50 protein-coding genes and 1 tRNA gene (1 of these 51 cut by a window edge) are annotated in these 57031 nt (G+C 72.2%); 17 read left to right on the top strand and 34 right to left on the bottom strand.

What is annotated here, in order from left to right; genetic code table 11:
- The 8 genes from ACFVHI_RS24750 to arc all read right to left on the bottom strand — a co-directional run.
- Nucleotides 1-874: the 5' portion of an FKBP-type peptidyl-prolyl cis-trans isomerase gene (locus tag ACFVHI_RS24750; RefSeq protein ID WP_380342778.1), read on the bottom strand. 437 nt of this gene lie to the left of the window's left edge; 874 of the gene's 1311 nt are visible here — the first part of the coding sequence; the start codon lies at nt 872-874; its stop codon lies off the left edge, out of view.
- A gap of 209 nt (nt 875-1083) precedes the next feature.
- Complete coding sequence (locus ACFVHI_RS24745) at nt 1084-2070, bottom strand: FKBP-type peptidyl-prolyl cis-trans isomerase (RefSeq protein WP_380342776.1); 987 nt, start codon at nt 2068-2070, stop codon at nt 1084-1086.
- A gap of 135 nt (nt 2071-2205) precedes the next feature.
- Nucleotides 2206-3567, bottom strand: a complete 1362-nt coding sequence (pafA, locus tag ACFVHI_RS24740; protein WP_063346911.1) for a Pup--protein ligase — start codon at nt 3565-3567, stop codon at nt 2206-2208.
- A gap of 121 nt (nt 3568-3688) precedes the next feature.
- A complete protein-coding gene (gene prcA / locus ACFVHI_RS24735) occupies nt 3689-4444 on the bottom strand; it encodes a proteasome subunit alpha (protein ID WP_063346912.1) in 756 nt (251 codons plus the stop codon).
- A 31-nt stretch (nt 4445-4475) separates the two neighbouring features.
- Nucleotides 4476-5318: a proteasome subunit beta gene (gene prcB / locus ACFVHI_RS24730; protein WP_380342771.1), complete on the bottom strand. Its 843-nt coding sequence runs from the start codon at nt 5316-5318 to the stop codon at nt 4476-4478.
- A 163-nt stretch (nt 5319-5481) separates the two neighbouring features.
- The gene (locus tag ACFVHI_RS24725; protein ID WP_031069167.1) at nt 5482-5700 is read right to left on the bottom strand and encodes a ubiquitin-like protein Pup; all 219 of its coding nucleotides are present in this window, start codon (nt 5698-5700) and stop codon (nt 5482-5484) included.
- 174 nt (nt 5701-5874) lie between these two features.
- Nucleotides 5875-7386, bottom strand: coding sequence for a depupylase/deamidase Dop (dop, locus tag ACFVHI_RS24720; RefSeq protein ID WP_380342767.1), 1512 nt, complete (start codon nt 7384-7386; stop codon nt 5875-5877).
- Nucleotides 7387-7616: 230 nt separating this feature from the next.
- Nucleotides 7617-9383 (bottom strand): proteasome ATPase, encoded by a 1767-nt coding sequence (gene arc / locus ACFVHI_RS24715; protein WP_063346914.1) that lies wholly within the window; start codon nt 9381-9383, stop codon nt 7617-7619.
- A 285-nt stretch (nt 9384-9668) separates the two neighbouring features.
- Between arc and ACFVHI_RS24710 the strand changes: the two genes are divergently transcribed.
- Entirely contained in the window at nt 9669-9974 is a 306-nt protein-coding gene (locus tag ACFVHI_RS24710) for a ferredoxin (protein WP_063346915.1), read from the top strand.
- Nucleotides 9975-9987: 13 nt separating this feature from the next.
- Here the strand turns inward: ACFVHI_RS24710 and ACFVHI_RS24705 are convergent, their stop codons facing one another.
- The 3 genes from ACFVHI_RS24705 to ACFVHI_RS24695 all read right to left on the bottom strand — a co-directional run bounded on the left by ACFVHI_RS24705 (nt 9988) and on the right by ACFVHI_RS24695 (nt 12944).
- Nucleotides 9988-10593: a hypothetical protein gene (locus ACFVHI_RS24705; RefSeq protein ID WP_079135481.1), complete on the bottom strand. Its 606-nt coding sequence runs from the start codon at nt 10591-10593 to the stop codon at nt 9988-9990.
- A 125-nt stretch (nt 10594-10718) separates the two neighbouring features.
- The gene (locus tag ACFVHI_RS24700; protein WP_063346916.1) at nt 10719-11678 is read right to left on the bottom strand and encodes a tRNA (adenine-N1)-methyltransferase; all 960 of its coding nucleotides are present in this window, start codon (nt 11676-11678) and stop codon (nt 10719-10721) included.
- Between the two features lie 45 nt (nt 11679-11723).
- Nucleotides 11724-12944 (bottom strand): site-2 protease family protein, encoded by a 1221-nt coding sequence (locus ACFVHI_RS24695; protein ID WP_063346917.1) that lies wholly within the window; start codon nt 12942-12944, stop codon nt 11724-11726.
- 168 nt (nt 12945-13112) lie between these two features.
- Here ACFVHI_RS24695 and ACFVHI_RS24690 point away from each other — a divergent pair, with 168 nt between their 5' ends.
- Nucleotides 13113-14021 carry a RecB family exonuclease gene (locus ACFVHI_RS24690; RefSeq protein ID WP_063346918.1) on the top strand — a complete coding sequence of 303 codons (909 nt, stop codon included), beginning with the start codon at nt 13113-13115 and terminating at the stop codon, nt 14019-14021.
- Nucleotides 14021-14692 (top strand): response regulator transcription factor, encoded by a 672-nt coding sequence (locus ACFVHI_RS24685; protein WP_063346919.1) that lies wholly within the window; start codon nt 14021-14023, stop codon nt 14690-14692. The genes ACFVHI_RS24690 and ACFVHI_RS24685 overlap by 1 nt, the downstream gene beginning before the upstream one ends.
- Before the next feature lie 108 nt (nt 14693-14800).
- Here the strand turns inward: ACFVHI_RS24685 and ACFVHI_RS24680 are convergent, their stop codons facing one another.
- The 3 genes from ACFVHI_RS24680 to metH all read right to left on the bottom strand — a co-directional run bounded on the left by ACFVHI_RS24680 (nt 14801) and on the right by metH (nt 21136).
- Nucleotides 14801-16420 carry an ABC transporter substrate-binding protein gene (locus tag ACFVHI_RS24680; protein ID WP_380342759.1) on the bottom strand — a complete coding sequence of 540 codons (1620 nt, stop codon included), beginning with the start codon at nt 16418-16420 and terminating at the stop codon, nt 14801-14803.
- 353 nt (nt 16421-16773) lie between these two features.
- Entirely contained in the window at nt 16774-17475 is a 702-nt protein-coding gene (locus tag ACFVHI_RS24675) for an HAD family phosphatase (protein WP_350877998.1), read from the bottom strand.
- 154 nt (nt 17476-17629) lie between these two features.
- Nucleotides 17630-21136, bottom strand: coding sequence for a methionine synthase (metH, locus tag ACFVHI_RS24670; RefSeq protein WP_380342757.1), 3507 nt, complete (start codon nt 21134-21136; stop codon nt 17630-17632).
- A 143-nt stretch (nt 21137-21279) separates the two neighbouring features.
- Here metH and ACFVHI_RS24665 point away from each other — a divergent pair, with 143 nt between their 5' ends.
- Together ACFVHI_RS24665 and ACFVHI_RS24660 are read left to right on the top strand one after the other, a co-directional pair.
- Nucleotides 21280-22371, top strand: coding sequence for a glycoside hydrolase family 18 protein (locus ACFVHI_RS24665; protein ID WP_380342754.1), 1092 nt, complete (start codon nt 21280-21282; stop codon nt 22369-22371).
- A gap of 370 nt (nt 22372-22741) precedes the next feature.
- Nucleotides 22742-23692 (top strand): PAC2 family protein, encoded by a 951-nt coding sequence (locus ACFVHI_RS24660; protein ID WP_063346923.1) that lies wholly within the window; start codon nt 22742-22744, stop codon nt 23690-23692.
- 88 nt (nt 23693-23780) lie between these two features.
- Here the strand turns inward: ACFVHI_RS24660 and mshC are convergent, their stop codons facing one another.
- The 6 genes from mshC to ACFVHI_RS24630 form a co-directional block, all read right to left on the bottom strand.
- On the bottom strand, nt 23781-25010 hold the full coding sequence (gene mshC / locus ACFVHI_RS24655; protein WP_380342751.1) for a cysteine--1-D-myo-inosityl 2-amino-2-deoxy-alpha-D-glucopyranoside ligase: 1230 nt from the start codon (nt 25008-25010) through the stop codon (nt 23781-23783).
- Between the two features lie 295 nt (nt 25011-25305).
- Entirely contained in the window at nt 25306-26145 is an 840-nt protein-coding gene (locus ACFVHI_RS24650; protein WP_063346925.1) for a carbohydrate-binding protein, read from the bottom strand.
- 127 nt (nt 26146-26272) lie between these two features.
- Nucleotides 26273-27202, bottom strand: a complete 930-nt coding sequence (locus tag ACFVHI_RS24645; RefSeq protein WP_107452830.1) for an AraC family transcriptional regulator — start codon at nt 27200-27202, stop codon at nt 26273-26275.
- Nucleotides 27203-27275: 73 nt separating this feature from the next.
- On the bottom strand, nt 27276-28061 hold the full coding sequence (locus ACFVHI_RS24640) for an SCO1664 family protein (protein ID WP_063350993.1): 786 nt from the start codon (nt 28059-28061) through the stop codon (nt 27276-27278).
- A 56-nt stretch (nt 28062-28117) separates the two neighbouring features.
- On the bottom strand, nt 28118-28696 hold the full coding sequence (locus ACFVHI_RS24635) for a DUF3090 domain-containing protein (RefSeq protein WP_063350992.1): 579 nt from the start codon (nt 28694-28696) through the stop codon (nt 28118-28120).
- 328 nt (nt 28697-29024) lie between these two features.
- Entirely contained in the window at nt 29025-29717 is a 693-nt protein-coding gene (locus tag ACFVHI_RS24630; protein WP_063346926.1) for a histidine phosphatase family protein, read from the bottom strand.
- Between the two features lie 185 nt (nt 29718-29902).
- Here ACFVHI_RS24630 and ACFVHI_RS24625 point away from each other — a divergent pair, with 185 nt between their 5' ends.
- Nucleotides 29903-30886 carry a magnesium and cobalt transport protein CorA gene (locus ACFVHI_RS24625; RefSeq protein ID WP_380342746.1) on the top strand — a complete coding sequence of 328 codons (984 nt, stop codon included), beginning with the start codon at nt 29903-29905 and terminating at the stop codon, nt 30884-30886.
- A gap of 23 nt (nt 30887-30909) precedes the next feature.
- Here the strand turns inward: ACFVHI_RS24625 and ACFVHI_RS24620 are convergent, their stop codons facing one another.
- A complete protein-coding gene (locus tag ACFVHI_RS24620) occupies nt 30910-31956 on the bottom strand; it encodes an LLM class F420-dependent oxidoreductase (RefSeq protein ID WP_380342743.1) in 1047 nt (348 codons plus the stop codon).
- Between the two features lie 251 nt (nt 31957-32207).
- Here ACFVHI_RS24620 and ACFVHI_RS24615 point away from each other — a divergent pair, with 251 nt between their 5' ends.
- Together ACFVHI_RS24615 and ACFVHI_RS24610 are read left to right on the top strand one after the other, a co-directional pair.
- Nucleotides 32208-33188, top strand: a complete 981-nt coding sequence (locus tag ACFVHI_RS24615) for an aldo/keto reductase (RefSeq protein ID WP_380342740.1) — start codon at nt 32208-32210, stop codon at nt 33186-33188.
- A gap of 50 nt (nt 33189-33238) precedes the next feature.
- Nucleotides 33239-35455 (top strand): helix-hairpin-helix domain-containing protein, encoded by a 2217-nt coding sequence (locus ACFVHI_RS24610; RefSeq protein ID WP_380342737.1) that lies wholly within the window; start codon nt 33239-33241, stop codon nt 35453-35455.
- 85 nt (nt 35456-35540) lie between these two features.
- On the opposite strand, the gene ACFVHI_RS24605 is transcribed toward ACFVHI_RS24610, so the two are convergent.
- Nucleotides 35541-36146 (bottom strand): hypothetical protein, encoded by a 606-nt coding sequence (locus ACFVHI_RS24605; RefSeq protein ID WP_063346931.1) that lies wholly within the window; start codon nt 36144-36146, stop codon nt 35541-35543.
- Between the two features lie 366 nt (nt 36147-36512).
- Here ACFVHI_RS24605 and ACFVHI_RS24600 point away from each other — a divergent pair, with 366 nt between their 5' ends.
- Nucleotides 36513-36722, top strand: coding sequence for a DUF5703 family protein (locus ACFVHI_RS24600; protein ID WP_033350848.1), 210 nt, complete (start codon nt 36513-36515; stop codon nt 36720-36722).
- Between the two features lie 304 nt (nt 36723-37026).
- Here the strand turns inward: ACFVHI_RS24600 and ACFVHI_RS24595 are convergent, their stop codons facing one another.
- The 3 genes from ACFVHI_RS24595 to ACFVHI_RS24585 form a co-directional block, all read right to left on the bottom strand.
- Nucleotides 37027-37866: a chaplin gene (locus ACFVHI_RS24595; protein WP_380342733.1), complete on the bottom strand. Its 840-nt coding sequence runs from the start codon at nt 37864-37866 to the stop codon at nt 37027-37029.
- Nucleotides 37867-38200: 334 nt separating this feature from the next.
- The gene (locus ACFVHI_RS24590) at nt 38201-38443 is read right to left on the bottom strand and encodes a chaplin (protein WP_063346933.1); all 243 of its coding nucleotides are present in this window, start codon (nt 38441-38443) and stop codon (nt 38201-38203) included.
- 305 nt (nt 38444-38748) lie between these two features.
- The gene (locus ACFVHI_RS24585; protein WP_063346934.1) at nt 38749-40080 is read right to left on the bottom strand and encodes a M20/M25/M40 family metallo-hydrolase; all 1332 of its coding nucleotides are present in this window, start codon (nt 40078-40080) and stop codon (nt 38749-38751) included.
- A 290-nt stretch (nt 40081-40370) separates the two neighbouring features.
- Between ACFVHI_RS24585 and ACFVHI_RS24580 the strand changes: the two genes are divergently transcribed.
- Nucleotides 40371-40458 (top strand) — tRNA-Leu (locus ACFVHI_RS24580).
- A 286-nt stretch (nt 40459-40744) separates the two neighbouring features.
- Here the strand turns inward: ACFVHI_RS24580 and ACFVHI_RS24575 are convergent.
- From ACFVHI_RS24575 to ACFVHI_RS24555, 5 genes are all read right to left on the bottom strand, one after another.
- Nucleotides 40745-41953: an alpha/beta hydrolase gene (locus ACFVHI_RS24575; RefSeq protein WP_380342730.1), complete on the bottom strand. Its 1209-nt coding sequence runs from the start codon at nt 41951-41953 to the stop codon at nt 40745-40747.
- A gap of 231 nt (nt 41954-42184) precedes the next feature.
- Nucleotides 42185-42859 (bottom strand): response regulator, encoded by a 675-nt coding sequence (locus ACFVHI_RS24570; protein ID WP_380342726.1) that lies wholly within the window; start codon nt 42857-42859, stop codon nt 42185-42187.
- A complete protein-coding gene (locus ACFVHI_RS24565) occupies nt 42856-44061 on the bottom strand; it encodes a sensor histidine kinase (protein ID WP_380342723.1) in 1206 nt (401 codons plus the stop codon). Before ACFVHI_RS24565 ends, ACFVHI_RS24570 begins: the two co-directional genes overlap by 4 nt.
- Nucleotides 44062-44307: 246 nt before the next feature.
- Entirely contained in the window at nt 44308-45984 is a 1677-nt protein-coding gene (locus ACFVHI_RS24560; RefSeq protein WP_380342720.1) for a DUF6297 family protein, read from the bottom strand.
- Nucleotides 45985-45989: 5 nt separating this feature from the next.
- Nucleotides 45990-46688 (bottom strand): ATP-binding cassette domain-containing protein, encoded by a 699-nt coding sequence (locus ACFVHI_RS24555; RefSeq protein ID WP_380342717.1) that lies wholly within the window; start codon nt 46686-46688, stop codon nt 45990-45992.
- Nucleotides 46689-47205: 517 nt separating this feature from the next.
- Here ACFVHI_RS24555 and ACFVHI_RS24550 point away from each other — a divergent pair.
- The 7 genes from ACFVHI_RS24550 to ACFVHI_RS24520 all read left to right on the top strand — a co-directional run bounded on the left by ACFVHI_RS24550 (nt 47206) and on the right by ACFVHI_RS24520 (nt 52765).
- On the top strand, nt 47206-47379 hold the full coding sequence (locus tag ACFVHI_RS24550) for a cypemycin family RiPP (protein ID WP_159398383.1): 174 nt from the start codon (nt 47206-47208) through the stop codon (nt 47377-47379).
- Nucleotides 47380-47486: 107 nt separating this feature from the next.
- Complete coding sequence (locus ACFVHI_RS24545; RefSeq protein WP_380342714.1) at nt 47487-48335, top strand: hypothetical protein; 849 nt, start codon at nt 47487-47489, stop codon at nt 48333-48335.
- Nucleotides 48332-49243: an alpha/beta hydrolase gene (locus ACFVHI_RS24540; protein ID WP_363377198.1), complete on the top strand. Its 912-nt coding sequence runs from the start codon at nt 48332-48334 to the stop codon at nt 49241-49243. The genes ACFVHI_RS24545 and ACFVHI_RS24540 overlap by 4 nt, the downstream gene beginning before the upstream one ends.
- Entirely contained in the window at nt 49240-49770 is a 531-nt protein-coding gene (locus ACFVHI_RS24535) for a hypothetical protein (protein WP_063346942.1), read from the top strand. Before ACFVHI_RS24540 ends, ACFVHI_RS24535 begins: the two co-directional genes overlap by 4 nt.
- 17 nt (nt 49771-49787) lie before the next feature.
- Nucleotides 49788-50444 carry a flavoprotein gene (locus ACFVHI_RS24530; protein ID WP_380342711.1) on the top strand — a complete coding sequence of 219 codons (657 nt, stop codon included), beginning with the start codon at nt 49788-49790 and terminating at the stop codon, nt 50442-50444.
- Between the two features lie 77 nt (nt 50445-50521).
- Complete coding sequence (locus ACFVHI_RS24525) at nt 50522-52003, top strand: phytoene desaturase family protein (RefSeq protein WP_380342708.1); 1482 nt, start codon at nt 50522-50524, stop codon at nt 52001-52003.
- Between the two features lie 90 nt (nt 52004-52093).
- Nucleotides 52094-52765, top strand: coding sequence for a prolyl oligopeptidase family serine peptidase (locus tag ACFVHI_RS24520; RefSeq protein WP_063346944.1), 672 nt, complete (start codon nt 52094-52096; stop codon nt 52763-52765).
- A 24-nt stretch (nt 52766-52789) separates the two neighbouring features.
- Here ACFVHI_RS24520 and ACFVHI_RS24515 read toward each other — a convergent pair whose 3' ends face one another.
- The 4 genes from ACFVHI_RS24515 to ACFVHI_RS24500 form a co-directional block, all read right to left on the bottom strand.
- Nucleotides 52790-53512: a DUF2278 family protein gene (locus tag ACFVHI_RS24515; protein ID WP_380342705.1), complete on the bottom strand. Its 723-nt coding sequence runs from the start codon at nt 53510-53512 to the stop codon at nt 52790-52792.
- A 258-nt stretch (nt 53513-53770) separates the two neighbouring features.
- Nucleotides 53771-55156 (bottom strand): chloride channel protein, encoded by a 1386-nt coding sequence (locus tag ACFVHI_RS24510; RefSeq protein ID WP_380342702.1) that lies wholly within the window; start codon nt 55154-55156, stop codon nt 53771-53773.
- Between the two features lie 203 nt (nt 55157-55359).
- A complete protein-coding gene (locus ACFVHI_RS24505) occupies nt 55360-56115 on the bottom strand; it encodes a TetR family transcriptional regulator (RefSeq protein WP_380342699.1) in 756 nt (251 codons plus the stop codon).
- 76 nt (nt 56116-56191) lie between these two features.
- Nucleotides 56192-57031 (bottom strand): acyl-CoA dehydrogenase family protein (locus ACFVHI_RS24500; RefSeq protein WP_380342697.1); only part of this gene is annotated, 840 nt, incomplete at its 5' end.

The following is a 57031-nucleotide window of genomic DNA, read 5'->3' as shown; positions in this document are numbered from 1 at the left end:
AGTCGGGCGCGTTGGCGTTGCGGATGTCGATCACGAAGACCAGGTCGTCCTTCGCCCCGATCGACATGTCGGCCTTGCCCTGGGAGCCGAACGCGGCGGCCGGCGGGGCCACCACGAGGACCCGGCTGCCGGCCTTCTTCCCGACCACGGCCTGGTCCAGCGCCGGGATCAGCGCGTCGGTGCCGGCCTGGAAGATCTGCGGCTTGCCGTTGTTGTCGTACGAGCTCGGGATGTCCTTGCCGGTGGTCCAGTCCTTGGCGGTGTAGTCCACCGAGGTCCAGGAGTTCTTGTCCACCTTGGGGCCGGTGCCCTCGGTCAGCACCTTCACCACGAAGGAGCCGTCGGAGGCCTCGCCCGGCACCTGGATCTCGGCCTTCTTGCCGAAGTCACCGGTGACGGTGGGCAGCACCTTGGCGCTGTCCTTGATCGGCGGCACCGGGTCGGCGGTCGGCGTGGGCGGCGCGCTCTTGGCGGCGTCCGGCTTGGCGGCGGTGTCCGACTTGCCGTCCTTGTTCACCAGGTACAGCGTCACGGCGCTGCCGGCCAGCAGCACGGCCAGCACCGTGCCGAGGATCACGCCCAGCCGGCCCACCCCGGGCGGGTTCTCGTCGTACCCGGCCTCCGAGGTGTCGCCCCGACGCACGGTGGAGGCGAAGATCTGCGGGGTGTCGTCCGTCTTGGTCCCGCCCGAGGCCCGCGGCTGCTCGCCGGGCTGCGCCCAGCCGGCCTGCTGCTTCAGGATCGACGGCGGGACGACGATCGACTCGCCGTCCCCCGGGAGCGGGCCGCCGGGACGCGAGGCGGCCGGGTCACCCGCGGAGCTGTCGTTCGCCGCGGTGTCGGCCCCGCCCGGGCTCGGCGTCTTCTCAGTCATGACTCCCCATCCATCTCGCCACGAGGTCTTCCAGGTCTGCGACCGGCGTGCTGACTGCCGGTCTGCCGTCGCACCGTCCGCCCCGGACCTCGACGCCGGGCGGCGCCTGCCACAGTGCGAGGGCAGTATGACAGCTCAGGATGAGGGCGGACGCTTCGTTGTACGAGCGTCCGCCCAAGCGTACGGAATCCCAGGGGTGCGTGTCCGCCCTAAACAGCTTCCAGGATGTCGATCACGAAGACCAGCGTCGAGTTGGGCGGCACCGAGCCCTGCGCCTGGTCCTTGTAGCCGAGCGCGGGCGGCACCACGAGCAGGATCCGGCTGCCGACGGTCTGGCCGACCAGCGCCTTGTCCCAGCCCTCGATCACGCTGCCGGTGCCGATCTGCACCGCCTGCGCGCCCCCGTGCGTCCAGGAGGAGTCGAACTGCTGGCCGTTGTTCCAGAGCACCCCGGTGTACTGCACCACCAGGGTCTGCCCGCTCTTGACCTGCTTGCCCTCGCCCTTGATCAGCACCGCCTGCTCCAGGTCGGTGGGCGCGGCCTGCCCGGCCGGCACGGTGATCGCCACCGGGGCCTTGCCGTTGTCCTTGACCTGCGGCATCGTCGCCGGCGGCGGGGTCATGGCGCCGGTCAGCGTGGAGTCCTGTGGCAGGCTCTCCATGATGTCCAGGACGAACACCACGGTGTCGCCCTTGTTGACGCCGAGCTGGGTGCTGCCCTGCTCGCCGAAGGCCGCCGCCGGCGGGGCGACCACCAGCAGCCGGCTGCCGACCTTCTTGCCGATCACGCTCTGGTCCAGCGCCGGCACGAGCTGTCCGCTGCCGGCCTGGTAGAGCTGCGGCTTCCCGCTCGGGTCGTACGAGCTGGGCAGGTCCTTGCCGGTGGTCCAGTCCTTCGCCGTGTAGTTGACCGTCACCCAGTCGCCCTTGTTGACCGTCGACCGCTCGCCCTCGCTGACGGTGTTCACCACGAACTGGCCGCCGGGCTGGCCCTCCGGGAGGGTGATGGTGGCCTTGCTGCCGAAACCGCCCTCCGAGAGCGTGGGCATCGGCGACGCCTCGCCGACCGGCGCGGGCACCGTCGGAGGCGCGCTCGCCGCGGACGGAGTCGCCGGGCCGGCCGCCTTGGGCGAACTGCTGCAGGCGACCGCCAGCAGCAGGGGCAGGGTGAGTAGCAAACCGGCGGTGCGGCGCACGGTGGTCCTAACTGTCGATCGAGGTCGGCTCTCCTGACTTCGACGGACAGCGTATGCCCGGACGGTGTCCGGCCCCGGTAGACACCACCGGGGCCGGACACCGCCTTGATCACAAACCTGGGGCCCCCGCGGGGGTCACATCCCGGCGATCAGCTTCTCCACCCGCTCGTCCACCGAGCGGAACGGGTCCTTGCAGAGCACCGTGCGCTGCGCCTGGTCGTTCAGCTTCAGGTGCACCCAGTCCACCGTGAAGTCCCGGCGCTGCTCCTGCGCCCGGCGGATGAAGTCCCCGCGCAGCCGGGCCCGGGTGGTCTGCGGCGGGATGGACTTGGCCTCGAAGGTCTTGAGGTCGGTGGTCACCCGCTTCGCCTGGCCCTTGCCCTGGAGCAGGTAGAACAGGCCGCGCCGGCGGTGGATGTCGTGGTACGCCAGGTCGATCTGGGCCACCCGCGGGTTGGACATGCTCATCTGGTGCTTCTCGCGGTAGCGCTCGATGAGCTTGTACTTCATGATCCAGTCGATCTCGGTGGCCACCTGGTCCAGGTTCTCGGTGCGGACGGCCTCCAGGGTCCGGCCCCACAGTTCGAGCACCTGGCCGATGGTGCCGGTGTTGATGCCCTTGCGGTCGGCGAACTCCAGCGCCTTGGTGTAGTACTCCTCCTGGATGTCCAGCGCGCTGGCCTCGCGCCCGTTGGCGAGCCGCACCTGGTGGGTGCCGGTGAGGTCGTGGCTGACCTCGCGGATCGCCCGGATCGGGTTCTCCAGGGTGAGGTCGCGCATCACCACGCCGGCCTCGATCAGCCGCAGCACCAGGTCGGTGGCGCCGACCTTGAGCAGCGTCGTGGTCTCCGACATGTTGGAGTCGCCGACGATCACGTGCAGCCGGCGGTAGCGCTCGGCGTCCGCGTGCGGCTCGTCGCGGGTGTTGATGATCGGGCGGGAGCGGGTGGTGGCGGAGCTGACGCCCTCCCAGATGTGCTCGGCGCGCTGGCTGACGCAGTAGACCGCGCCGCGCGGGGTCTGCAGCACCTTGCCGGCGCCGCAGATCAGCTGGCGGGTCACCAGGAAGGGGATCAGCACGTCGGCCAGCCGGGAGAACTCGCCGTGCCGGGCCACCAGGTAGTTCTCGTGGCAGCCGTAGGAGTTGCCGGCCGAGTCGGTGTTGTTCTTGAACAGGTAGACGTCCCCCGCGATGCCCTCCTCGTGCAGCCGCCGCTCGGCGTCGACCAGGAGCCCTTCGAGGATCCGCTCGCCCGCCTTGTCGTGCGTCACCAGCTCGGTCACGTCGTCGCACTCGGGGGTGGCGTACTCGGGGTGGGAGCCGACGTCGAGGTACAGCCGGGCACCGTTGCGCAGGAAGACGTTGCTGCTGCGGCCCCAGGAGACGACCCGGCGGAACAAGTACCGCGCCACCTCGTCCGGCGACAGCCTGCGCTGCCCGCGGAACGTGCAGGTCACGCCGTACTCGTTCTCCAGCCCGAAAATCCGGCGGTCCATGAGCACTCCATTCTGTGTCGGAGCTGTCCGAAACCGCCTCCACGACGACTGGGCCGCCGCAGGGGCACCGGAGTCCCGTACGGCCTCCTTCCGGCCGCCGTACGGGACTCCGCAGGCACTGCTACTCCGGCGCGGTGTCCGCCGGGTTGTCCTCGTCGTCCGACTCGGCGGACTGGTCGCCGTCGAGCAGCCGGGCGAGCTGGTTGCCCAGGATGCGCTTGAACTTGCGCTGCTGGAACCGCTGGCGGTCGAGGACGGCCACCTCCAGCTGCTCCGGGGTGAGGGCGCGCGGGCTGCCGCCGTTGGGGTCGCGGGCGAGCGAGTCCACGGCGGCCCGGACCACCTCGGTGAGGCCCATCCCGGCCTGGTGGCGCTGGCCCAGGTAGTTGCCGATCGAGTCGGCGTTGCCGCCGACCACGACGTAGTTCTTCTCGTCGACGATCGAGCCGTCCGGGGTGAGGCGGTAGATCTGGTCCTCGTCCGCGGTGCGGCCGACCTCGGCCACGATCAGCTCGACCTCGTAGGGCTTCTCGCCGACCGAGGAGAAGATGGTGCCGAGCGTCTGTGCGTAGACGTTGGCCAGGCCCCGGGCGGTGACGTCGGCCCGGTCGTAGGAGTAGCCGCGCAGGTCGGCGTAGCGGACGCCGCCGATGCGCAGGTTCTCGAACTCGTTGTAGCGGCCGACCGCCGCGAAGGCGATCTTGTCGTAGATCTCGGAGACCTTGTGAAGCGCTCTGGAGGTGTTCTCCGCGACGAAGACGATGCCGTCGGCGTAGGTGAGCACGACCACGCTGCGGCCGCGCGCGATGCCCTTGCGGGCGTACTCCGCGCGGTCCGCCATGGCCTGCTGGGGCGAGACGTAGAACGGTGTCGACACCGGCGGTCGTCCCTTTCCTGAGAGGTGATGGCTAGAGCAGCGGGGCCTGCGGGCCGTTGGGGTGCGAGCGGCGCTCGTCGGTGATCGCGACCGCGATCTCGGTGACCTCCGCGTCGGTGAGCCGGCGGAAGCCTTCCTCGGTGATCAGCGAGACGATCGGGAAGATCTTGCGGGCGAGGTCGGGGCCGCCGGTGGCGGAGTCGTCGTCGGCCGCGTCGTACAGCGCCTGGACGACCAGTGTGGCGGCCTGGTCGGCCGTCAGGCCGTCGCGGTAGAGCTTCTTCATCGAGCCGCGGGCGAAGACCGAGCCCGAGCCGGTGGCGGCGAAGCCGCGCTCCTCGGAACGCCCGCCGGTGACGTCGTAGTTGAAGATCCGGCCGCGGCCGAGGTCCAGGTCGTAGCCGGCGAACAGCGGGACGACCGCCAGGCCCTGCATCGCCATGCCCAGGTTGCCCCGGATCATGGCGGTGAGCCGGTTGGCCTTGCCCTCCAGCGAGAGCACCGCGCCCTCGATCTTCTCGTAGTGCTCCAGCTCCAGTTGGAACAGCCGGACCATCTCGATGGCGAGGCCGGCGGTGCCGGCGATGCCGACCGCGCTGTACTCGTCGGCCGGGAACACCTTCTCCATGTCGCGCTGGGCGATCACGTTGCCCATCGTCGCCCGGCGGTCACCGGCGATCACCACGCCGCCGTCGAACACCGCGGCCACGATGGTGGTCCCGTGCGGGGCCTCGATCACGGCCCCCGCGGGGAGCCCGCGGTGGCCGGGGATCAGCTCCGGCCGGTGCTCGGCGAGGAAGTCCACGAAGGAGGAGGACCCCGGGGTCAGGAAGGCAGCCGGTAGACGCCCGGTGCCACGAGTGTTGGCTTCCACACGATTCCTTCCAGGTAGCTTGAAGCTCGCGTTGCCCGCACCCTACCCGCCCGGAGATCACTGTCCACGCGCGCAGGGGGCCGGTGCCGGACGGCCGGGCGGCCCTCGCCGCCCGACCGCCCTCGACGGTCACGACCGTGAATTCCCGAATGCCGGGGACGGGCTATTGCCCGCCCTTCTGCACGAATCCACGGACGAAATCCTCCGCATTCGACTCGAGGACCTCGTCGATTTCGTCCAGCACCGCGTCGACGTCGTCGCTCAGCTTTTCCTGGCGCTCCTTGAGGTCGTCGGAATTCTGGGTTTCCGCGGCCTGCTCCTCGACCTCCTCGGAGGAGCGGTTCGCCCGCTGCTGGCCGCCGCCGGTGTCCTTGCTCGCCATTTCCCTCACCCCGCTCGATTCTTCTGGCACGGTTTGGTCGTTGCTTGCTGCACCGACCCTATACACAAGGTGCGACTGCCGCTCCCGGTTTGCCGGTGGCGCTTCCTGTCCAACACCCGCTGCCACCCCGGATGATTCCCATTCGGCGGACGTTCACCCATGGTGATCGAAAAGTTACCCGCCGGAGAGGACCCGCAGCAGGTCCTCCGCGGTGCGACAGCGGTCCAGCAGCTCCTTGACGTGGTTGCGGGTGCCCCGCAGCGGCTCCAGCGTGGGCACCCGCTGCAACGAGTCCCGGCCCGGCAGGTCGAAGATCACCGAGTCCCAGGAGGCCGCGGCGACGTGGTCGGCGTACTGCTCCAGGCAGCGCCCGCGGAAGTACGCCCGGGTGTCCTCCGGGGGCTTGGAGACGGCCCGCTCGACCTCCGCCTCGGTCACCAGCCGCTCGAAGCGGCCGCGGGCCACCAGCCGGTTGTAGAGGCCCTTGTCGGGCCGTACGTCGCTGTACTGGAGGTCAACCAGGTGCAGCCGCGGATTCTCCCACCCCAGGGCGTCCCGGCTGCGGTAGCCCTCCAGGATCTCCCGCTTGGCGATCCAGTCCAGTTGCCGGGAGAGCGACATCGGATCGCGCTCCAGCCGGCCGAGGACGTCCTCCCAGCGGGCCAGCACGTCCAGTGTCTGCTCGTCCGCGTCGGTGCCGAAGCGGTCCTCGACGTACTTGCGGGCCAGCTCGAAGTACTCCAGCTGGAGCTGGACGGCGGTGAGTTTGCGCCCGTTGCGCAGGGTGATCAGGTGCTTGAGCGTGGGGTCGTGGGAGACCCGGTGCAGGGTGCGCACCGGCTGGTCGACGGCGAGGTCGGAGGCGATGAAGGAGTCCTCGATCATCGACAGGACCAGTGAGGTGGTGCCCAGTTTGAGGTAGGTGGAGATCTCGGAGAGGTTGGCGTCCCCGATGATCACGTGCAGCCGGCGGTACTTCTCCGCGTCGGCGTGCGGTTCGTCCCGGGTGTTGATGATCGGGCGCTTGAGCGTGGTCTCCAGGCCGACCTCGACCTCGAAGTAGTCGGCCCGCTGGCTGATCTGGAAGCCGTGCGTCGAACCGTCCTGGCCGATGCCGACCCGGCCGGCGCCGGTGACCACCTGGCGGGAGACGAAGAACGGGGTGAGGTGGCGGACGATGTCGGCGAACGGCGTCGCCCGCTTCATCAGGTAGTTCTCGTGGGTGCCGTAGGAGGCGCCCTTGTTGTCGGTGTTGTTCTTGTACAGGTGGATGTTCTGCCCGTTGGGCAGTTCCAGCGCGCGCCGCGCGGCAGCGGCCATGATCCGCTCGCCGGCCTTGTCCCAGAGCACGGCGTCGCGCGGGTTGGTGACCTCTGGCGAGCTGTACTCGGGGTGCGCGTGGTCCACGTAGAACCGGGCCCCGTTGGTGAGGATGACGTTGGCCAGGCCGATGTCCTCGTCGGTCAGCTGGCTGGCGTCCGCCACCTCGCGTGCCAGGTCGAAGCCCCGGGCGTCACGCAGCGGGTTCTCCTCCTCGAAGTCCCAGCGGGCCCGCCGCGCCCGGTGCATCGCCGCCGCGTACGCGTTGACGATCTGGGACGAGGTGAGCATGGCGTTGGCGTTGGGGTGCCCGGGCACGGAGATCCCGTACTCGGTCTCGATGCCCATCACGCGCCGTACGGTCATGCGGCCCTCCTTGCCCGGTGCGCCGCCCCCCACGGGCGGAGCACGCCGACGTACCGCTGAACAACACCGGCGCCGGCGTTCTGCCCGCGATCGGTGGGTCGAGCCTAGAACCCGGCACCGACGGGCGGACCCCGAGACGCGCCGTCCGGCTGCGGGGCCGCGAGGCGCCACAGCCGGACGGGGTGCGTGCTGTTCCGGGGACCGCCGGGCGGCCCGGTCTCACCGTGTGCTTACAGGTACTGCCCCGTGTTGGCGACAGTGTCGATCGAGCGGCCGGACTCGGCGCCCTGCTTGCCGGTGACCAGCGTGCGGATGAAGACGATCCGCTCGCCCTTCTTGCCGGAGATGCGGGCCCAGTCGTCCGGGTTGGTGGTGTTCGGGAGGTCCTCGTTCTCCTTGAACTCGTCCACGCAGGCGGCGAGCAGGTGGGAGACGCGCAGACCGCGCTGACCGTGGTCGAGGAAGTCCTTGATGGCCATCTTCTTCGCGCGGTCGACGATGTTCTGGATCATCGCGCCGGAGTTGAAGTCCTTGAAGTACAGGACCTCCTTGTCACCGTTGGCGTAGGTGACCTCCAGGAAGCGGTTCTCCTCGGTCTCGGAGTACATCCGCTCCACGACCGACTGGATCATCGCGGCCACCGTGGTTCCCAGGGAGCCGTCGTGCTCCTTGAGGTCGTCCGGGTGGAACGGCAGCGACTCCTTGAGGTACTTGGAGAAGATGTCCCTCGCGGCCTCGGCGTCCGGGCGCTCGATCTTGATCTTGACGTCCAGGCGGCCGGGCCGCAGGATCGCCGGGTCGATCATGTCCTCGCGGTTCGAGGCGCCGATGACGATGACGTTCTCCAGGCCCTCCACACCGTCGATCTCGGCGAGCAGCTGCGGGACGATGGTGTTCTCCACGTCCGAGCTGACGCCGGAACCGCGGGTGCGGAACAGCGACTCCATCTCGTCGAAGAAGACGATGACGGGCGTGCCCTCGCTCGCCTTCTCCCGGGCCCGCTGGAAGACCAGGCGGATCTGCCGCTCGGTCTCGCCCACGTACTTGTTGAGCAGTTCGGGGCCCTTGATGTTGAGGAAGTAGCTCTTCCCCTGGGGGCGTCCGGTGACCTCGGCGACCTTCTTGGCCAGCGAGTTGGCGACCGCCTTGGCGATCAGCGTCTTGCCGCAGCCGGGCGGGCCGTAGAGCAGCACGCCCTTGGGCGGGCGCAGCTCGTACTCCTTGAAGAGGTCGGCATGCAGGTAGGGCAGCTCGACCGCGTCCCGGATCAGCTCGATCTGGTTGCTCAGTCCGCCGATCTGGCGGTAGTCGATGTCCGGGACCTCTTCGAGGACCAGCTCCTCGACCTCGGACTTCGGCACGACCTCGTACACGTAGCCGGAGCGGGGCTCCAGCAGCAGGGCGTCCCCCGCCCGGATGGTGAGCTCGCGCAGCGGTTCGGCGAGGCGCACCACCCGCTCCTCGTCGGTGTGGCCGACGACCAGGGCGCGTTCGCCGTCCTCGAGGATCTCCTTGAGGGTGACGATCTCACCGATGCGCTCGAAGGCCATCGCGTCCACGATGTTGAGGGCCTCGTTGAGCATCACCTCCTGGCCGCGCCGCAGTTCGTCGAGGGCGACGTTGGGGCTGACGTTCACGCGGAGCTTGCGCCCCCCGGTGAAGATGTCGGCGGTGCCGTCCTCGTTGGCCTCGAGGAAGGTGCCGAACCCGGCCGGGGGCTGTGCCAGCCGGTCCACTTCCTCCTTGAGGGCCACGATCTGGTCGCGGGCCTCTCGCAGGGTGGAGGCGAGCCGTTCGTTCTGGGCGGACACTCCGGCCAGGTTGGTCTGGAGCTCGACGATCCGCTCTTCGAGGATCCTCGAATTGCGCGGCGAGTCGGCGAGCTTGCGGCGCAGCACAGCGATTTCCTGCTCAAGGAACGAGACCTGAGCGGCCTCGTCGGAACCACGAGCGGGCCTGCCGGTGCTGCGGTTGTAGTCGTCATCGTGGGCTGCCACGGTCCTCACCTCCTCCGGGGAGCTGGACGCTTCCAGACCCTACCTGGGACCAGGGGTCCGTAAACCCCTAGATCAAGAAAGATGGAACGGGCGTGTCCGATCTTCGCCCCAGCGTGCTTCCCCTCTGCTAAGGGGATACCCACCGCTCACCACCCAAAGCGGGCCAGATGTATCGTCGAGCGAAGTGATATCCGATCGCGACCGGGCACCTGGGTCCGATCGTTGTACGAATGGCGGGATTGCCCCCGGAAAAGGGGCGACCCGGGACAGAAACGGCAGGGGACCATGTCGGTAACCGAGCAGACGGCCACGGCGGCCGAACAGCTGGAGGTGTGGATCGACCAGGATCTGTGCACCGGCGACGGCATCTGCGTGCAGTACGCACCCGAGGTCTTCGAGCTGGACATCGACGGCCTCGCCTACGTGAAGGGGCCGGACGACGAGCTGCGCCAGCAGCCCGGGCAGACCGCCCCGGTGCCGCTGACGATCCTTCAGGACGTGGTGGACTCGGCGAAGGAGTGCCCCGGCGACTGCATCCACGTGCGCCGGGTCACCGACCGGGTCGAGGTGTACGGGCCGGACGCGGACTGACGCGTCCTCCCCCTCAGGTCTGGCTGACCGGGGCGGCGGTCTGGGAGCGTTCCCAGCCGCCGCCCTTGCGCATCCAGGTGAGGTCGAGTGAGATGTCAGGGCGGAAGCGCGGCACCTCGTCGCTCGAATACCCCTGCGCGTGACCGGTGATGGCGCCGTCGGAGCGCAGCGCGAGCCGGCCGAGGGTGAGGTTCTCGCGCTCGGAGAGGAGCGTGGCCAGCACCACCGGGCGCTCGCCCGGGCCGAAGCCGAGCAGGTAGACGGCGTCCGGCGGCGTGCCGTTCTCGGCCGCGCAGTGCGCGGCGACGACCGTGCCGGGCCGCCCGTCGCCCAGGTCGGCCGGCATGCTGATGGCCGTCGCGACCGGGAACGGGCCGCAGTCGAGCGGAAGTTGGGCCTTGGCCGGGTCGGGGGCGGCGCTCGCCCCGAGGGCCTTGGGAGTGCCGTGCAGGGGCACCGGGGTGCCGGTCGCGGGGCCGGCGGCGAGGGCCGAGGCCACCACCGCGCCGCAGCCGGCCAGGGCCAGGGCCCAGTGCCAGGGGGCGGTGCGCGCGTGCCCGGGCCCGGTGCGGCCCCGCGGTGTCTGCTGTCCAGCCGTCGTCCCGACCGCGGTCTCCACCAGGCGTCCCCTCCAGTGCTCCCAGGAGCTGGTCTGCGTGCGCGAGCATCGTCCCACACGCCGACGGCCGAAATGCCGAGGGGTGGCACGAGCAGGCTCGTACCACCCCTGGGAAGCGATCCCGGTCAGCCCAGGTCGGGCTGCTCGGTCTCGACGGCGCGGGCGGCGGCACGGGCCGCGGCGCGCTCCCGCAGAGTCGACTCCGAGCCCCCGTTGTCGTAGTCCTCGCCGTACGCGCCCTTGGCCGGGCGGCGTCGGCGCAGCGGCGGCTCGACGCCGTCGGCGAGGCGGCGGGCGGTGAGCAGGAAGCCGGTGTGGCCGATCATCCGGTGGTCCGGGCGGACGGCCAGGCCCTCCAGGTGCCAGGTGCGGACCATGGTCTCCCAGGCCTGCGGCTCGGTGAAGGTGCCGTGGTCGCGCAGTGCCTCGACGGTCTTGGACATCTGCGTGGTGGTGGCCACGTAGCAGCAGATCAGGCCGCCGGGGACGAGCGCCTTGGAGGCGACGTCCAGGCACTCCCAGGGGGCGAGCATGTCGAGGATGACGCGGTCGACGTCGGCCTCGACCAGGTTGTCCTGGAGGTCGCCGACGGTGAGCTTCCACGCCGGGTGCGGCCCGCCGAAGTAGCGCTCGACGTTGCCCTTGGCGATGTCGGCGAAGTCCTGCCGGCGCTCGTACGAGGCCAGCATGCCGGTGTCGCCGACGGCGCGCAGCAGGTAGGTGGAGAGCGCGCCCGAGCCGACACCGGCCTCGACGACGCGGGCGCCGGCGAAGATGTCGGCCATGGCCAGGATCTGCCCCGCGTCCTTGGGGTAGATCACGGCGGCGCCGCGCGGCATGGACAGGACGTAGTCGGGGAGCAGGGGGCGCAGCGCGAGGTACGGGACGTTCCCCGTGGTGCGCACGACCGTACCCTCGGGGGCGCCGATCAGCTCGTCGTGCGGGAACGCACCCTTGTGGGTGTGGAACTGGTTCCCGGCCTGGAGCGTGAACGTGTAGTGGCGGCCCTTGGGGTCGGTCAGCTGGACCTGGTCCCCGACCTGGAAGGGCCCGCGTCGGCGGGTGGCACCGGTCGGTTCGGACATGCGGTCAATCCTAAGGGAAGCGGACGGTCCGCCCGACCAGAGTGATCACCGGCCGGCGACGGCGGCGGTGAGGCGCTGCTCGATGTCGGTGAGCGCGGCGACGCCGAACACCCGGCCGTCCGCCTCGACCACCAGGTACTCCCCGGCCGGGGTCGCCTGGACGGCGCGCAGCAGGTCCTCGCCGCCGAGGTCGGCGTCCAGCCGCAGGCCGGGTTCGAGGTCGCGGGCGAGCGGGCCGACGGCGACCCACGGGCGGCGGTGCTCGGGCACCGCGCGGACGGCGGACTCGCGGACGATGCCGATCGGGTCGCCCCGGCCGTCCACCACCACGACCGCGCCGGCCTGGGCCTCGCGGGCCCGGCGCAGCGCCTCGCCGAGCGGGGTGTCGGCGGTAACCTCGACGGTCCGGCGGGCGAGCTCGCGCAGCCGCAGGCCGGGCAGCACCTCCTTGAGCCGGGCGTTGCGCAGGCTCCCGGTGGCGCCGTTCCAGATGATCGCGGCGAGGACGGCGGCCAGCACCGCGTCCACCAGGGTGTCGGTCGTGGTGCGCTCGATCCCGCGGGCGGCGCTGAACAGCGGCAGGCCGATCAGCACCACGACGGCCAGCGCCCGGCCGACCCAGGCGGCGGCGACCGTACCGGTCATCGCCTTGCCGCTGATCGCCCAGACGACCGCGCGCAGCATCCGGCCGCCGTCCAGCGGCAGGCCGGGCAGCAGGTTGAACGCGGCGACCACCAGGTTGGAGACCATCAGCCCGGTGAGCAGCACCCCGGGCACCGTGGAGAGCTCCACGGCCTGCATCGCGAGGTAGAACACGCCGCCGAGCACCAGCGAGAGCAGCGGGCCGACGAAGGCCAGCCAGAACTCGCGCCACGGGCTCTCGGCCTCGTTCTCGATCTCGGAGACGCCGCCGAAGAACTGCAGCTGGATCCGCCGTACACCGAGCCTGTAGCGCAGCGCGACCAGGGTGTGAGCGAGCTCGTGCACCAGGACGGAGGCGTAGAAGGCGACCGCGAAGAAGAACGCGAGCAGGTAGCGGGCGGCGCCGAGGTCCGGCAGGACGTCGCCGAGCTGGCCGCCGAACACCCAGGTGATCAGCGCGGCGATGACGAACCAGGAGGGGGTCACGTAGATGGGCACGCCGAAGGGGCGGCCCACCAGGAGGCCGCTGCCGCGCTCGGGCGGCCTCGGCGGTCGCCCTGCCGGGCGGCCGCCGTCGTCCTGCGGTGGCTGGTCGGAGGTCTGCTGCCCCCTGCTGTCGCTCACCGTGATCCCTTCGGTCGTCTGCCCCGTCGTGCCCCGGTGCGCCCACGCTACGTGATCGCGGCCCTCCGGTGGCGTGCGGCCCTCTGTCAGGCTTCATACCCACTGTGCCGCGCGGTGTGGCAGCACCGTGGCAGCAGGATGACAGCGAAGGGCAATAGGGTCGGAGGCATGCAGCAGACCGACACCACCAGCGCCGCCGGGGCCCCGGCGCGCCCGGCGGCGCCCCCGACCGGCCTGTCCCCGTCCCGGGCGGGGGACTTCCTGACCTGTCCCCTGCTGTACCGGCTGCGGGTGATCGACCGGCTGCCCGAGCCGCCGAGTGCGGCGGCGACCAGGGGCACGCTGGTGCACGCGGTGCTGGAGCGGCTCTTCGACAGCCCCGCGACCGAGCGGACGCCGGAGCGGGCGCTGGGCCTGCTGCGCCCGCAGTGGGAGCGGCTGCTGGGCGAGCGCCCGGAGCTGGGCTCGCTGTTCCCGGACGATCCGGACGGCGCGGCGCTCGCCCGCTGGCTGGCGGACGCCGAGAAGCTGGTCGGCCAGTGGTTCCGGCTGGAGGACCCGACCCGGCTGCACCCGGTGGAGCGCGAGCTGTACGTGGAGACGGCCCTGGAGTCGGGGCTGCTGCTGCGCGGCTACATCGACCGGGTGGACGTCGCCCCGAGCGGCGAGGTCCGGCTGGTGGACTACAAGACCGGCCGGGCGCCCTCGCGGGACTTCGAGGGCAAGGCGATGTTCCAGATGAAGTTCTACGCGCTCGTGGTGTGGCGCTGGAAGGGCGTCGTCCCCAAGCGGCTCCAGCTGGTCTACCTCGGCGGGGGCGGGGACGTGGTCAGCTACGACCCGGACGAGGCCGACCTGCTCGCGGTGGAGCGCAAGCTGCGGGCGCTCTGGGAGCGGATCACCCACGCGGTGGCCACCGGGGAGTTCCCGGCGACCCGCAACCGCCTCTGCGACTGGTGCGACCACCAGGCCAGTTGCCCGGAGTTCGGCGGCACTCCCCCGCCGTACCCGCTGCCGCTGTCGCGTACGTCTGACGAAGACGATCCCACGGGGGATCAGATGAGCAAGGAGTCCTAGTGACGATCCGAGTGCTGCTGGTCGACGACCAGCCGCTGCTGCGCACCGGTTTCCGGATGATCCTGGAGGCCGAGTCCGACCTGGTCGTGGTCGGTGAGGCCGGCGACGGTCAGCAGGCGCTGGACCAGGTGCGGGCGCTGCAGCCCGACGTGGTGCTGATGGACATCCGGATGCCCAGGATGGACGGCGTCGAGGCGACCCGCAGGATCGCCGGCCCCGGGCGGGACGGCCCGGCCAAGGTGCTGGTGCTGACCACCTTCGACCTGGACGAGTACGTGGTGGAGGCGCTGCGCGCGGGCGCCAGCGGCTTCCTGCTGAAGGACGTCCCGGCGGAGGAACTGGTGCAGGCGATCCGGGTGGTGGCGGACGGCGCGGCGATGCTGGCGCCGAGCATCACCCGCCGGCTGCTGGACATGTACGCCACCAAGCTGCCCTCGGGCGAGGAGGCGCCGCCGCAGGCGCTGAGCGCGCTGACCGAGCGTGAGCTGGAGGTGCTGAAGCTGGTGGCGCGCGGGCTCTCGAACGCGGAGATCGCGGCCGAACTGTTCGTCAGCGAGACCACCGTGAAGACGCACGTCGGCCATGTGCTGACCAAGCTCCAGCTGCGCGACCGGGTGCAGGCGGCGGTGTACGCGTACGAGAGCGGGCTGGTGCGCCCGGGCGCCCTGTAGGGCGTGTAGGCCCTGTCCGGCCGAACGTGCCGACGGCCCGCCCGCCTTCCCCGTGCACCCAGGGGGAAGGCGGGCGGGCCGCCGTGTTGAGGGGTGTCGTCCGGTCGCCTACTTGCCGGCGCTGCGGCTGATCTCCCAGAAGCGGAACACGCCGGTGGTGTCGATGGTCGACTCGACGCCGGTGATGTACGAACGCGACGCGAAGAAGCCCTTGTTCTGGTACAGCGGGATGAGCGGCGCGTTCTCGGCGACGATCTGCTGGATCTGGGCGTAGCCGGCCACCGCGGCGCTGCGGTCGGCCTGCTTGAGGCCGTCCGGCACCAGCTTCTGGCTGATCCGCGGGTCGTCCCAGCCGTGGTGGTAGGCGCCGCCGTCGATGAGCAGCGGGGCGATGTAGTTGTCCGGGTCCGGGTAGTCGGCGAACCAGCCGATGAGGTACGCCTGGTAGCGGCCCTCGGACCAGCCGGCCCGGTACTTGTCCCAGTCCGGCTCCGTCTGGACGGTCACCTGGAACAGGCCGCCGGCCTCCAGCTGCTTCTTCAGGGTCTCGGGCTCGGCGCTGCCGGCCCGCGAGCGCGACCAGGTGAGGGTGAGCTTGACCGGGAGCTGGACCTTGGCGTCGGTGAGGATCTTCTTGGCCTTGCCGCTGTCCTGGTCGCCGTAGCGGTCGAAGAAGGCCGTGGTGTGGCCGGTGACGCCGGCCGGGACCATCGCGTACAGCGGCTGGACGGTCCGGGCGAAGACGTCGCGGGCGAGCGACTTGCGGTCGAGCAGCTGGGCGGCGGCCTGGCGGACGGCGACGTTGCCGGCGACCGGGTCCTTGGTGTTGAAGACCAGCGAGCGGGTGTCGTTGCTGTCGCCCTCGACGACCTGGAGGTCGGTCTTGCCGCCCTGCTGGTCGGAGTGCATCTGGGCGGCGGTGTTCGGGTCCAGGCTGTTGTCGGTGAGGTCGACGTCGCCCTTGTCCAGCGCGGCCTTCAGGTCGGCGGGCTTGTCGAAGTACCGGATGGTGAACTTGCTGTTCCGGAGCTTGGCCTCGCCGCTGTACTTGTCGTTGGGCACCAGGACGACCTTGCCCAGCTGCTTGGCGGTGTCGCCGTTGCCGCCCATGACCTCGACCGTCTCGAAGCGGTACGGGCCGGAGCCGATCAGCTTGTCGTTGGGGACGACCTTGTCGGCCGGGTAGGCCTGGTGGTCGAGGATGGCGCCGGCCGGGCCGGCCAGCTTGGCCGGCAGGGTGGCGTCGGGCGTGGAGAGGTGGAAGACCACCTCGGTGTCGCCCTTGGCCTCGACGCTCCTGATCGAGGAGAGCAGGGGGGCCGCGCCGTTCTGGTCGTTGATCTTCTTGGTGCGCTCGATCGAGAACACCACGTCGGCCGCGGTCAGCGGGTGGCCGTTGGAGAACTTCAGGCCGGTCCGCATGGTGCAGTGGTACTGGGTGGCGTCGCCCGCGGTGAACTCGCAGGACTGCGCGGCGTCCGGGGAGGGGGCGCTGGAGGCCGCCGGGAAGGTGAGCAGCGACTGGAAGGTGTTGCGCAGCAGCAGCCAGGAGCCGGAGTCGTAGGCGGCGGCCGGGTCCAGCACACCGGTGAGCTGGGTGGTGCCCATGACGATCGCCTTGCCGCCGTCCCCCTTGACGGCGTCGGTGACCGATCCGCAGCCTGCCGCCGTCACGGCGACAAGACCGGCGCAGCCGAGTGCTGCCAGGCGTTCAGCTGAAGTCTTCACGGGGCGCGTCCTTCTGGGTGCGGTCCGACCGGGGCCGGCGGCCCGCGTCGAGGGCGCTCCCGGTGCGGAAGGCGTGCGCGGGCCTGGCGCCCGTACGACCGCGGGCGGGACGGGGTTGCCCGTCGTCGGCGGTGGCAGGGCGCGAGGGAGGGGAACGAACTGAAGTAGCGTGCCATATCGAACACGCACGACCGATACCCGTGCAGATGACGTTTGGGACACGGTGGTTGAGGGCATCGCGAAACACCCGACGAGTTGTCAGGCAATGCCCTTTTTCTCCCCGGGCGGCCGTCGGCGGTGGCTGGATCCGGCCGCTTACCGGCGAGTAGAGCACCCTCGCAATGAGATGACAATCACACCCGCGAAGCGACCAGCGAGCGCAGCAGTTCAAGATCGACCTGCTCCAGCGAGGAGCGCACCAGCCGCCCCGGGGCCGGCTCGATCGGCGCCACCGAGGGCACCGCGACGACCGGGCAGCCCGCCGCCTCGGCCGCCCGCACCCCGGTCGGCGCGTCCTCGACCACCACGCAGCGGGCCGGGTCCGCGCCCAGCCGCCGGGCCGCCTCCAGGTACGGGTCCGGGTGCGGCTTGGTGCGCGGGACCTCGTCCCCGGCGATCGTGAAGGCGAAGTGGTGGGAGCCCAGCGAGCGCAGCACGATGTCCACCACGTGCCGGTGCGAGGCGGTCACCAGGACGGCCGGGATCCCGTGTGCGGCCAGGGTGTTGAGGAGGCGTTCGGCGCCCGGCATGAGCGGCACGCCGCCCGCCAGCAGGTCGACGAAGCGCTGGTTGATCAGCACCGTCAGGTCCGCCGGGGCGAGGTCCACCCCGGTGGTGCCGACCAGGTAGTCGATCACCCGCGTCATCGGACCGCCGACCACCTGGGCCCGGTCCTCGTCGGTCAGCGCGTGGCCCAGCTCGGCGAACAGGGTGACCTCGGCCTGCCACCAGAAGTCCTCGGTGTCCACCAGTGTCCCGTCCATGTCCAGCAGCACCGCCTGCAGGCCGCGGCCGTCCCCGTGGTCGAGGATCCGGGCGGCGGTGGAGGTGGTCATGGCGGGAGTCCTTCCGTCGGTACCCCCCGGGCGCGTTCGAGCACCCCCCGGGGATGGCGCGGGCCGGCCCGCTGGTGAGCGGACCGGCCCGTTCAGGATCATCCAGGATACGCCCGGTTCGCCCGAAAAGAGCGAACGGAACGAGGCGCCCGGGTTACCGGGCGTTGAAGTACTTCGCCTCCGGGTGGTGGATGACGATCGCGTCGGTGGACTGCTCCGGGTGCAGCTGGAACTCCTCGGAGAGCACCACGCCGATCCGCTCGGGCTTCAGCAGCTCGGCGATCTTGGCGCGGTCCTCCAGCTCCGGGCAGGCCCCGTAGCCGAGCGAGAAGCGGGCGCCCCGGTACTTGAGCGCGAACATGTCCTTGACGTCCTGCGGGTCCTCGCCGGAGAAGCCCAGCTCGTAGCGGACCCGGGCGTGCCAGAACTCGGCCAGCGCCTCGGCCAGTTGCACCGACAGGCCGTGCAGCTCCAGGTAGTCGCGGTAGGAGTTGTCGGCGAACAGCTCGTTCGCCGCCTCCGAGATCCGGTTGCCCATGGTGACCACCTGGAGGCCGACCACGTCCCGCACGCCGGACTCCTCCGGACGGAAGAAGTCGGCCAGGCAGAGCCGGCGCCCGCGCCGCTGGCGGGGGAAGGTGAAGCGGGTGCGCTCGGTGCCGTCCTCGTGGAAGACGATCAGGTCGTCGCCCTTGGAGTTGGCCGGGTAGTAGCCGTAGACCACGGCCGCCTCCAGCCAGCCCTCGGTCTGCAGCCGGTCCAGCCACATCCGCAGCCGCGGCCGGCCCTCGGTCTCCACCAGCTCCTCGTACGAGGGCCCCTCGCCGCTGCGGGCCGCCTTCAGGCCCCACTGGCCCTTGAACAGCGCGTCCTCGTCCAGCCAGGAGGCGTAGTCGGCGAACGGGATGCCCTTGACGATCCGGTCGCCCCAGAACGGCGGGGTCGGCACGGTGTTGTCGACGGTGACGTCCGAGCGGATCTGGCCGAGGTTGACCTCCGGCTCCTCCACCACCTCGACCCGGGCGTGCCGGCGCTGCTTGAGCTCCGGCAGGCTCGCGCCGGGCACGCCGCGCTTGACCGCGATCAGCGCGTCCATCAGCCGCAGGCCCTCGAAGGCGTCCCGGGCGTAGCGGACCTCGCCCTCGTAGATCTCGTGCAGGTCCTGCTCGACGTAGGCCCGGGTGAGCGCGGCGCCGCCCAGGATCACCGGGTAACTCGCGGCCAGCTTGCGCTGGTTGAGCTCCTCCAGGTTCTCCTTCATGATCACGGTGGACTTCACCAGCAGGCCGGACATCCCGATGACGTCCGCCTTGTGCTCCTGCGCGGCGTCCAGGATCGCCGAGACCGGCTGCTTGATGCCCAGGTTGACCACGTTGTAGCCGTTGTTGGACAGGATGATGTCCACCAGGTTCTTGCCGATGTCGTGGACGTCGCCCTTGACGGTGGCCAGCACGATGGTGCCCTTGCCCTCGCTGTCGGACTTCTCCATGAACGGCTCCAGGTGGGCCACCGCGGTCTTCATCACCTCGGCGGACTGGAGCACGAAGGGCAGCTGCATCTGGCCGGAGCCGAACAGCTCGCCGACCACCTTCATGCCGGACAGCAGGGTGTCGTTGATGATCTCCAGCGCGGGCCGCCCGGCCAGCGCCTCGTCCAGGTCGGCCTCCAGGCCCTTGCGCTCGCCGTCGATGATCCGGCGCTGCAGGCGCTCGTCCAGCGGCAGCGCGGCCAGCTCCTCCGCCTTGGACGCCTTGACCGAGGCCGAGGAGACGCCGTCGAACAGCTCCAGCAGGTGCTGCAGCGGGTCGTAGCCGTCCCGGCGGCGGTCGTAGACCAGGTCGAGGGCGGCCTCGCGCTGGTCCTCGGGGATCCGGGCGATCGGCAGGATCTTGGAGGCGTGCACGATCGCCGAGTCCAGGCCGGCCTCCACGCACTCGTGCAGGAAGACCGAGTTCAGCACCACCCGGGCGGCCGGGTTGAGGCCGAAGGAGATGTTGGACAGGCCCAGCGTGGTCTGCACGTCCGGGTGGCGGCGCTTGAGCTCGCGGATCGCCTCGATGGTCTCGATGCCGTCCCGGCGGGACTCCTCCTGGCCGGTGGCCAGGGTGAAGGTGAGGCAGTCCACCAGGATCGAGCCCTCGTCGACGCCGTAGTCGGCGGTCAGCTCGGCGATCAGCCGCTCGGCGATCTCGACCTTCTTGTCGGCGGTGCGGGCCTGGCCCTCCTCGTCGATGGTCAGCGCGATCAGGCCGGCGCCGTGCTCGCGGGCCAGCGAGGCGATCCGGCCGAAGCGCGAGTCCGGGGCGTTGCCGTCCTCGTAGTTGACCGAGTTGAGCACCGCGCGGCCGCCGAGCGCCTCCAGGCCGGCCCGCAGCACCTGCGGCTCGGTGGAGTCCAGCACGATCGGCAGGGTGGAGGCGGTGGCCAGCCGGCCGGCGATCTCCTTCATGTCGGCGACGCCGTCGCGGCCGACGTAGTCCACGCACAGGTCCAGCAGGTGGGAGCCGTCCCGGATCTGCTCACGGGCGATCTCCACGCAGGCCTGCCAGTCGCCGGCCAGCATCGCCTCGCGGAACTTCTTCGAGCCGTTGGCGTTGGTGCGCTCGCCGATCGCCAGGTACGAGGTGTCCTGGCGGAACGGCACCGCCTGGTACAGCGAGGACGCCGAGGACTCCGGCTGCGGGGTGCGCGGGGTGACCGGCCGGCCCTGCACCCGCTCGACCACCTGGCGCAGGTGCTCGGGCGTGGTGCCGCAGCAGCCGCCGACCAGCGAGAGGCCGTACTCACGGGTGAACACGTCGTGCGCGTCGGCCAGTTCGGACGGGGAGAGCGGGTAGTGGGCGCCGTCCTTGCCGAGCACCGGCAGGCCCGCGTTCGGCATGCAGGACAGGCCGATCCGCGCGTTCTTGGCCAGGTAGCGCAGGTGCTCGCTCATCTCGGCCGGGCCGGTGGCGCAGTTGAGGCCGATGTAGTCGACGCCGAGCGGCTCCAGGGCCGTCAGCGCCGCGCCGATCTCGGAGCCGAGCAGCATGGTGCCGGTGGTCTCCACGGTCACCTGCACCAGCACCGGCAGGTCCAGCCCGGCCTCGGCGAGGGCGCGCTTGGAGCCCAGGATGGCGGCCTTGGTCTGCAGCAGGTCCTGGCTGGTCTCGACCAGCAGCGCGTCGGCGCCTCCGGCGATCAGGCCGGCCGCGTTCTGCTGGAAGCCGTCGCGCAGCGTCTCGTACGGGGCGTGGCCGAGGGTGGGCAGCTTGGTGCCGGGGCCGATCGAGCCGAGCACCCAGCGGGTGCGGCCGTCGGCGGCGTGGGCGTCGGCCACCTCGCGGGCGATCCGGGCGCCGGACTCGGACAGCTCGAAGATGCGCTCCGCGATCTCGTACTCGCCGAGTGCGGAGAAGTTGGCACCGAAGGTGTTGGTCTCGACGCAGTCCACGCCGACCCCGAAGTAGGCCTCGTGGACGGAGCGCACGATGTCCGGCCGGGTGGCGTTGAGGACCTCGTTGCAGCCCTCCAGGTTCTGGAAGTCCTCCAGCGTCGGATCCTGTGCCTGGAGCATGGTGCCCATCGCACCGTCGGCGACCACCACCCGGGTGGCGAGCGCTTCACGCAACGCGTTCGCGCGGCTCTGCTGAGTGATGGACGGATTGGCTGCAGTGGCCATGGGGCTTCTCCCTGGTGCGACGGCTGTCGGCTTTGCGGGCCCGCTTACTCGGGCCCGCACGTGGCCAGGGTATCCGGCCCGCGCCCCGGCCTGCGGTCGCATTCCGTATCCTGAGCGTTCGACCGCAAGGGGGGAGCAACCGCGTGGGCCGATTCCCGACCGTCGCGCGACGCGTCACGGGGGCCCTGGCGGCCCCGTTCCGGGCGTTGCGCAAGCGCTGGCGAAGCTGGTCCTGGTGGCGCCGGGCGCTGCTGGCACTGGGCCTCGCGGCGGCCGTACCGGCGGCCGCGCTCGGCTCCGCCTTCGTCGCGATCCGCTTGCACTACACCGGCGACCCGTCCGCCGAGGCCCGCACCCGCGGCCGGGACGCGCTCTGGCTCGGCCACGCCTGGGTGGACGGCCGCAAGGGCGAGGCCGACGTCGCCGCGCTGGTGCGGCAGCTGGCCGGCACCGGCGTCCGCGACCTGTACGTACACACCGGCCCGCTGGAACACGACGGCTCGCTGCCGCCCGCCGTCCACCCCCGGGGCCGCTGGTTCACCGACGCGGTGCACCGGGCGCTGCCGGACGTCCGGGTGCAGAGCTGGCTGGGCGACGAGGTCAAGCCGGAGAAGGACGCCCTGGACCTGGAGGACGCCCCCACCCGGGACCGGGTCACCGCCTCCGCCCGGCAGGTCCTGGACCTCGGCTTCGACGGCGTGCACTTCGACATGGAGCCGATCCGGCCCGGCAGCGCCGGCTGGCTGGCCCTGCTCGACCAGGTCCGCCCGGTCACGGCCGGGCGCGGCGCGGCGCTCTCGGTGGCGGTCCCGCAGCTCGACCCGGTGCCCGGCCTGCACACCGCCGGGATCCTGCTCACCGACCACGGCAAGTGGTGGGACCAGGCGTACTTCACCGAGACCGCCCGCCGGGTCGACCAGGTCGCCGTGATGGCGTACGACACCAGCATGCCGACCGAGCCGCTGTACGGCGGCTACGTCGCCCTGCAGACCGAACTGGCGCTGGAGGCCACCCCGGCCGGGGTGGACCTGCTGATCGGCCTGCCGTTCTTCTGGGACGACCGGCACGGCCATCGGGGTGACGCCGAGACCGTGCCGGCCGCCGTCCGGGGCGTCCGGCTGGGCCTGGGCCGCCAGGACCCGGGGCGGCGGAACTTCGGCGTCGCGCTGTACGTGGACTTCGCCGCCACCCCGGAGCACTGGGCGGCGTACCGGCGCGGGTGGGTGGACGCCTGAGGGGTTCCGGCGGCGAGTGCGGGACCGGCGTGCGCGGAAAGGGTGCGTACGGGAAGGGTGTGCGCGGGAAGGGCTCGTCGTCGCGCCGCGTCGCCGTCCGGACACCGTCCGCGCCCGCTCCGAGCCACCTGACGCCCCGTCAGCCGAGGCGGTCCGGATATCCGCTGGATCGGGGCGGCACGCTCCCCCAGACTGTCCCGGTGCCCGGCCGCGGTGCGCATCAAAGCCCGTAGGCTGGGCAGGTAGGGACCATGGGGCGAGGCGTTCCATGGGTGACGAGAGGTTCGACAGTCGGCAGCCGACCCGTCGGCGCCCCGGCAGGCCAGCCGAGGCGGCGCAGGTTCGACCGCCGACCGGAGGGAGACGCTGGGTGATCGAGCTGGAAGATGTTCCCGAGTTGATCGACCCGGTGATGGTCTGCGCTTTCGAGGGCTGGAACGACGCGGGCGACGCCGCCTCCGCGGCTCTGGCACATCTGGACGACACCTGGGGCGGCAAGGTGATCGCCGCCCTGGACGCGGAGGACTACTACGACTTCCAGGTCAACCGGCCCACGGTCTGGCTGGACGGCGGCATCCGCCGGATCACCTGGCCGACCACCAGGCTCTCGGTGATCCGGGTGACCGAGCCGACCACCCGGGACGTCGTCCTGGTGCGCGGCATCGAGCCGAGCATGCGCTGGCGCTCGTTCTGCAACGAGCTGCTCGGCTTCGCGCACGAGCTCGGCATCGAGCTGGTGGTGATCCTGGGCGCGCTGCTCGGCGACACCCCGCACAGCCGCCCGGTGCCGGTCAGCGGCGTCACCTCCGACCCGGAGCTGGCCCGCCGGCTGGACCTGGAGGAGAGCCGCTACGAGGGCCCGACCGGCATCGTCGGGGTGCTCCAGGAGGCCTGCACGCACGCCGGAGTCCCGGCCGTGACGCTCTGGGCGGCCGTGCCGCACTACGTCGCGCAGCCGCCGAACCCCAAGGCGACGCTGGCCCTGGTCAACAAGCTGGAGGACCTGCTCGACCTGCGCATCCCGCCGGGCGAGCTCGGCGAGGACGCCCGGGCCTGGCAGCTGGGCGTGGACCAGCTGGCCGCCGAGGACAGCGAGGTGGCCGAGTACGTCCAGCAGTTGGAGGAGGCGCAGGACACCGCGGAGCTGCCGGAGGCCTCCGGCGACGCGATCGCCCGCGAGTTCGAGCGCTACCTGCGCCGCCGGGAGAACGTCGGGCCGACCGGCGAGAAGCCGGTGGCCGGGCACGCCACGGCGGAGCGGCCGGCCGAGCCGGAGGCCCCGGGCGCGGCCCGGGAGAGCCAGGACGGCGACGAGGAGTAGCCGCCGCCCCGGGGCCCGCCCCGGACAACGCCGAAGGGGCGTCAGGACACCTGGTCCGGACGCCCCTTCGGCGTGTTGAGGGAGGACTCTAGAGCGCGACGCCCAGCAGGGCGTCCACGGTGCGGCTGACCAGGCCGGGCGCACCCATGTCGGCGCCGCCCCCGGCCTCCTGCCGCTCGGCCCAGCGGTCGACGGCGGCCAGCGCGGCGGGCGCGTCCAGGTCGTCCGCGAGCGCCGTACGGACCTCGTCGAGCAGCTGCTCGGCGGCCGGGCCGTCCGGCCGGGAGACCGCGGCCCGCCAGCGGGCGAGGCGCTCGACGGCCTCGTCCAGGGTCGCCTTGGTCCACTCCCAGTCCTCGCGGTAGTGGTGCGCGAGCAGCGCCAGGCGGATCGCCGCCGGGTCGACGCCCTCGCGGCGCAGCGCCGAGACGAAGACCAGGTTGCCGCGGGACTTGGACATCTTGTGGCCGTCCAGGCCGACCATGCCGGCGTGCACGTACGCCTTGGCGTACGGGTGGGCGCCGGTGGCGACCTGGGCGTGCGAGGCGCCCATCTCGTGGTGCGGGAAGGAGAGGTCGCTGCCGCCGCCCTGGATGTCGAAGGACATGCCGAGGTACTGCAGCGCGATGGCGACGCACTCGATGTGCCAGCCGGGGCGGCCGTGGCCGAGTTCGGTCTCCCAGGCGGGCTCGCCCGGGCGGGCGGCGAGCCAGAGCAGGGCGTCCAGCGGGTGGCGCTTGCCCGGGCGGTCCGGGTCTCCGCCGCGCTCGGCGAAGACCGGGCGCATGGCCTCCTGGTCGAGGCCGGAGACCTGGCCGAAGCGGGGGTCGGACTCGACCGAGAAGTAGATGTCGCCGTCCACCTGGTAGGCGGCGCCGCTGGCGAGCAGCTTCTGGACCAGCGGGACGATCCACGGGATCGACTCGACGGCGCCGATGTAGTGGGCCGGCGGGAGCAGCCGCAGGGCGGTCATGTCCTCGCGGAACAGGGCCGTCTCGCGCTCGGCGAGGGCCACCCAGTCCTGACCGGTCTCGACCGCCCGGGCCAGCAGCGGGTCGTCCACGTCGGTGACGTTCTGGACGTACAGGACGTCGTGGCCGGCGTCCTTCCACACGCGCTGCACCAGGTCGAAGGCGTTGTAGGTGGCGGCGTGGCCCATGTGGGTCGCGTCGTAGGGGGTGATGCCGCAGACGTAGATCCGGGCAGTGCCGTCCTGCGGCACGACCTCGCGGACCGTGCCCGCTGCGGTGTCGAAGATACGGAGGGGGAGCCCCTGACCAGGCAGGGCGGGAACCTCGGAGGCGGGCCAGGCATGCATGGAACCGACTTTAACCTTGCGAACATTTGAAAGCCTAACCAGTACACAAGATCGACTGGATTCGCTTCCTGTCGTTGCCGGACCGCTTCCCGACTGATAAGGAGCGGACCTTGACGGGCCCGGCGTTGTTTCGGGCAGGAATGCGGCAGGCTTCGGGCGGGCATTGGGCAGGCGTCGAGCAGGCGTTGGGCAGGCGTTGGGCAGGCGTTGGGCAGGCTTTCGGACACGGTTGAGCGCCCGGTCGACCCTGCCGCCGACCGGGCGCCCGGCACCCCGGGGAACGCGGCCGGAGCCGCTACGACCGCTGCCAGAGGGCCGGCACGTTCGGCGGCTCCCAGCCCACCATGGCGGTGTGCGCCTGGAGGCAGAGGTAGGAGGCGCCGGAGTAGGTGACGCGGTCGCCCGCGTTGTAGGAGGCTCCCGGCTTCCAACTGCCGCTCGGGGGCGTGGGCGTTCCGGTGGGGGTTCCGGTCGGGGTGGCGGTGGGGGTCGGGCTCGGCGTGCCCGGGGTCTGCGGCACGTCCAGGACGAAGTCGTAACTGCCCTCACGGCCCGGGCCGTTCTGGCGGACGTTCATCAGCAGCCGGGCGTCGTAGATGGTGTCCGTGCTGTTGCGCGGCTCGCCGGGGAAGTAGAGCTGGGTGGTGAGCACCGGGCGGCCGGGCGCCTGGAGCTTGACGTGGAGGTGCCGGGTGCGGCCCGGGTAGAGGCCGGGGACGATCGTGTCCAGCTTGAAGGCGCCGTTCGCGTCGGTGAACTGGTGGCCGCGGAAGGTGAAGCCGGCGTTGTCGTAGGCGCCGTTGTCGTCGGCCTGCCAGAAGTCCAGCAGGACGCCGGAGATCGGTCGGCAGGCGCGGCCGAAGACGTAGCCGCTGACGGTCAGCCGGGTGCCGGGGCCGTCGTTGACCATGGAGCTGCGCAGTGGGGAGTTGGGCTTGAAGTAGGGGCCCTCGGTCTGCTCGATGGTGGGGTCGTCGCCGTCGTGGCACTCGGGGGTGAGGCCGAGGGGCCGGCCGGTGCCGGCCTGCTCACGGGCCAGCGCGACGCCGCCGCCGACCAGCAGCGGGGCGGCGCCGAGCGCGGCAGCGGCCTTCAGGACGGTCTTGCGACTGATCATGCCGTCGGGCGTGGGCATACGCCCTCTCCTTCGGGTGGGGGGTGGATGTGGGGGGGCGGCCCTTGCCATGGTGGGGGCATGACAAGGGCCGAACCGGCCGCCCGTCCGCGCGCGCCGGACCGGCCACCGGTGGCCACCAGCAAAGTTACGGGCCGTCCGGGGCGGCCGCGATGGACGCGATCCGGGGATCGTGGTGATTTCCGTCGACCCGGGCCCGGAACTCCCCCGGCGTCATCCCGGTCTCCCGCCGGAAGAAGCGGCAGAAGTAGGCCGGGTCGGCGAAGCCCGCCTCCTTCGCGACCTGACGAATCGTCAAATCCGTGCACGCCAGCAGCCGCTTGGCCTCCAGGGTCTGCTGGCGGCGGATCAGCCCGCCCGGGGTGCGGCCGGTGGCCTGCTTGACCAGGGTCTGCAAGTGGCCCGGCGAGACGCCGAGTTCCTGCGCACTGGACGCCACCGAGTGCCGCACCCCGCCCGGACCGGCGATCAACCGGGTGAAGGCGGAGGCCACTTCGGTCGGGCGGCCGGGCGGCGACGGCCGCTCCCCCGGCCGGGCGGCGCGCAGCGCCCGGACGATCAGGATGTGCAGACTGGCCCGCAGCACGCCCTGGTAGCCGGGCTGCCTGGAGCGGTACTCGTGTTCCATGTCGGCGAGCAACGCGCCGACCGGCCCGGCCTGTTCACCGAGTCCGAGCGCGGGGCGGGTGGCCAGGGTGCGCAGCGCGGCGAGGTCCTGCGGGTTCCGGAGCAGGAAGTCCTCGTTGAACAGGACGACCTGGCCGGTGAGTTCGTCCGCGTCCGACCAGTAGTGCACCTGGCCGGGCGTGATCACGCACAACTGCGGTGGCGCCAGCGGCCGGTGGACCAGGTCCAGGACGTGGGCGCCGCGGCCGCCGGTGACGTGGACGATCTCGTAGAACGAGTGCCGGTGCGGGAAGCCCGCCCGGGACAGCGGGCCGATCGTGTCGAAGCTCCCGATGGCGAACGGGAGCAGGTGCGGCAGCGGGACCTGGAGCCGGTGCAGCGGCAGGTCCGGCGTGGTACGGGGGGTGGGGGTGGTCCGTAACGCGTCCATCGGAGCAGTGTGCTGCCGGTTCGCGGACAGGTCCAGACCATCAGCCGGCCCGAGCCGGTCCGCGGGATACGTCCTAGACCGGGGGCCAGGGGATCGAGGGCCAGTCCTCGGAGGGCAGCGGGTGCCGACCGGTGCGGCGCAGCCCGGCCACCCGGGCGCGGGTCGCCTCCAGTTCGGCGGCGGTCAGGTGCGGGGCGAGGCGCGCGGCCAGCTCGCCGTCCAGCCGCTCGGCGAGCCGGGTCAGCACCTCCAGCGCCTCGGCGGGCAGCGGCTCGCCGGCCCAGCCCCAGAGCAGGGTGCGCAGCTTGCCCTCGGTATTGAAGGTGACGCCGTGGTCGATGCCGTAGACCCGGCCGTCGGCGGCCGGGATCAGGTGGCCGCCCTTGCGGTCGGCGTTGTTGAGCACCGCGTCCAGCACGGCGAGCCGGCGCAGCCGCTGGTCGTCGTGGTGCACCAGCAGCGCGGTGCGTCCCCCGCCGACCTCGGCCCGCACGATCGGCAGCCAGCCGTGCTCCGGGCCGCGCGGGTCCTGGAGGGCCAGCAGCGGCTCGGCCTGCGGATCCGGCTCGACCCACAGCTGCACCATCCCGGGCCCGTGCGGCCCGTCGCGCAGCACGGTCGGCGGCACCAGCGCCCAGCCGGTCGCGGCCGACACCTCGTACGCGGCGACCTCGCGGCCGGCCAGCGTGCCGTCCGGGAAGTCCCACAGCGGGCGTTCCCCGGCGACCGGCTTGTAGACGGCCTGCGCGCTCAGCGAACCGTGCGTGGCGGTGCAGTACAGCGCGGCGTTGGACGCCTCGGTGAGGCGCCCGTGCACCGTCAACTCGCCCTCGCGCAGCAGCTCCAGCGCAGTGGGCACGTCGGCGGCGAGGGCGGCGGCGGCCGCCGGGTCCGCCTGGGGTGGGGTCTCGGTGTTCAGCGCCGGTAGCCGTTCGCGCGCGGGCACAGGTGGCCCTCCGGGTCGAGCGGCAGGTTACAGAACGGGCAGGGCTTGCGGCCGGCCGAGACCAGGTCCAGCGCCCGCTTGGCGAACACCCTGGCCATCGCGCCGGACAGCCGCACCCGCAGCATGTCCGGACCGTTGTCGTCGTCCTCGAAGACCGCCGCGGCGCTGTCCTCGTCCTCGCCGTCCTCCTCCGCCTCGATCAGCGCCTGCGCCTCGACCACCAGGCAGCCGTCCACGCTGTCCCAGGCCAGGGCCATGGTGCCGACCCGGAACTCCTGCTCCAGCGGCAGGTCCAGCGGCGCGGTGTCGAGCAGGTCCTGCGGGGCGGCGGCCGGGATGGAGACGTCGCCGCCGCTGCGCCGCAGCGCCTCGTCCAGGACCTCCTCGATCCGCTCGGCGAGCGCCGCCACCTGGGTCTTCTCCAACAGGACGCTGGTGATCCGGCCCCGGGCACTGGCCTGGAGGTAGAACGCCCGGGCGCCGGGCTGGCCGACGGTGCCGGCCACGAACCGTTCGGGCTGGTCGTAGAAGAAGACCTGACGGGGCACGCTCTCGCTCCGGATCGTGTCGGTCGTGGGGATCACAGGGATCGTTCGGACGTCATGGCTCGGGCTGCCGTACGGCGGCCCGCGCGCGGGCTCGCCACGCGGCGGGGCTCGTTAGTCACCCTACGACCTCCGGGCCCCCGCAGGGGAGCCGAGCCGCAGTGGCACCGGCCAGCTCAGGCGGTGCCGCCGGTCCCTGCGGGGCGGGGTACGACGGCTCTCCCGCCCACGTCATGCGGCTCCGGGCCGGACGGCTCCGGTCAGGCCGGGTGGCGCCGGTCGGGCCAGGGTCGTACCAGGCGGGTCAGGCGGGCCAGGTGGAACGACCGCCTCAGATGGTGCCGCCGACCACCGCGTCGCCCGCCGGGGCGGCCGGGGCCGCGCCGGGCCTGGGCGCGAGCGAGGCGAGGTCGCCGGTGTCGCCCATCCTCAGGACGAAGGGCCGCTGCGGGGTGTAGCGGATCGCGGTGACCGAGCAGGGCTCGACGCTGATCCGCTGGAAGTGGTCCAGGTGCAGGCCGAGGGCGTCGGCCACCACCGCCTTGATCACGTCCCCGTGCGAGCAGGCCAGCCAGACCGCGTCCGCGCCGTGCTCGGCGGCGATCTTCTCGTTCCACTCCCGGACCGCGCCGACCGTCCGGTGGCTCAGCTCGCGCAACGACTCCCCGCCGGGGAAGGCCGCGGCGGCCGCGTGGTCCTGCACGGTGCGCCAGAGCGGCTCCTTGGCCAGCTCGGCCAGCGGCCGGCCGGTCCACTCGCCGTAGTGGCACTCGCCCAGCCGCTCGTCCTCGGCGGGCGGGCCCAGCTCGGGCCGAGCCGTCAACAGCGGCTCCAGGGTCTGCCGACAGCGCTCCAGCGGGCTGCTGACGGCCTGCACCAGCGGGATCCCCGCGAGCCGGCCGGCCAGCGCGGCGGCCTGCCCGCGCCCGGTGTCGTCGAGGTCCACGCCGGGCGTCCAACCGGCCAGGATTCCGGCGGTGTTCGCGGTCGAGCGGCCGTGGCGGACGAGCAGCAGGGTGGGCATGGGGCTCAGCCTACGGCCTCTGGGCGCGGGCGTGGAGTGTCGGTGCGGGGTGCGCGGCCGTGGGGTGTGGGCACACAACGCGCGGGTGGGCTGCGGGCCCCCCTGGGCCGCCGCCGGCACCGGCCCGCGACGCCGTCCTGGCCCGGCTCCGCCCCGGGCACCCCGCCCCGGGCCACAATGGCCCGATGATCGTCCACTGCGCCAGCTACCACGACGGCCACCGGATCGAGGCCCCCGACGACCTCGCCGGCGCGCTCGCCGCCGCCCGCGCCGCCGGGCCCGGCGGCTTCGTCTGGATAGGCCTGTTCGAGCCCACCGCCGATGAACTCAACCACGTCGGACGGGAGTTCGCCCTGCACCCGCTGGCCGTCGAGGACGCCGTCAGCGCCCACCAGCGCCCCAAGATCGAGCCGTACCAGGGCTCCCTGTTCGTCGCCCTCAAGACGCTCGGCTACCACCCCGGCGCCCACGCGGTGACCATCGGCGAGGTGATGGTCTTCCTCGGCGCGGACTTCGTGATGACCGTCCGGCACGGCGCCGACGCCCCGCTCTCCGGCCTGCGGGCCCGGCTGGAGAAGCAGCCCGAACTGCTGCGCTACGGGCCCAGCTCGGTGCTGCACTCGGTCTGCGACACCATCGTCGACGGCTACATGGACGTGGCCACCGGGCTCCAGACCGACCTGGACGAACTGGAGGCGGACGTCTTCGCCCCCGGACGGGTCGGCCGCGACACCGCCGGCCGGATCTACGGCTACAAACGCCAGGTGATGACCGTCCGCCGCGCCACCGGCCCGCTGCTGGAACCGACGCTGCGCCTGGCCCGCGGCGGCGAGCCGTACATCCGCTCGGAGACCCTGCCCTACCTGCGGGACGTCGCCGACCACCTGGCCCGGGTGACCGACCAGGTCGAGGGCATGGACCGGCTGCTGTCCGACATCCTCAACGCCAACCTGGCGCAGGTCAGCGTGCAGCAGAACAACGACATGCGGAAGATCTCGGCCTGGGCGGCGCTGGCCGCCGTGCCGACGATGATCGCGGGCGTCTACGGGATGAACTTCGAGGACATGCCCGAACTGCGCCAGCCCTGGGGGTACCCGGCGGTGCTGTCGCTGATGGTCGCGGTCTGCATAGTGCTGCACCGGGTGTTCAAGCGGCACGACTGGCTGTAGTGCCGCTCGACGGCCCCGGGCGGCTACGCCAGGCCGGCCAGTTCCAGGGCCTCTACGCCGGTGCGCAGCGCCTGGATCCGCTCGTCCAGGGTGAAGCCGGACGGGGCCAGGGTGAGCGTGGTGACGCCCGCGTCGGCGTAGGCCTGCATCCGGTCGGCGATCCGGGCGGTGTCGCCGATCAGCGAGGTGGCGTCGATCAGGTCGTGCGGGACGGCGGCCGCGGCGCCCGCGTAGTCCTTGGCCAGGTACTTCTCCTGGATCTCGTCGGCGGCCTGCTCGTAACCCATCCGCCGGGCGAGCTGGTTGTAGAAGTTCTTCTCCTTGCTGCCCATGCCGCCGATGTACAGCGCGGCGTAGGAGCGCTGGGAGTCGACGCCGGCCTTGATGTCCTCGCCGACCGCGATGGTGACGGTCGGGCACAGGTCGAAGCCGTCCAGGCTCTGCCCCGCCTTGGCGCGGCCGGCCTTCAGCGGGTCGAGGGAGAGCGCGGCGTGCTCGGGCGAGAAGAAGATGCCGAGCCAGCCGTCGGCGATCTCGCCGGTCTGCTCCAGGTTCTTCGGGCCGATCGCGGCGATGTACAGCGGGATGCGCTCGCGCACCGGGTGCACGGTGAGCTTGATCGGCTTGCCGGGGCCGCCGGGCAGCGGCAGCGTCCAGTGCGCGCCCTCGTGGACCAGCCGCTCGCGGGACATCGCCTTGCGGATGATCTCCACGTACTCGCGGGTGCGGGCGAGCGGCTTGTCGAACTTCACCCCGTACCAGCCCTCGGAGACCTGCGGGCCGGAGACGCCGAGGCCGAGCCGGAAGCGGCCGCCGGACAGGGTGTCCAGGGTCGCCGCGGTCATCGCGGTCATCGCCGGGGTGCGGGCGGGGATCTGGAAGATGGCCGAACCGACGTCGATCCGCTCGGTCTTCGCGGCGACGAAGCTCAGCACCGTCGCGGCGTCCGAGCCGTACGCCTCGGCCGCCCAGCACACCGAGTAGCCGAGCCGGTCCGCCTCCTGGGCCACGGCGATGTTGTCGGCGTCCATCCCGAGACCCCAGTAGCCGAGGTTGATTCCGAGTCGCATGTGCCGAACCTTCCAGTCGGTGAGGGTTGGTGGCGAGGGTAGCCGCGCACTCGCCGGTCATGCTACTGACCGGTAGTGGTGGTCTGGGTCACACCCGCCGCCGCCCGGGCCCGGTGATCGTTCTGCGGGTCGCCACCCCTGCCCGGACACCGGCCGCTACGCTCAGCCGACGTGGGGAGCGCTCTCCCCACCTGCGCGTTCTCAGGGCTACCGGGGCGCCCGGTGCCACCGGCCAGTGGAGGGCCCGCCCGATGGAAAAGCGTCACCTCGGCCGTACCGGTCTCCAGGTCTCCCGGCTCGGCCTCGGCACCATGACCTGGGGCCGCGACACCGACGAACACGAGGCCGCCGAGCAGCTCAAGGAGTTCGTCGACGCCGGCGGGACCCTGCTCGACACCGCCGACGTGTACGCCGACGGCGGCGCCGAATACCTGATCTCCCGGCTCACCGACAGCCTCGTCCCCCGCTCCGAACTCGTCATCGCCACCAAGGCCGGCAGCGTGCCGGAGTCCTCCCGCCGCTTCGACGGCTCCCGCGGCCACCTCCTCGCCGCCCTCGACGCCTCGCTGCGCCGACTCGGCACCGACTACGTCGACCTGTGGCAGGTGCACTCCTTCGACCCCATGACGCCCGTCGAGGAGACGCTCAGCGCCCTCGACATCGCCGTCTCCTCCGGGCGCGCCCGGTACGTCGGGGTCTGCGACTTCAGCGGCTGGCAGCTCGCCAAGGCCGCCACCTGGCAGCGCGCCCACCACGGGCGGACCCCGCTGGCCGGGGCCCAGCTGGAGTACTCGCTGCTCCAGCGCGGCATCGAGCGCGAGGCGCTGCCCGCCGCGGCGGACGCCGGGGTCGGGCTGCTCGCCTCCTCGCCGCTCGGGCGCGGGGTGCTCACCGGCAAGTACCGGCACGGCGTCCCGCAGGACTCGCGCGGCGCCTCGCCGTACCTGTCCGGGTTCGTCCAGCCGTACCTCGGGGAGCGCTCGCGGCGGATCGTCGACGCCGTCGCCACGGCCGCCGACGGCCTCGCCAGCAGCCCGCTCGCGGTCGCCCTCGCCTGGGTCCGCGACCGGCCCGGAGTGGCGAGCGCGCTGGTCGGGGCCCGTACGGTGGCACAGCTGCAGGCGGCGCTGTCAGTGGAGGCGCTTACGCTACCGGGTGAGATCCGTGGTGCGCTGGACGACATCTCGTCACCGGTGCACCGCTACCCGGACCAGGGGTGGAGCGAGCTGTAGCCCCCCTCGTTCAGCTGAAACACGCAGTGGAGTGACCCTTGGAGCGGACGATGAGTGACACGGAGAACGGCGCTCCGGAGGAGACCTCGGCAGTCTCGGTGAGCCCGACGGAGAAGGCGAGCCCCGCGGAGACGGCGAGCCCGGCACAGTCGGCGAGCCCAGCGGAGAAGGCGGCGGCGATCGCCGAGCTGGCGCAGCGGATCCGCAGCGTCGGCCCGCAGGCCGCACCGCCGGAGGGCGAGGGCCGCGCCGCGGCTCCCGAGCACGCCAAGGACGTCAAGGACGGCCAGGGCGCCAAGGCCCCGGCTTCCGCGCAGCCCGACCAGCAGCGCGCGCAGGCGCTCAAGGACACCGCCGAGGTGCTGACCGCCGGGGGCGCCCCGGCCGATCTCGCGACCGCCGCGGTGGCCGAGTTCGGCGACGGCGCCGCCGAACAGCTGCGCTCCGACCCGTGGGCCGTGCTGTCCCTGCCCGGCGTCCGCCCCGAGCACGCGGACGGCTTCGCCCGCGGCCTGCTCGGCCCCGCCGCCGGCCCCGGTGACCCCCGCCGCGCCCAGGCGCTGGTGCCGTGGCTGCTGGAGCAGGCGGCGCTGCGCGGCCACTCCGCCGTCGAGGTCGCCGAGATCGCGGCCGGGCTCGACCGCCACGGGCTGCCGGACTCGGCCGCGGCGATCCAGGCCGCCGTCCTGGACGGGCGCGCGATGCCGTTCCAGGAGGAGCTGACCGGCCCCGAGGCGCACGCGGCGGGCGGCGACGAGGACGAGGAGCCGCCGACCCGGACGCTGCTCGCCCTGGAACGGCTCGCGCTGGCCGAGGAGAGCCTCGCGGACGGGCTGGTCCGGCTGATGTCGACCTTCGTGCCGGGCGAGGACCCTGAGCCGGGCGACGAGGACGCGGTGGCGGAGGAGGCGGAGGATCCGGCGGAGGAGGACACGGCGGAGGACGCCGAGTCCGCGGCCGACTCCTCGCCGGCCCCTGGCTCCGAGGCCGCCTCCGGCTCGGGCGCGGCCCCTGCGGAGGACACGGCGGAGGCCACAGCAGAGGCCACGGTGGAGGACGCTCCGCAGGCCCCCGCCGCGCCCGGCCCGACCGCGTGGGCGGCTGCCGGCGAGGCCGCGCCGTCCTCCTCCGCGACCGCCCTGATCCAGGCCGTCGCCGACAGCGCCCTGGTGCTGCACACCGGCGGCGAGGCCGCCCGCGCCGAACCCGCCGCGCTGCTGGCCGCTGCCGGCGGCCTCGGGCTGCGGGTCTGGGCCGCCACCTGGACCGACCAGGGCCGGGAGTCCTTCGCCGCGCTCACCGACACCCCGGCCGCCGTGATCACCCTGGCCGACCTGCTCTCCGGCGCCGCCGGGCCGGGCCGCGCCGCTGACGGCACGCTCGCCCTGGACGTCCTGGTCGTCCTCGACGCCCCGCTGCTGGACGTCGAACTGGCCGCCACCGTCCTGGAGTCGCTCGCCGACGGCACCCGGCTGGTGCTCAGCGGCGACCCCGGCCAGCTCTGGTCGGCCGGCCCCGGCCGGTTCTTCGCCGACCTGCTGGCCGCCAGGGTCTGCCCGGCGGTCGCCTCCCGCACCCCGGACTTCGGCCCGATCGGCGAGCTGGTCTCCGGCGTCGGCATCGGCGAGCTCCAGCCCGTCGAGGCGCCGGACAAGGAGGTGGTCATCCTGACCGCGAAGGACGGCGGCGAAGCCGTCCACCGCGCCCTTCAGCTGCTCACCGACTCCATTCCCCGCGCCCTCGGCATCCCCGCCGAGCAGGTGGTGCTGCTCACCCCCGGTCACGGCGGCCCGGCGGGCACCCGGGCGCTGAACGCCGCCGCGAAGGCCCGGCTCAACCCGGGGCCCGGCCGGTTCGGCGGCTTCGACCCGGGCGACCGGGTGGTCGACTCCCCGGCCCCCGGCGTCACCCGCCCGGCCCGGGTGCTGGACGGCGACGCCACCGGCCTGCACCTGGCGTACGCGGACGGCTCGCGCCGGACCGTCCCGCCCGCCCAGGCGGCACGGCTGCGGCACGGCTGGGCGCTGACCGTCCACCAGGCACTCGGCCGCCGCTGGCCGGGCGCGGTCGTGGTGCTCCCGGAGGACGCCGGCCCGGCGCTCACCCGGCAGTGGGTCTACACCGCCTTCGGCCGCGGCGAGCGGCACCTGTCCGTGGTGCACGCGGCGGGCCCGGCGCTCGCCCAGGCCGTCACCGAGCGCCCGGCGCAGCCGCGCACCACCCGGCTGCGGGCGATCCTCGCCGAGAACGCCGCCTCGGCGTACTAGCCCTGTCCGGCGGTTGGCGGAACGCGCGGAGGGCGGGCCCCCTACAGGTGGGGCCCGCCCTCCGGGTGTCTGCACGACGAACGGTTCAGTCGTCGGGGTCCTCGTCGTCGTAGACCTCGCTCACGTCGAACCGGCAGATCAGCATCTGCGGGTCGGCGTGCTCGAAGGGTTCCGGCAGCCACTCCCCCGGCTCGGTCGGCTCCGCCGCCGCGACCCAGAGCGTCGAGTCCGCCTCCTCCAGGCCGAACTCCTCGCTGCGGGCGGCGATCTCGTCCGGCTCGTACTCGCCGAACAGCACGCCGATCGCGGCGTTCACCCCGCTGGTGCCGCCCCCGCCGGGGGTCAGCGACTCGTCGAGCCGCTCGGCCTGGGCGCGCAGCCGCTTGGGGTCGGCGACGTGGTAGTCGCGGCGGATCAGCACGCTGATCGCCTCCGGCTGTTCGGGGCCGTGGTAGCCGCCCGGACCCTCGTCCCCGGGGATCTCGAAGGGGGTGACCTCGTCGTAGACCTCGTAGAGGATCTGGTCGTAGGCGATGGCCGCCGTCGCGAGCTGCTCGTAGGCGGCGGACACAGCGGGATCATCCGCTGCGCTGGGGCTTGACACCGCTTCCAGATGACGGTCGATGGCGGCCTTGACCGCCTCGGCGGCGGCGCGTACCTCGGCAATGGTTGGCTGCGCGGCATCAGACATGGTGCAGACGCTATCTCCCCGCGGTGTCGGTACGCACAGCGGTTGTCACCTACACCCGCGATTTCACCGCAACTTCCCCCCTGATGTCCGATCCGCGTGGTTCTGTCCCCGCGCATGCCCGGCGCGAAGGGCGTGCAGCCGGGCCGCGCGGGGCCAATCGGGTGCCGCTTCGCGCGCCGGGATCGGGGTATCCCGTCCGGAGGAACAACGGAACTGATGCACTGTCAGGCGAGCTGGCGCGCCCCGGCCGGTCCGGGGCGTCCTGCCGGGTCGGACGGACGTCCGGGAGGACGTCCGGAAATACCCGGGCCGACTGTCCGAGGCAGGTCGTAGGCTTGCGTGCAGGTGATTCTCAGGAGGAGCGTTTTGACCCCACCGAAGCCGGTCCGGCAACCGGAGTACGAGTACCAGTCGCTGCGCATGCCGCGCGGCACCACGCGCAACGCGGCACGCCAACTGCTCACCGAGCACGCCGAGTACGGGCACTGGGAGCTCGACCGGCTGCGGCTGTTCCCCGACGGGAGCCGGACGGTCCGGCTGAAGCGGCGGATCATCCGGCAGGTCCGGAGCTGGTGACGGGCGAGCACGTCTGAGCCCACCCGCCGCGGCGGGGGTGGACGGGCAGGGCGCCCGGGCGGGAGGCGGCCGGGTCGGGGAGCTCCGGGCCCGGGAACGCTCCCGTCTCGGTGGGGATTTCACGCCGGGCTTTCGGACCGGGGCTTCACGTCACCGTCAGGCCTTCGTACGGGCTTTCACGCCGGGCCTCCGCTTGCCCGCGGCCGCCCGTACCTCCAGGCGGCCGCGGGCGCGTCACGCTCCGGCGTCGTGCTCCGGCAACGCCGCTGGGGTGCGGCGCCGCAGGGTGTGGCCTACCGGCCGCTCAGCGGGCGCCGGCGCGGGCGCGGCGGTAGAGCACGCCGCCACCGAGCAGCAGAGCGAGGCCGGCGGCGCCGAGCAGTTCGACGTCACCGGCGCCGGTGGAGGCCAGCTGGCTGCCGACGGCGCCGCTCGGCGAGGAGGCGACGGCCGGGGCGACGGCGCGGGCCGCGACCGGGACGACCTGGCCGCTCGCGACCGGCGCGACGGCGAGGGCCGAGTGTGCGCCGGCCTCGGGGGTGGCGGACGGGCCGCCGTTGCGCGGGTTGCCCGGGACCTCGCCGCCGGCCTGCGGCGGGATGGACGGGCTGTGCTTCTCGGGGCAGTCGTCGGCCGGCTTCGGCGCCGGGGCGGGCTGCGCGACGTTGGCGCAGTCGTTGCCGAAGGCGGGGTTCCCGACGCCGACCACGTCGACGGAGTTGCCGCAGGCGTTGACCGGGACGTGCACGGGGGCCTGGATGCTGTTGCCGGAGACCACGCCGGGCGAGTTGGCGGCGACGCCGGAGGCGGACGCGCCCGAGGCGGAGGAGCCCCGGCCGGTGCCGCCGTTGGCCCCGGAGCCTGCGTGGGAACCGGAGCCGGTGTGGGAGCCGGAGCCCACGTGGGAGCCGCCCGGCTTCGCGGCCTCGGGGTGGCCGCTGGCGTTGGCGCAACGGTTGCCGTAGGACGGGTTCAGCACGCCGATCACGTCGACGGTGTTGCCGCAGGCGTTGATCGGCACCTCGACCGGCACCTGCACCGAGTTCCCGGAGGCGACGCCCGCCGAGCCGGCGGCACCTCCCTGGGCCTCGGCACCCGCGTAGGCGTAGCCGGCGGTCGAGGCCAGGACACTGCCGGTGGCCACGACCGTGAGGATCCCCTTCTTGGCTACATTCCTCATTTTTTCCCCTGACGTATCGAGAACGACGTGACGACCTTGACGCAAACGCCTTCCGAAAGTCGGAATTTCCGTATATCCGGATATCCGGCAAGGTCTTCGACTGCACAGGAGTTAACGAGAGGACGGCGGGCAGGTTGAGCCGAACGAACCAGCTTCACCCGATCGAGCGATTGCCCCCTTGTTCACCTCTCCGCACCCCGCACTCGCACCCCGCATGCAAGCGACCCCCGGGCGGCGCGTCCGCCACCCGGGGGTCGAATGAGTCGGCTCAACGAGCCTCAGCAGCTCGGAGCGTGACTCAGAAGTTGGCGCAGTGGTTGCCGAACGCCGGGTTCAGCACACCGATCACGCTGACGGTGTTGCCGCACAGGTTGACCGGGACGTGCACCGGGATCTGCACCTGGTTGCCGGCGACGACACCCGGGGAGCCGGCGGCCACACCCTCGGCGGCGGCGCCGCCGTGAGCGGACGCGACACCGGCGGCGGCGATCACCAGGCCACCGGTGGCGGCGGCAACAGCGGCGATCTTCTTGACCTTCATCATTCCTCCTGTATGGACAACGCAACCCGTTCGGCGGGTTGCACAGGGATGAACGAGGGTGTGGCAAACGGGGTACGGAACAGATTTGCCATTCACTCGCAACGGTGACGTCTCGCACGCACGCTCGATCCACATTTCCTTGCAGGATCGTTTCTGTTGATCTCCTTCGCCCTGTCCCAAATCATTAGCTCGGACAATGCGGACGGCCCGCCCCCGGCACTCCGGGAACGGGCCGTCCGCCCGAGGTGCTCAGCCCAAGGAGCTCAGCCCAAGCCGCTCGACAGGCAACGCTCGGCAGGCAACGCTCAGCAGGCGTCGAGGAACCGGTCCAGCACCCGGACGCCGAACTTCAGCCCGTCCACCGGCACCCGCTCGTCCACGCCGTGGAACATCCCGGCGAAGTCCAGCTCCGGCGGCAGCTGCAGCGGCGCGAAGCCGAAGCAGCGGATCCCGAGGTCCTGGAACGACTTGGCGTCCGTCCCGCCCGACAGGCAGTACGGCACCGCGCGGGCGATCGGGTCCTCCGCCCGCAGCGCCGTCTGCATCGCCTCCACCAGCGCGCCGTCGAAGGTGGTCTCGATCGCCTTGTCCGAGTGCAGGCTCTCCCGCTTCACGCGCGGGCCCAGCACGCTGTCCAGCTCCGCCAGGAACTCCTCCTCGTAGCCGGGCAGGAAGCGCCCGTCCACGTGTGCGGTGGCCTGGCCGGGGATCACGTTCACCTTGTACCCGGCGCCGAGCATGGTCGGCTGGGCGGTGTTGCGCAGCGTGGTGCCGATCATCTTGGCGATGCCGCCGAGCACCCGCAGGGTCTCGTCCATGTTCTCCGGGTCGAGCTCGACCCCGAGCGCGTCCGACAGCTCGTTCAGGAACGCCCGTACGGTCTTGGTGATCCGCAGCGGGAACTTGTGCCGGCCGAGCCGGGCGACCGCCTCGCACAGCTCGGTGATCGCGTTGTCGTCGTTCTCCATCGAGCCGTGCCCGGCGCGGCCCTCGACCGTCAGGCGCATCCAGTGCATGCCCTTCTCGGCCGTCTCCACCAGGTACAGCCGCACCTGGTCGTTGACCGTGAAGGAGAAGCCGCCGACCTCGCCGATGCCCTCGGTCACGCCCTCGAACAGCTCCGGGTGCTTGTCCACCAGGAACCGCGCCCCGTACGTGCCGCCAGCCTCCTCGTCCGCGACGAACGCCAGCACCAGGTCGCGCGGGGGCTTGCGGCCGGTGCGCAGCCGGTCGCGGACCACCGCGAGGGTCATCGCGTCCATGTCCTTCATGTCGACCGCGCCGCGACCCCACACGCAGCCGTCCGCGATCTCGCCCCCGAACGGGTCGTACGTCCAGTCCGCGGCGTTGGCCGGCACCACGTCGGTGTGGCCGTGGATCAGCAGGCCCGGGCGGGAACGGTCCTCGCCCTCGATCCGCACCACCGTCGAGGCCCGCCCCTTGGCCGACTCGAAGATCTGCGGCTCCACCCCGAACTCGGCGAGCTGCTCGGCGACGTACTCCGCCGCCTTGCGCTCCCCCGGGCCGGAGCCGTCCCCGTAGTTGCTGGTGTCGATCCGGATCAGATCGCGACAGATCCCGGCGACCTCCGACTCAGCCGTCGCCCTCGGCCCCGCCGACTCGCTCCGCTCGCTCACGGTCACTCCTCGTCTTTGGCCCGCACCGACGCACCAGCGCGCCACCCCCAGGACCTGCACCCGGGCGTACGAGCACGTACGCCCATCCTCCCCCAGCCCCCGACCCGGATCCACCCCCTGCGCACCCCCGAAACCCCCTGGTCACGCCCCCGCCACACACTCCCCCTTGCCCCCGCCACCACCCCCGCACCCCCGCCCCGAACCGTTTTGGGACCCCAAGCCGATCTTTGCTACAGTTACATCTGTCAGCGCGGCCGACAAGAGAACGAAAGCCGCAAAGACAACACCCGGTCCGGGTGGCGGAATGGCAGACGCGCTAGCTTGAGGTGCTAGTGCCCTTTATCGGGCGTGGGGGTTCAAGTCCCCCCTCGGACACCAGCTAAGACCCCTGATTATCAGGGGTTTTTTGCTTTTCCGGTCACGGTGCAGCAGTCACGTGACCAACCTCGTGACCCACCGGCCGGCGGACTTGCCCTTGGACCAGGGCGGATAGGCCCAGCCGGCCCGGTGTCGACGCCCACCCCCGTGGCGGAGTCCGCCCCTGCGGGGGAAAGCGGCACTGACAGCACCCAGGCCTGGTGGAACCACAGCACGCACTACTAGCGAGTCTCCCGCAGCCGTGTCGCGCTGCCTGTCCGCCTCGACGGCCGGCCGGGACCCGGGGTCAGCGTGCGTCCGCGAGGAGGAAGTCGAGCAGGATCTGCCGGCTCGTCTGGGAGGTGAGGCTGCCGTACGCGTCGTCGAACGCGTGGTCGGCGAAGGGCAGTTCCTTCACCTCCACGTCGACGCCCTGCTTCCTCAGCGCGTCGCCGAGGCCGGCGACGGTCTCGGGGCGGGCGCTGCGGTCGCGGTCCCCGACGACGAGCAGGGTGCGGGGCAGGCCGGGGCGGACGTCGGACGTCGGGGACACCTCGCGGTAGCGGTCCGGGTACTGCTTCGGGGTGCCGCCGGTGTACATCTGCGCCGCCTCGCGGGTCCCGGCCACGTCGTCCTCCCACATCTGCGCGACGTCGGTGCCGGGGTAGAAGCCGATCACGGAGGCCGGGGGCGCAGGGGTGGCGCCCTCGGCGGCCTTGATGGTGCCGTTCTGGAGGCGGTAGGCGGTGTTCATCGCCAGGGTGCCGCCCGCCGACATGCCGCCGAGCGAGATCCGTGCGCCGTCGACGCCGTACACGTCGGCATTGCGCTGCACCCAGCCCATGGCGGAGACGAGGTCTTGCGGGGCCTTGTCCCAGGTGGGACGGTCGGGACCGGCCAGGCGGTAGTCGACGGCGAAGACGGCGACGCCGTGGTCGGCGAGCCAGCGGCCGGTGCCGCGCAGGTCGTTCTTGTCGAAGGTGTGGAAGCCGCCGGCGTGGGCGAGCACGACAGCCGGGGTCCGCTTGCCCGGGGCCTTCGCGGGCAGGTACGCGTCCACCCGCAGGGGCTCGCCCTCGGGGCTCGCGAACGTCTCGGTCGCGTCCGGCTTCGCCGCGGGGTAGGAGAGTTCGGTGAACACCTGGCCCAGCGAGATGTCGACGCCGGCCTCCCTGGCGGCCTGGAACTGGATGCCGCCGATGATCAGGGCGCCCATGGTGCACAGCGTCGAGACGCCGGTGACCACGCGTCCCCAGCGCACCAGGCCGGCCCGCCAGGCCAGCGTGGCGAGGCCGGCGGCGACGAGGGCCAGCAGGGCCGTGTGGAACGGGTACTGCCCGCCCAGGACCGGCCCGATCACGCCCGCCTTGGGTATCGAGGGGACGTACGCGCCGAGCACGATGGCGACGGTCAGGAACGCGAGGAACGACGCCAGGACGGCGGAGGCGGCCCGCAGGATCCGGACGGGCCGTCCGGGCCGGGCGGGCGAGGCGGCGGAGCTTCGGGGTGTGGTCATGGCTGTACTCCTGCGATGGTGCGCGGGGCGGTCGCCGCCGCCCGCGGAACTTGTCGGGAGCCGCGAGGTCCTCGGAACCCCACACGGGGGCGGCGAGGACCGGCTCATACAAGAACGCTAGGAATCCGACACCCGCACGGGCCTCACACCGCGGAGCCATTCTCCGGAGCAGCTCTCAGGTAGGGGGTCGGGGGGAGACATCCGGGCCAGTGCCGCCGCACTACCGCGGGATCACAGATCGGTGCGGCCGGGAACGACCAGTCCCGTCTCGTAGGCGAGGACTGCGGCCTGGGTGCGGTCCCGCAGCTGCAACTTCTGCAGGATGCTGCCCATGTGCGTCTTGACGGTCTGCTCGGCGACGACGAGTTCGGCGGCGATCTCCGCGTTGGACAGGCCCCGGGCGACCAGCGTGAGCACCTCGGTCTCGCGGTTGGTGAGGACGTCGATCCGCACCTGGGCGGGCGGTTTCGCCGAGCCGCCCAGCCGGGCGAACTCCGTGATGAGCCGCTTGGTGAGTCCGGGCGACAGCAGCGCGTCCCCGGCGGCCACGACGCGTACCGCCTCGGCCAGTTGGACCCCGGAGGCGTCCTTGAGGAGGAACCCGCCGGCGCCGGCCCGCAGCGCCTCGTACACATACTCGTCGAGGTCGAAGGTGGTCAGGACGAGGATCCTGGTCGACAGGCCGGCCTGCCCGGTGATCCGGCGGGTGGCCTCGATGCCGTTCAGTCCGGGCATCCGGATGTCCATCACGATCACGTCGGGGCGGAGCTCCTCGGCCTTGGCCACCGCGTCCAGGCCGTCCACGGCGGTCGCGATCACCTCGATGCCGGGCTGGGCGCCGAGGAGCACCGAGAAGGCCTCGCGAACCATCGCCTGGTCGTCGGCGATTATCACTCGGATCGTCATGCGGTCTGTTCCCTGTCTGTCCGGACGGCTGGGGCGGCGGGCACCGGCAGCAGCGCGGTGACCTCGTAGCCACCGTCGGGGGTGGTGCCGGCGGAGAACTCCCCGCCGAGCATCACGGCACGTTCGCGCATGCCCAGGAGGCCGTGCCCGGCTCCCGGCGAGGGCTCGGCGGCCGCGGTGCCGGGCCCGTTGCGGATCCGCAGCCGCAGGGCGGCGTCGGTGTACGTCAGCTCGACGCGGGCCGCGGCGCCCGGGGCGTGGCGCAGCGTGTTGCTGAGCGCCTCCTGCACGATGCGGTAGGCCGACAGCTCCACGCCCTCGGGCAGCGGTCGGCGCGTCCCGGAGACCACCGCCCGCACGTCGAGCCCGGCCGCGCGCACCCCGGCGAGCAGGTCGTCGAGCCTTTCCAGGGTGGGCTGCGGAGCCTCGGGAGCACGCCCGCCGGGACGGTCCTCGGAGCGCAGCACGCCGAGGAGGCGGCGCAGCTCGGTCAGTCCCTCCAGGGCGCCCGCGCGGATGTCGGCCAGCGCCGCGACCAGTTCCCGGGGCGGGTCCGCGACCCGGTACGGGGCGGCCTCGGCCTGGATGGAGATGACGGACATGTGGTGGGCGACCACGTCGTGCAACTCGCGCGCGATGCGGGCGCGTTCCTCCAGGACGGTGCGGTGCGCCCGCTCCTGCGCGAGGGCCCGCTCCTGCTCCGCGAGCCGGGCGCGGACCTCCCTCGTCCGGCGCACCCCGGTCGCGGCGGCCACGACGAGGGCGAACAACACCAGCACGATCACCGTGAAGTACCAGGGCCCGATCCACCCGCCCGCCAGCTGCAGTCCCAGCAGCAGCGCGGTGCTCAGCGCCACCGTCTCGCCCGTCACCCGCGGCGGGTTGCGCAGCGCGACCAGGAACGACAGCCCAGCCTGCACGGCCCACGCCCATCCCGTGTACGGCGCGAAGGGCGGGTACAACGAGAACACCGGCAGCATCACCAGCGACAGCCACCAGGCCGGCAGCGGCCGGCGCAGCGCCGGTACCAGGAGCGCGGCGTGGAGCATCCCGAGCGGCCGCAACGGGATGTCCTCGGTAGCGGAGACGGCCGCGAAGACCGCCACCGCGACGACCGCGCCGTGCGGCAGCCACCTCAGCAGTCCCGGCCCGCTCATGGGCGGCATGGGCTGCGGGGCCGGGGTGAACAGATCCTTCCTCACGGTGTGCAGCGCTCCGCGCACCGACCACCTCCTAGGGGCTCTCAGCAATTCGGACGCTCACGGTGCCTTCCTCGGCCGGGGTGCATTCGGTCACCACGCTACGCAGCGGACCCGCCGGCCGGCCTCCCGCCGCGGAGCCGTCCTCGGCCTGGCTCTCAGGTATGAGGCGTCACGGGCGCCCGCCTCCGGAGGGACCGCCCGACGATGCGTCCGCAACGGCGGCCGGCCCCTGGTGTGGGGCCGGGGCTATCGGGTGTGGAGGCGGTGGGCGGTGCGCCGGACCCACCAGAGGGCGGCTGCGGTGACGGCCAGGGTCCAGGCGAGTTGTGCCGCGGCGTACGGGTGGCCTTGGGCTGCGGAGCGGGCGAGCGGGAACAGGAGGGTGCCGACCGCCAGCGGGCCGCGCAGGTACCAGAGCGCCACCTGGCCGGGGCCGGTGTTGCCCATGGGGGTGTTGACGCCGATCGTCAGGTGCATGGGCACGACGCCCCGGTAGGAGCTGACCAGCGCGGCCGCAGTGAGTGCGGGTACGGAGGCGAGGAGCGGGAGGAGTCCTGCGGTGTCCCGGCCGGCGAGCGCGCACGCCAGTGCGCCGGCTCCGGTGAGCGCGAGGAGGAGGCCGCCGGGCACCGCCGAGTGCTGGAGGGCGAGCGACTTGAACGTCCAGGGCAGGTTGGTGGAGCGTCGCGGGTCGTCGCTCTCCAGCCGGGCCGGCTCGGTGAGTTGGGCGGCCGCCAGGTATTCGGCGACCAGGGACAGCACGACGACGATCTGCTGTGCTGTCGAGGTGAAGGAGGGGGCCGCCGCGGTCAGTCCGACGGCGATTCCGCTCCAGGCGACGGCCCACCCCAGGCGGCGGGGGTTGCGCAGCAGGCAGGTGAGGTCGCGCCACGGGACCAGCAGCAGCCGGTGCCGCGGCATGGGGAGGCGGAGCCGGGGGGTGCTGTTCCGCTCCTTGAGCCGCGGTACTCCGGAGCGGGCCTGGCGGAGGTCGAGCATGAGGACGGACGTGCTGATCTGGGCGGCGACCGTCGCGCGCAGTCTGAGGGCGGCTTGCGGGATCGCGGGCAGTTCCCGCCAGGCGAGGGCGAGGGCGAGCACCGGGGTGCCGACGGACAGCACCGTGCCGACGGCGCCCGCCGTACCCACGAGGCCGAGCGCCCACAGGAGCGGTTGGGACGCCCACCCCCACGGGCCCGACCAGAGCAGGAGGCCTTGCAGCCAGCCCGTCCGCCCCTGCGTCCATGCCGTCCACACGCCGGCGGCGGCGACCGCGGCGAGGAGCCACCCTGCGGCGAAGACCCTGCGGCCGTACCGGGACATCCACTGGTCGTGCCGCTCGACCAGGACGCCGACCGCGCTCGTGGTGAGCGCCACCGAGACGCCCGTCCAGGAGCCCGCGAGGGTCAGCAGGATCCACGACTGCGGGGCCAGGCCCTGCAGCAGGAAGCCCGCGACCGCGCCGGCGACGCCGCTCACCACGGAGGCCAGCGCCACCGAGGACCGCAGCCCCGGTGCGAGCAGGGCTCGCCGGTCGACGGCCGAGGGCAGCAGGAAGCCGGTGGTGGCCCGGTCCAGCAGGACCGGGCCGCGCCACATCGCTCCCCGGGCGGTGAGCAGCAGGGCGAGGACCAGCACCGCCGGGATCAGCGCCGGGAGCGTCGCGGACGCCTGTTCCCCGATCTGCACGGGCGGCCGGTCGGCCGCCCGGGTCGAACTCGTCCACTGGAGCAGGGCGGGGACGCCCCAGCAGCCGCCCACCAGGAGGACCGTGTAGGCGATGAACCACGCGCTCCTGCGCTTCTCCTGGCGCGTGCCGCTCCGGGCTTCGCGCAGGAACAGCAGGGTGTCCGCGGTGCAGTCCCCCGACCTGTCGGGCACCCGCGCCCTCGTCCCGGTCGCGGGTGCCACGCTGTCGCTCAAGCCGCTCATCCTTCCCCCTGCACCGCCCCGGACGGGCCCGAGTGCCCCGAACGCGAGCCGACTTCGACGATCTGGTCCGCGACCTCGTTCAGGGCCCGGTGGTGGGTGGCCATGAGGACGGCCGCTCCGCGGTCGCGGTGCTCCGCGATCAGGCGGGCGAGGGCGGTCCGGGCGTGGGAGTCGAGCCGTTGTTCGGGCTCGTCGAGGATGAGGAGGTCGTGCGGCCGGATGAAGGCGGCGGCGAGGAGCAGCGCCTGGGTCTGTCCGGAGGACAGGGCCGAGGGGAACTGTTCGGACTGCGCCGTGAGGCGGTGCGACTCCAGCGCCCCGTCGACCGCGGCATCGGCTCCGGCGCCCATGCCGTGCGACAGCGCCACGAGCCGCAGATGCTCCCGCACGGTGAGGTCCGGGTAGAACGCACCGGGATCCATCACCGACGCGACCCGCTTGCGCACGTCCAGGGAATCCTCGTGGATCTCTTCCCCGTCGAAGACGACCGATCCTCCGGACGGTCTCTCCCGTCCGGCCGCCACGCGGAGCAGGGTGCTCTTGCCGGATCCGTTCTCCCCGACCAGGGAAACGCACTCACCACGGTGGATGCGGAGGGAGACCCGGTCGAGCACGGTGCTGTCACCGTACGCGTGTGTGACGTCGACGAGTTGCAGCAGCGGTGCGCCCGCCGCCTTGCCGGTTTTGTTTTTCAATCGACGAGCCGTCTTCTCTCGGATGATCGAAACGTTCATTTTCACACTTTTCTGAACATTGGGCCGATCATAGCAAGGCGTCCCAATCCTGCAAAGCCGACCCAAATACACCCTCCGGGCGGCCCGACATGCGCCCTCCGGCCGAACCGGAACCCGAACCCGAGGCCGTCAAGTCAAATGGGGTGATTCGAGGCCATACGGACTGTTCGGCGGAATCCGCCACCCGCCCGGATTCTCGATCAAGGCCCGACCTGCGATATCAATGATCGAATACAGGAACACCCGGGGACTCCGCAACAAAAGGGGCATTGCGCAGAATTCGAGGAATGTCCACCTACAATGGAATTGGTCAATTTCTTCGAAATTATCCGCCGCCGATTCGTATTGCGCACACCATGAACACATCAAGGGTCTTCCCGTGGTTACCGAAACGACATATGGTCGAACGGCAGCGGCCGGCAGCGGACGTCGGTCCTCTGTGGGTTGGCCGCTGTCTCCACCATCAAAAGGAGAAAGAGTGAACGCCACCGAATCGCGTGTCGAGTTCGTGACCGATGCCGTCAACGCTTCGTTCGCGGAGGCGCAGGAGGGTTTCGTGAACGCACACAACGCTCCCGCGATGACCACCCCCACCATCATCGCCGTGTGCGAGGTCGTCGTGACGGGCAGCACGATCTGCCTCGGCTGCTGAACCAACTGACCCACCGGTGACACCACCCATGTGAGCAGACGGGCCGGAAAGGGGGACGAGCGGTTCCCCTTTCCGGCCCCGCTCGACCGGAGCACGAGGACGCGTGAATGCCATTCACTAAGATCGTCAACGAGCCTTCCCACCCCATATCGCGCGAGGACGCGCATTACTGGACGCTGGCCCCGGCCGCGGTGGGCGAGATCATCAGCGGCCTCGAAGCCTTGACCCGGACAGCCGCCTACGGACCCAACGGCCTTTTGCAGGGCCTGAGTTCGAAACGCGATCGCAGCGTCGTCCCGCAGGCTCTCCGCAAGGCGATCGACAGCCACGGCGGCGCCGTCGCCATCAAGGCCATGGGCGTCGTCGGCGGAGCGCTGACCCTGACCGGCCGCAGGAGCCGGGCGCAGCAGATCACCGGAGCCGGCCTGATGCTGGCCTCCAGCGGCCTGAGCAAGTACCGCACCTCGTTCGGCAGGGACGGGGCGGACCACATGGCCGCCCTGATCTGCGGCTACCGCGTGCTCACCGCCTTGGTCCCCGAGGCCGAGAAGTCCGACGACCTTTTCCTGCGCGCGGTCAACGCCCAGACCTTCATCGCCTACGTGACCGCCGGCGCGGCGAAGGCGATCTCCAGTACCTGGCGGTCGGGCGAGGCGCTGGAACAGGTCCTGCAGACCCAGCAGTACGGGGACAGCGCGGTCGCCAAGTGGCTGAAGAAGAGCCCGCTGCTGTGCAGTTCGATGACGTGGTTCACCATCGTCTGGGAGACGGGGTTCCCGATCGTCTACCTGCTGGCACCGGCGGACGCCCGCAGGGCCCTGGCCGGCGTCAAGCTCTTCCACCTGGGCATCGCCGTGACGATGGGCCTGCCGCGGTTCTTCTGGGGATTCAGCTCGGCCCACGCGGCGGTCCTCTACGCCGTGGACCGCCTCCCCAGGAACGGGGGCCGGGGATGAGGTTCGAACGCCAGGTGGTCGCCACCTTCGGGGCCGCCGCCGTGGTCAGCGCCTACCTCTCGTACATCCGCCTGGAGGAGGAGTACACCCGGCGCGGCGGGCTCAAGGGGACATCCCTGATCCAGGGCCCGGACGGCCTCGCGATCGAGTACGCGCTCGATGGCGGGGAGCTCGGCCCCACCGCCCCCGTCGCGGTCCTCGAAAGCGGCCTGGGCGCGCCGCTGGAATCCTGGGACTGGGTGGCCGGGCTGCTCAGCCGGCGCTTCCGGGTGCTGCGCTACCACCGCAGCGGGTACTGGCGCTCGAAGAGCAGGCTGCGGCCGGCCCAGTTGGTCGAGTTCCTCCTGCAACAGCTCGCGCCGCAGGGCGACGTCGTCCTGTGCGGCCACTCGATCGGCGCCCTCACCGCCATGAACGTCGCGGCGGAGTCCGCGTACGTGCGCGAGCGCGCCACCGTCCTGCACATCGTCGACGGGACGGACGCCGTCCTCCTCGGTGAGGACCGCGGGTCGAAGAGGCGGGTGGCGCGCTACAACCAGGACACCGCGCGACGGCTGCTCGGCTCGGCCCTGGGCACCACCCGCTGGCTGACGAGCCCCACCGAGCGGGAACTCGAATACCGCCCGGACATCCAACGGGCGTACCTGGCCTCGATCTCCAGCCCCCAGGTGCTGCTGGCGGCTCGCCAGGAGTACCTGCACGAGCCCCTCGCCGGGCAGGACTTCGTGGCCGCCGGGCCGCTGCGGCGCGTCGTCATCTCGGCCGCCAACAACACCGAGCAGCAGCGCAAGCTCAGCGAGCGGGTCGCCGCGGACTTCCACGTCGTGCCGGCGAGCAGCCACCGGTCCATCATCGCCAAGCCCGCCCTGGCGCAGCAGACGGCGGCGATCATCCTGGAGAACTCATGAGCGCGTGGCGCAGGGCCGTCGCGTCCCTGGTCAAGGCCGCCCTGGTGACGCACGTCGTGCTGACGGTCTTCGAGAACCTGCCCGACGACAAGCTGCCGATCAAGATGCGCCTGCCGTTCTTCCCCGACCTGCCGCAATGGCGCTTCTTCGCCCCGAACCCCGGCATCGAGGACCTGTACGTCTTCTACCGCACGCGCGCGACGCCCGCGGACGGCTGGACCACGTGGGCCGACCTGGCCATGCGGAACGAGGCGAAGCCGCTCGCCGTGCTGTGGAACCCGGGGAGCCGGGTTCCCAAGGCGCTGTTCGACATGGCGTCGCAGGTGCGCACGCTCGCCTCGAACGGGGCCATGTTCGAGTGGATGCTGAACAGCGACGGGTACAACCTGATGGCCGGGGCCGTGCGGGACGCGTGCAGGAAGAGCAGCGAGTCGGGCGACTACCAGTTCATGATCGTGGCGTCCGTCCCGACCGAGGGTGCCGACGGGATCAAGCCCATCATGATCTCGCCGGAACTCGCCCTGTGAACCGGGGGAATACCGAGATGCCCGAAAGCACCGAAAGCAGCGGAACCGGCGGAAGCGCTGGAAACACCGGAAACGTCGGAAGCGCCGGAAGCGCCGGCAATCAGGAGATCCCCGATCTGGGCGAGAAGCGGATCCTGTTCATCGTGACCGGATCCATCAACGCCGCGCTCACGCCGTACTGGCTGCACTGGCTGCGCCAGTCGTTTCCCCGGATCACGAGCGACCTCCTGGTGACCAGGTCCGCACAGCGTTTCGTGACGCTGGACGCCCTGCGCCGACTGGTGGGCGGCGACGTGTGGACCGACGACTACGCCGACCCCTCCCTCCCGGAATCCGCGCACGTGGAGATCGGCGAACGCGTCGACGCCTTCGCCGTCTTCCCCGCGACGCTCGATTTCGCCATGCGGCTCGCCGCGGGAAACTGCAACACCCCCGCCACCATGGCGTTGCAGATCACCGAGAAGCCGATCGTGCTCGCCACCGCCTTTCCGGCCGGAAATGCCGTCGTCGAACGCAACATGGAGCTCCTGCTGCAGCGCCCGAACGTCTCGGTCAGCCAAACCGTCGCGGCCTACAGCGTCGGGAAGCGAAAATGGGAGGGCGAGACCGGCTTCTACCTGCCGTCGGTCCTGAAGGAGCTGGAAGGAATGTTCGATGCGGAGGGCCGCCGGTAGCACCAGCTCCCGGTGAGCGGCCGCCCCGCCCGTGGAGTCCCGCGCGGCGGACCGACCACGAACGAGGCGGGCCGAGCATGAAATGGAACAGCGACGTCGCGGTCGTGGGCAGCGGGCCGAACGGCCTGGCGGCGGCCGTCACCTTCGCCCGCGCCGGGCTGCACGTGGACGTCTACGAGAGCCAGGACGAGATCGGCGGCGGCCTGCGCACGCACGCGCTGTTCGACAGCGACGTACGGCACGACATCTGCTCCGCCGTCCATCCGATGGCCGCCGTCTCGCCGTTCTTCCGCCGGTTCGACCTGTCGGCCCGCGGCGTCGACCTGCTCCAGGCGGAAGCGTCCTACGCCCATCCGCTGGCTGACGGGCGAGCCGCCGTGGCGTACCACGACCTCGACCGGACCTGCGACGCACTGGGCCGTGACGGCGCCGGCTGGCGGCGGCTGATGGCACCGCTCATCGGCCGCAGCACCGAGATCGGGGAGCTCTTCCTCTCCGACTTCCGCTCCGTCCCCGCGTCCCTGCGGACTCCGGCGATGCTCGCGTGGCGGTCCCTGGTCCACGGGACGGCGCTCGCCACGCGCCGGTTCGCGACCGACGAGGCGGCCGCCCTCCTCGCCGGGGTGGCCGCGCACGCCGTCGGCAGGCTCCCCAGCATCGTCGGCGGAGCCGTGTCGGTCTTCCTCGGCCACCTGGCGCACAGTTCGGGGTGGCCGGTGCCGCGCGGCGGGAGCTCGGAGATCGCGGCCGGCCTGGCCGAGGACATCCGGCGCCACGGCGGGCTGATCCACACCGGTGCGCGCATCACCGAGCTGGCGCAGGTGCGCGGTTCGCGCGTCGTCATGTTCGACACCGGGCCGAAGGAGTTCTCGGCCGTGGCGGGCGACCGACTGCCCGCCGCCTACCGGCGACGACTCGGCAGGTTCCGGTACGGGCCCGCGGCGGCCAAGGTCGACTTCCTGGTGTCCGAGGCGATCCCGTGGCGCAACACCGACGTGGCCAGGGCCGCCACCGTGCACCTCGGAGGGTCGCAGGCGCAGATCTACCGCCGGGAGTCCGGGGTCGCCCGCGGCGTCGACGCGGGCGACCCCTTCGTGCTGCTGGTGGATCCCGGCATCGCCGATCCCGACCGGGTCCACGCCGGGAAGAGGCCCGTCTGGGCCTACGCGCACGTCCCCAACGGGTACGCGGCGGACCCCACCGGCTCCGTCACGGCACAGATCGAGAAGTACGCGCCCGGGTTCAGCGAGACGGTCCTCGCCGCCAGGAGCACCAACGGCGTCCAGTACGAGGCGTACAACCCCAACTACGTCGGCGGGGACATCGGGGCCGGGGCCCTGACCCTCGGCCAGCTGCTCATGCGCCCGACCCTCCGATGGAACCCGTACGCGACCCCGCTGCCCGGCGTCTACCTGTGCTCCGCGTCCACCCCGCCCGGTCCGGGTGTCCACGGCATGAGCGGCTACCTCGCCGCTCTCTCCGCGCTCCGCCGGGAGTTCGGCATCGCCGCGCCGCCCTCGCTCGGGCCCCGTCCGGCGTCTTTGCGACGTGAACCGTGACGGCGGCGTCATCGATCGGAGAGGCTGCTCGGTAAGGGTGGTGGCGGCGGGTCCGCCCCGTGGAACCCCTGGCGCCTTTGGAGGAGACCGATGTCCGCACCTGTTCAGCACCACCGGTTCGCCGTCGACGAGGACGGCAACGACCTGGGGTACGCCCTGTCGCTGCCGGACGGGTACGACGAGGGCCCCGGGCCGTGGCCGCTGCTGCTGTTCCTGCACGGCGCCATGGAGCGCGGCGAGGATCTGGCGGCGCTCGCCGTGCACGGGCCGGTGCGGCAGATCGCCGCCGGGGCGAAGCTGCCGTTCGTGGTGGTGGCCCCGCAGTGCCCGGCGCACAGCTCGTGGGTCGCGGAGGTGAGCGCGCTGGCGGCCCTGGTCGAGGACGTGGCGCGGACGTACCGGATCGACCCGGACCGGCGGTACGTGACCGGGCTGAGCATGGGCGGCACCGGCACGTGGGCACTCGCCGCCCGGTACCCGCGCCGGTTCGCCGCCGCCGTGCCGATCTGCGGGTCCGGGCTGAGGGAGGCGGCGCCGCGCCTCGCCGCCCTCCCGGTGTGGGCCTTCCACGGCGGGGAGGACGACGTCGTCCCGGTCGCCCACACCGAGCGGGTGGTCGAGGCGCTGCGGGAGGCGGGCGGTCCGGTGCGGTTCACCCGCTACCCGGGGGTCGGCCACGACTCCTGGACGCGGACGTACGACGACCCCGAGGTCTACGCCTGGCTGCTCGCCCAGTCCCGCCGGTCCCGCAGCGCGGGCTGAGAACGCCGACGGGCCCGGCGGACGCTACTGCTGGGGGCCGGTCGCCTGGCGGGAGCCGGTCCGGGGGCGCGTGGGGTGCGGGACGGACGCGGGCAGGGCGTGCCCGGTGCGGTCGTCGGTGTGCCAGGACTGCGACTGGAAGGCCAGGAACACCGCCGCCCACCGGCTCTCCGCCGGCAGGTGGATGAGCAGCGCGCCGTCCTGGTAGACGCCGTCGTCCGTCCGGAACCGCCCGCTGTTGCCCTGGTTCATGTGCACGTCGTGCACGCCGTTGCCGGGCAGGAAGCCGAACACCTTGTCCGGGACGCCGGGTTCGGGCCCGAAGCGCTGCCCGAAGACGTACACCGCGGCCGCCGGGTCGGCGATCGCCCGCTGGACGTGCTGGTCGAGCATGTCGGCGAGGTCGTTGTCCGGGCCCGGGAGGTCGGGCGGCAGGACGCGCATCGCCGCGGGGTCGAACAGGTGCCCGCGGACGAAGTCCAGGCTCGCCGTGCCCGGCCGGGACGGCAGCGGGTTCCAGCCGCTGCCGGCCGGCGGGAGGAGACCGGTGACGGGGTGCCGGAAGTCCTCGACCGCGAGGTAGCGCAGGTCCGCGGGGGCCTGCTGGGAGAGGACGTTGACCGCCGCGCGGTAGTCGGTGCCCCCGGCGTCGCGCAGGTGGATCTGGTAGTGCGGGGTGTCGGTGGCGCCCTCGCGGCGCCGGTCGACGGCGGTGGCGGCGAGCACGCCGTAGTCGCTGATCGGCATGGGTGTGGTTCCTCGGTTCCCTGGCTGCTGGTCCTGGTGCCTCGCCGGCCGGTCGGCCGGGGTCCCTCCGTTATCGCGCACACCGCCGACCGGGGGCTGTGGAATCCGCAGTTGTTCATCTGCCGTCCCCCGAACGGGCTTTCGCGCCGCAGAACGTTGACGTCGGGGCGCCGGCGTCCAGGGACTGGACGAGGGCTGGATGAGGACCGGACGAGGACTGGACGAGGGCGGGGCGAGGGCCGGACGAGGGCGGGCCGGTCAGTCGGCCGGTGCCGGCCTGCCCCGGCCGGGCAGGACGTGGACGCGTCTCGACCGCCCCCGGAGCAGCTCGCCGGTGACGAAGGCCGTCACCGCGGCGACGATCAGCAGCGGCATCGCATCGGCGGCCTGGCCGCCCAGCAGCGCCGTCGCCAGCACCGTGCTGGTGACCGGAAGCCGGGTGACGGCCGCGCCGGAGGCGGCCAGTCCGACGGCCAGCGCGGGCGCGGTACCGAAGCCGGGCAGCGGCGCGCAGGCCGCCCCGAGCGCGGCACCGATCAGGATCGCCGGGAAGATCGGGCCGCCGCGCAGGCTGCCCAGGGCGATCCCCCAGCCGACCGTCTTGCACAGCACCAGGGCGAGCAGCGCGCCGATCGACCAGGCCGCCGGGTCGGCCGCCAGCGCGCCCAGGGTGGCCTGCCCGGAGAGCGCGGCCTCCTCCGGTGAGCGACCGGTGAGCAGCGCGTACGCCGCGAGGCAGGCCCCGACGGCGATCGCGCACAGCACCGTCCGGACGGCGGTCCGACGAGCGGTCGGCACCGGCCGGGGGCCCGCCGGATCGCCCGTGGTGAAGGCCTTGACCCGCCGGCCGAGGGCCTGCCCGGCCACGCAGACCACGGCGATCACCACCGCCAGCGGGACGCCCCAGAGGAAGTCGCCCAGGTCCGGGACGCCGCTCTCGGGCACCCGCGGCAGCGAGAGCGCGCCGATCGACAGCCCGGTCCAGTGGCCGAAGCCGGTGAAGACCAGCGCACCGACCCCGCTGGCCAGCAGGCAGGGCAGGATCAGAGCGATCAGCCGCGGGCCGCCCAGCCCGGCCGCCTCGATCATCATCACGCCCGCCACCAGCGGGCTGCCGAAGATGGTGGAGATCGCCGCCGCCGCCCCGGCTGTGCCCAACACCGGTACCAGGTCCGGGCGTTGGGCCCGCCTGGCGGACCGGACGGCGAGCAGCGCGAGGCCGCCGCCGATCGCCATCAGCGGCGCCTCCGGGCCGAGCACCGCGCCGAGCGGCAGGCAGGCGAGCGCGGCCAGCACCACGCCGGGGACGGCGCCCGGCGGGGTGGGCGGGCCGCCCAACCCGTCCACCGGGACGTGGCCGCCGCGCCCGGGCAGCCGGGTGACCACGGGGGCGAGCAGCAGGCCGGCCAGCAGCAGCGCGGGCAGCGGCCACCACCAGGGGGCGCGGTCGAAGCCGGCGGCGACCGGCAGGCTCTCCCAGACCCAGTGCTGGAGTTGGTGCTCCAGGCCGACGAAGCCGAAGGCGACCAGCGAGACCGGGACGCCGATCAGGGTGGCGACCAGCAGCAGGCCGAGGTAGCCCTTGCCGAGCAGCACCTGGCGCAGGGTGGGGCCACCGTTCTGCTGCTGGGGCGTCCCCGGCATCGCCGCTCCTTCGCGCTCCCGGGGCGCGCGGCCCCCGTCCTGCGACCGAGTCTCGCCCGGGGCCGGGCGGCCCGCACGGCGTGCGGCCCGTCAGCCGGGCGCCGGACGAGCGGAGTTGCGCCGTTCGGGTGAGAGCGCTCTCCGGGGCGGCTGGCGACCGGAGCGGGTGGGCGTCGACGGCGGCCGGAGCCAGCAGCCGGCGGTCAGAGCCGGTGGGCGTCGCCGAGCGCGCTCTCGATGCCCTGGACCATCCGCCACAGCGGCGCCCGGCGGCTGGCGACCAGCACCACCACATCGTCCGCCCCGGACTCCCCGGGCTCCCCAGACCCCCCGGACTCCCCGCCCGGGCGGTCGTTCCAGGTGCCGGTGACGAAGGCCATCGCCGCGTCGACCTCGACCACCCAGTCGCTCTCGCCGCCCGAGCGCAGCCAGGTGCGCAGGGCGTGGTTGTGCGCGGCGACGACGGCGGCGGCGGTCACGTCGGCGCGCAGCGGGCCGTCCGGGCGGTCGGCGAACCGGCCGCGCAGGTAGGCCGCGAGCGTGTGCTCGTAGCGCCAGACCACGGAGAGCTCGTACGCCCGCAGGCCGGGGACCTTGCGGGTGAGGCGGTAGCGCTGGACGGAGAAGGAGGGCTGTTCGGCGTACATCCGCAGGACGAGCCGGGCCGCGTCGCAGGCGTGCTTGACCGGGTCCTCCTCGCCGGTGCCGGACTCCAGGAACTCCGTCATCTCGGCGAGGCTGCGCTCGTGGTCCGGGAAGACCACGTCCTCCTTGGCCGGGAAGTAGCGGAAGAAGGAGCGCCGGCCGACCCCGGCGAGCGAGACGATGTCGTCGATGGTGGTCTGCTCGAAGCCGCGTTCCAGGAAGAGCTCGAAGGCCGCGGCGACGAGCGCCTCGCGCATCGCCGGCTTGGCGGGCCCGTCGTTCATGGGCAGGTCCTGCTCTTCCTTCTCGCTCATTCCCGGAACATAGCATCGGCCCCGAACGGCCGGACCGGGTGCTCGGCCCGGCCGTCGGTGCACCTCGGAGAGGCTGTTACGGCAGGTTGCGGGCCATGACGATGCGCTGGACCTGGTTGGTCCCCTCGTAGATCTGGGTGATCTTCGCGTCCCGCATCATCCGCTCCACCGGATAGTCCCGCGTGTACCCGTACCCGCCCAGCAACTGCACCGCATCCGTCGTGATCTCCATCGCCGCATCCGACGCGTAGCACTTCGCCGCCGCCCCGAAGAACGTCAGATCCCCGTCCCCACGCTGTGACTTCGCCGCCGCCGCATACGTCAACTGCCGCGCCGCCTCCAGCTTCATCGCCATGTCCGCCAGCATGAACTGCACACCCTGGAACTCCGCGATCGCCTTCCCGAACTGCCGCCGCTCCTTCACATACCCCTTCGCGTAGTCCAACGCCCCCTGCGCGATCCCCACCGCCTGCGCCGCGATCGTCACCCGCGTGTGGTCCAACGTCCGCATCGCCGTCGCGAACCCCGTCCCCTCCGCACCGATCATCCGGTCCGCAGGAATCCGCACATTGTCGAAGTACACCTCACGCGTCGGCGAACCCTTGATCCCCAACTTCCTCTCCGGCGCACCGAACGACACCCCCTCGTCGCCCTTCTCCACCACGAACGCCGAGATCCCCTTCGACCGCAGCTCCGGATCCGTCACCGCCATCACCGTGTAGAACTCCGAGACGCCCGCGTTCGTGATCCAGCGCTTCACCCCGTTCAGCACCCAGAAGTCCCCGTCCCGCACCGCCCGGGTCCGCATCCCCGCCGCGTCAGAACCCGCCTCCGGCTCCGACAGGCAGTACGAGAACATCCCCTCACCCCGCGCCAACGCCCCCAGGTACTTCGCCTTCAACTCCGGCGAACCCGA

This window comes from Kitasatospora sp. NPDC127121 (genome assembly GCF_042677305.1).
Lineage (GTDB): Bacteria > Actinomycetota > Actinomycetes > Streptomycetales > Streptomycetaceae > Kitasatospora.
The sequence above is the reverse complement of the archived record's forward strand: the minus strand, read 5'-3'. Positions and strand labels throughout refer to the sequence as shown.

Excerpts from the sequence above, each read along its gene's own strand:
- pafA (WP_063346911.1), bottom strand. The coding sequence starts at position 3,567 with ATGGACCGCCGGATTTTCGGGCTGGAGAACGAGTACGGCGTGACCTGC.
- ACFVHI_RS24725 (WP_031069167.1), bottom strand. The coding sequence starts at position 5,700 with ATGGCGAGCAAGGACACCGGCGGCGGCCAGCAGCGGGCGAACCGCTCC.
- dop (WP_380342767.1), bottom strand. The coding sequence starts at position 7,386 with ATGACCGTACGGCGCGTGATGGGCATCGAGACCGAGTACGGGATCTCC.
- ACFVHI_RS24710 (WP_063346915.1), top strand. The coding sequence starts at position 9,669 with ATGTCGGTAACCGAGCAGACGGCCACGGCGGCCGAACAGCTGGAGGTG.
- ACFVHI_RS24700 (WP_063346916.1), bottom strand. The coding sequence starts at position 11,678 with ATGTCCGAACCGACCGGTGCCACCCGCCGACGCGGGCCCTTCCAGGTC.
- ACFVHI_RS24690 (WP_063346918.1), top strand. The coding sequence starts at position 13,113 with ATGCAGCAGACCGACACCACCAGCGCCGCCGGGGCCCCGGCGCGCCCG.
- ACFVHI_RS24675 (WP_350877998.1), bottom strand. The coding sequence starts at position 17,475 with ATGACCACCTCCACCGCCGCCCGGATCCTCGACCACGGGGACGGCCGC.
- metH (WP_380342757.1), bottom strand. The coding sequence starts at position 21,136 with ATGGCCACTGCAGCCAATCCGTCCATCACTCAGCAGAGCCGCGCGAAC.
- mshC (WP_380342751.1), bottom strand. The coding sequence starts at position 25,010 with ATGCATGCCTGGCCCGCCTCCGAGGTTCCCGCCCTGCCTGGTCAGGGG.
- ACFVHI_RS24650 (WP_063346925.1), bottom strand. The coding sequence starts at position 26,145 with ATGCCCACGCCCGACGGCATGATCAGTCGCAAGACCGTCCTGAAGGCC.
- ACFVHI_RS24645 (WP_107452830.1), bottom strand. The coding sequence starts at position 27,202 with ATGGACGCGTTACGGACCACCCCCACCCCCCGTACCACGCCGGACCTG.
- ACFVHI_RS24630 (WP_063346926.1), bottom strand. The coding sequence starts at position 29,717 with ATGCCCACCCTGCTGCTCGTCCGCCACGGCCGCTCGACCGCGAACACC.
- ACFVHI_RS24625 (WP_380342746.1), top strand. The coding sequence starts at position 29,903 with ATGATCGTCCACTGCGCCAGCTACCACGACGGCCACCGGATCGAGGCC.
- ACFVHI_RS24620 (WP_380342743.1), bottom strand. The coding sequence starts at position 31,956 with ATGCGACTCGGAATCAACCTCGGCTACTGGGGTCTCGGGATGGACGCC.
- ACFVHI_RS24615 (WP_380342740.1), top strand. The coding sequence starts at position 32,208 with ATGGAAAAGCGTCACCTCGGCCGTACCGGTCTCCAGGTCTCCCGGCTC.
- ACFVHI_RS24610 (WP_380342737.1), top strand. The coding sequence starts at position 33,239 with ATGAGTGACACGGAGAACGGCGCTCCGGAGGAGACCTCGGCAGTCTCG.
- ACFVHI_RS24605 (WP_063346931.1), bottom strand. The coding sequence starts at position 36,146 with ATGTCTGATGCCGCGCAGCCAACCATTGCCGAGGTACGCGCCGCCGCC.
- ACFVHI_RS24590 (WP_063346933.1), bottom strand. The coding sequence starts at position 38,443 with ATGAAGGTCAAGAAGATCGCCGCTGTTGCCGCCGCCACCGGTGGCCTG.
- ACFVHI_RS24575 (WP_380342730.1), bottom strand. The coding sequence starts at position 41,953 with ATGACCACACCCCGAAGCTCCGCCGCCTCGCCCGCCCGGCCCGGACGG.
- ACFVHI_RS24570 (WP_380342726.1), bottom strand. The coding sequence starts at position 42,859 with ATGACGATCCGAGTGATAATCGCCGACGACCAGGCGATGGTTCGCGAG.
- ACFVHI_RS24545 (WP_380342714.1), top strand. The coding sequence starts at position 47,487 with ATGCCATTCACTAAGATCGTCAACGAGCCTTCCCACCCCATATCGCGC.
- ACFVHI_RS24540 (WP_363377198.1), top strand. The coding sequence starts at position 48,332 with ATGAGGTTCGAACGCCAGGTGGTCGCCACCTTCGGGGCCGCCGCCGTG.
- ACFVHI_RS24535 (WP_063346942.1), top strand. The coding sequence starts at position 49,240 with ATGAGCGCGTGGCGCAGGGCCGTCGCGTCCCTGGTCAAGGCCGCCCTG.
- ACFVHI_RS24530 (WP_380342711.1), top strand. The coding sequence starts at position 49,788 with ATGCCCGAAAGCACCGAAAGCAGCGGAACCGGCGGAAGCGCTGGAAAC.
- ACFVHI_RS24525 (WP_380342708.1), top strand. The coding sequence starts at position 50,522 with ATGAAATGGAACAGCGACGTCGCGGTCGTGGGCAGCGGGCCGAACGGC.
- ACFVHI_RS24520 (WP_063346944.1), top strand. The coding sequence starts at position 52,094 with ATGTCCGCACCTGTTCAGCACCACCGGTTCGCCGTCGACGAGGACGGC.
- ACFVHI_RS24515 (WP_380342705.1), bottom strand. The coding sequence starts at position 53,512 with ATGCCGATCAGCGACTACGGCGTGCTCGCCGCCACCGCCGTCGACCGG.
- ACFVHI_RS24510 (WP_380342702.1), bottom strand. The coding sequence starts at position 55,156 with ATGCCGGGGACGCCCCAGCAGCAGAACGGTGGCCCCACCCTGCGCCAG.
- ACFVHI_RS24505 (WP_380342699.1), bottom strand. The coding sequence starts at position 56,115 with ATGAGCGAGAAGGAAGAGCAGGACCTGCCCATGAACGACGGGCCCGCC.